Origin of the sequence: Microbacterium sp. (assembly GCF_044508325.1) — a bacterium.
Classification (GTDB): domain Bacteria; phylum Actinomycetota; class Actinomycetes; order Actinomycetales; family Microbacteriaceae; genus Microbacterium.
In genome coordinates, this window is sequence record NZ_JBIQHX010000011.1 from 24,623 (window position 1) to 74,186 (window position 49,564).

Sequence of the window (49,564 nt, forward strand, 5' to 3'; positions counted from 1 at the left end):
GTGCTGCCATACGGGTTCGTGCTCCCGTACGGGTTCGTGCTGCCATACGGGTCGACCGACAGCACGTGGTCCAGGCCCACACCCTGGATGTCCTTGCCGTTGCGTGCCCGCAGCCGCTGCAGCAGGCGCCACGCGTCGATGGGCGGCACCGGCTCGTCGTCGATGCCCTCCCGGGGCTGCGGGAAGATCCGCACGTGATGGATGGTCGGAAGGTCGAGCCGATCGCGCCAGCGCGCGACGCGGTCCCGCGCGGTCGCCAGGTCGAGCTCGCTGCCGTCGATGTTGCGCAGCTCGACACCCCAGCCGAAGTTCTGCGCCGCCTCCTGCAGCAGCCCCAGCAGGCGGGGCAGCTCGTCGCTTCCCGCGGTCACCAGGAGATGATCGGTCGCGTAGTCCGTGGGATACGCGCTGACTCCTTCGACCGGCTCGCTCTTCGGGTCCAGCGGCACGCCGCGCGCGCGGGCGGCATCGTAGCGCTCGCGCCAGTTGAGCCTGCGGGGGCGGTCGGGGGGCAGATCGGTCATCTCTCTCCTTCATCCGGGCAGGCCGAGGCGTCCGGGCACGGCGGATGCCCCAGGCATCCCCCGCGCGTCACACCTCGAACTGCGTGGTCTCGAACTCGCGCAGGCCGTCGTCCTCGCGCACGGCCAGCCGCAGGCGCGAGAGACCGGCCGGCACGCTGTCGAACGCGAAGCGCCCGGTCTCGCCGGCGTCGGCCGACCACTCCCTCTCGCCCTGCACCAGCCGCACGGCGAGCGCTTCGCCGTCGACCCAGCCGTCGATGCGGCGGGCACCGGCCTCCGTCTCGCTCACGTGCAGGAGCACGCTGGTCTTCCCGTCGCTGAACTGCAGGGTGAGGGTGTCGTGCTCACCGCGGACGGCGGCGAGGTCGGCGGTCTCGACCAGCGTGAGCAGCGCGTACTCGCGCGACAGATCGGCCACCGCGACTGCGGCGACCATCCGATCGATCAGGTCGGCCGGGACCGGGTCGCGCTCCTCCCACACCGACCGCAATCGCGCGAACAGCGCCGCGTCGGCGGCCGCATCGAAGTTCTCGTTCATCTTTCTCCCCCAGCGCTCTCGAGCACAGCGCGCACTTTGGCCAGACATCGCTGCCTGGTCGGTCCGATGCTGCCGATCGGCATCGACAGGTCCTGCGCCAGGCGTGCGTAGTCGGGACGCTCCTCGAACGCGACCACGCGCAGCAGCCGTCGGCATCGTTCGTCGAGCGTCGCGACCGCAGACCACAGCCGGCTGGTCTGATCGCCGTCCACAGCGGAGTCCTCGGCGGACTCCTGGATGGGCAGGTGAGGCTCGAGGTGCTCGACCTCGGTCGGGTCGGCCCGTCGTTGCAGCTTGCCGACGCGCCATGCCTCGCGGCGTGCGCACGTCGTGAGCCAGCCCGACACCGCCTTCGGGTCGAGGATGGTCTCGTGCCGGCGCACCAGAGTGAGCCACGTCGTCTGGACGACGTCCTCCGCCAGTGCCCGGTCGAGCCCATAGGCGCGCACCACATGCCAGAGCACGGGCGACATGAGTCGCACGAGCTCGTCCATGGCGCGTGTGCGCCCCTCGCGCCACTGGCCGAACAGGTCGGCGGCGCGCTCCCAGCGGGTCGGCTCAGCATGCTCGACGGCAGCGCCGGGATCGTCCGGCGTCGCGTCGAGTGGGTCCGACCGATCGGTGTCGGTCATGAGTCCCATTCTGTCCACACCGGGAAGGAGGACGGAAGAGCCGGTGTGATACACCCGCCGCGCACCCGTCGGGTGCCGCCCGCAGGCGTCCGGGCGCGGAGATCTAGAATCGGGCCATGGCCCGGCTGCTGTATGTGTGCGTGCGCCCGCAGGCCGGCGCCGCCGCCGCGGAGTACGAGTCGTTCCGCACCGGCGCGCGCCTGGAGCCGGGCGAACTCGACCGCATCGACCTGGTCCGTGAGCGCCTGCCCCCCGATGCGACCGAGCGCTGGAGCGGCTTCGTCGTCGGCGGCAGCCCGTTCAACCTCACCGACCCCGAATCGACCAAGACCGACGCGCAGCGCGCGGTCGAGGCCGATCTCGAGCGCCTCGCACGCGAGGCCGCCGCGCAGCGCACCGCCGCGCTGTTCACCTGCTACGGCATCGGCATCGTGACCCGCATGCTGGGCGGCGAGGTCACCCGTGCCTTCCCCGAGGACACCGGGCCGGTCGCCGTCGAGCTGACCGCCGCCGGCGAGCGCGACCCGGTCTTCGGCGGACTCGCCACCCGGTTCAGCGCCCTCACCGCACACAAGGAGGGAGCGGGTCGGACCCCTCCCGGCGCGGTGCTGCTGGCCACGAACGAGGGATGCCCGGCGCAGGCCTACCGGGTCGGCGATCGCCTGTACGCGACCCAGTTCCACCCGGAGCCGACCGCACAGGCGTTCACCGAGCGCATGGCGGTCTACCGCGACGACGGATACTTCGACTCCGGAGACTACGACGCCATCGCGGCGCGGGTGCTCGCGGCATCCATCACAGAGCCCGCCCGGATCCTGCAGGGCTTCGCCCGCCAGGTCACCTCCTGACCTGCCGGCCGGGGCTCAGTCGCCCGACCGCAGCGCCACGGCAAGGCGCAGCAGCAGCGGGACGGCGAACAGGAGCACGGCCACCGCCACCGCAGTCCACCCCACGAGGGCGTTCGCGGGTGCACCGACCAGCCGCTCCACGCCGATCCACGCGGCGCCCCAGGCCATCGCCCACGGAGGCGCCACGCGCCACGCCGTCAGCCCTGAGGTGAGCAGGCCGATCACCAGGAGCGCGCCGAGCACGCCGACCGCGACCCACTCGGCCGCCTCCCCGACGTCGACCAGCGGCTGCAGCCACGCCGTGATGTTCGCCGCCGTGGCCACCGACACCCACCCCAGATGCAGCCCGGTCACGCCGTCGATGAGGACGAGATCGGTCCACGGCGAGCGCACCTCGGCCGTGAGCACGACCTGACGGAACGTCACGCACAGGGTCGCCAGCAGCAGCACGATCACCACGACCGTCGCCGGCAGCGGTGCGAACAGCGCCGTCAGCAGCCATGCGCCGTTGAGCATCGCGGTGCCCGCGATCCACCAGCCGACCGAGCGCTGCCGTCCCGCCGCCCGCTGCCCCGGCAGCGCCTGCCACACCGCGTACCCGATCAGGCCGAGGTAGATCACGCTCCAGATCGCGAATGCCGGGCGCCCCGGCGCGAGCAGCGTGGCATCGGCATCCAGCGCCCCGCCCTGAGCCTGCCGCACCCCACCGCCGACCAGGCCCGACCCGAACACGGCGCAGACCAGGGCGAAGAGCACCGCGGCGCCGACGACGATCTGCCGAGCCGCATCCGAGCGATGTGCGCGGGGCGCCGCGGCGAGGCGCTCTTCGCGGACCTCTGCGCGCGAGGCGGGGCGGGACGGTGCCATGGCACCTGCTTAGTCGAGGCCGTCCCGTTCCGGCAACCCCGGAGCGCGTGCGAGACGTGCAGACTCGATCAGCGCCAGACGTCGTGCGCGATCGCGACGACCTCGCGGATCTTCGCCCACTGCTCATCCTCGGTGAGCACATTGCCCTCCTCGGTCGAGGCGAAGCCGCATTGCGGGCTCAGCGCCAGCTGATCGAGGCCGACGAACACGGAGGCCTCGTCGATGCGCTTCTCCACGCCGCCGATGTCCTCGAGCTCGCCGGACTTGGTGGTGATCAGCCCGAGCACGACGGTCTTGTCGCCTTCGGGCAGGAACCGCAGCGGCTCGAACCCTCCGGCGCGCTCACTGTCGTACTCCAGGAAGTAGCCGTCGTAGTCGACGACGCCCAATAGCTGCTCGGCGACCGGCTCGTAGCCCCCGGACGAGATCCAGGTCGAGCGGAAGTTCCCCCGGCACACGTGCGTGGTGACGACGAGGTCCGCAGGCCTGCCCTCGAGCACGCGGTTGAGCAGGCTCGCGTAGCGCTCGGCGAGACCGTCGACTCGGATGCCGCGGTCCGCCGCCTTGGCCAGCTCGACGTCCGAGCACAGGTACGCCCAGGCGGTGTCGTCGAACTGCAGGTAGCGACAGCCCGCGTCGTAGAACGCCTGCAGCGCGTCGCGGTACGCCTGCCCGAGGTCGTCGACATACGCGTCACGGTCGTCGTACGGGCCGAGATGCTCGGGCTCGAGGCGGAAGTCGAGCACGGTGGGCGCGGGAATCGAGAACTTCGGCTGGGCCTTCGTCGTCTCGCCGAGAAGGGCCTGCAGCGACCGGTAGTGCTCGAGCATCGGATGCGTGTCGCTGAAGCCGATGCGGTCGTCCAGATGCACGCCGCGCGGCTTGGTCTGCACGCCGTGGAACTGGATCCCGTGGTCGAGTTCGACGATGTCGACCCCGTCGAGCAGGCCGAAGAAGTCGAAGTGCCACCACGATCGCCGGAACTCCCCGTCGGTGGCGAGCCGCAGACCGGCGTCGGCCTCCTTGCGCACGAGATCGGCGATGGCGGCGTCCTCCGCCTCGGCGAGGGCCGCGGCGTCGATGCGTCCCTCCGCGAAGTCGGCGCGGGCACGCTTGACGGCTTCGGGTCGGAGGAAGGAGCCGACGATGTCGGCGCGGTACGGCGGGTTCACAGTCACGGTGTCACCCTAGACCCGCGCGCGCCGACGCCGGCGTGGTGGCGTCACCGATCGAAATGATGGCCCGCAGCGCTCAGGCGCCGTCCGGCGGCGCGATCAGCAGCGCGACACGGTCGCGCAGGTAGTCGTCCAGCGGGGTGAGCGCACCGGCGCTGCTCCACCGGATCATCGGCGTGCCGTCGACCAGCCGCAGGGGCCCTGCGGCCGCGCCGCGCCCGAGCGCGTCGAGGTCGAGGCGCTCCCACCCGACGTGCACCGTCTCGCCGGGACGGAACCCTCCGCGCACGGCGGCGGCACGCGTCGCGGCCCGCACGCGCGCGGACTCCGCGGTGTAGCCGCGGCGCACCTCGGGCGCCGCCCGCAGCACCTCCCCCACCGCCAGCACCTCGCCGTCCGGCACGAGCAGCAGCACGCCGAGGCGCCACGCCGACCCGGCCGGCACGATGCGCGGCGCCCGACGCAGGATGCGTCCCCGTGGCGCCCGCACACCCAGCGCCTCCTGCGGCGCGTCGCGGAGCCGCTCGCGCGCCCCGGCGAACAGCGCCTGCAGGTCGGCCGCAGGCATCCGGTCATCCATCCGTGAGGAACTCCACGGCGTTCTCGGGCTCGCGCTCTCCGCGCAGCGCCATGGCGACGAGCGGATAGATCAGCACCGACAGCATGCCGGCCCCGACCAGGGCCGCCGCCAGCCCCGACCCGATGTAGCCATGATCGACGGCGATGCTGGTCGTTGCGACGATGATCGGCAGTCCGGTGGCCCCGAGCAGGCCGAGCGACAGGCGATCGCGCCGTGTGGCCCCGACCGGAGCGACCGCGATCGCCGGCAGGCCGCGGGTGACCAGCAGCAGGATGAGGAAGATCGGCACGAGCACCAGCACCCGCCAGTCCGCGAAGAGCGCCTGGAGGTCGAAGGTGACCCCGGTGTAGATGAAGAAGATCGGGACGAACACGCCGAACGCGAGCGCTTCGACCTTCGTCTCGACCTGCTCGCGCTCCTCCGCGCCGGCGTTGCGCATCAGCAGCCGCCAGATCACACCGGCCGCGAAAGCTCCCAGGAGCATGTCGAGCTCGAGCATGATGCTGAGCACTGCGAGCGCGACGAGGATCAGGATCAGCACCCGCACCGCGTACTGCGTGGAGGTGTGCAGGGTGGCCTGGACGACACGGTGCAGCCAGCCGTGCCGGCCCAGCATCGCATAGAGGACGACGGCGCCGGCGACCACGACGAACCCGATCAGCACGAGGGCCGCGCCGAGGGGCCGGCGCGCACTGAGGAACAGCGAGATCGCCACGAGGGGGCCGAACTCGCCGATCGCGCCCACCGCCGAGACCGCACGCCCGAACGGCGTGTGCAGCTCACCCGCATCGCGCAGGATCGGCATGAGCGTGCCCAGGGCCGTCGAGCTCAGGCAGATCGCGATGATGATCGCGGCGTCGTCGCCGGCGACGATGAACCCGATCGCGAAGCCCAGCGCCAGGCTCACGAGCCAGCCCAGTGACGCGCGGACGATGGGTCGTCCCCGGATGCCGGCGAAGTCGATCTCGCTGCCGGCGACGAAGAAGAGCAGCCCCAGGCCGAAGTCGGCGAGCACCGTGAGGATCTCGTCGGGCACGACCCATCCGAGCACGGCCGGGCCGACGAGGATCCCGAGGATCAGCTCGAACACCAGCACGGGGATGCGCACCCACGGGGCGAGCGAGCGCGAGATGACGGGGGCCAGCACGGCGGCGACCGCGATGAGCAGCAGACCGGCGTTCATCGGCGTCACCTGCTCAGGGTAGCGCCGTCCGTTCCGCTACGCTCCCGGTGCCGGCGGAACCTCCTCGGTCGGCTCGGGCACGATGGTCAGGCCGTTCGGCCCGCTGGCGACCTGGATGAGCTCCTCGACCCAGGCGCGGTTGATCGCCGGCTGACGGCTGCCGTAGAAGTGGAACTGCAGCGGCACCGAGGGGTTCAGCCAGAAGCTGCGCCGCCCGCTGCCGTCCCCGATGTCGATGTCGAACATGAACGACTCGCCACGACGCAGCTTGTTCATGACGACGATGCGCAGGTGCGCGAGCACGCGGTCGTCGATCTCCACGGAGTTCGCGGTCGCGTCGTAGATGAATCTGCCCACGGCCCTGAGCGTAGCGCTCGGCGTGCCGGCGGACCAGTTCTACCGCGCCCCGGCGTCCAGCCGCTTCGCAAGCCAGGCGCGGCCGCGGCGCAGCACCTCGCGCCCCGGCGCGGAGTCGGCCGCCCACGCCTCGAAGCCGTGCGGCGCACCGGGCACGACCTCGAGCGTGGTGTCGACGCCGGCGGCCTGCAGGGCGCGGGCGTAGGCGACGTCCTCGTCGTGGAACAGGGCGAGCTCGGGCGTGCAGATCCAAGCCGCGGGCAGGCCGGTGAGGTCGGCGCGGCGCGCCGCGGCGGCGTACGGAGGAGGGGATGCCTCGCCGGGCTCGGCACCGAGGTACGCCCGCCAGCCGACCCGGTTCGCGCGGTTGTTCCACACCGGATGGTCGACGGCGTCGAGGCGGCGGTCCGCGGCGGTGCGGTCGTCGAGCATGGGGCTCCACAGCCACTGGGCCGCGGCATCCTCGTCCCCCTCGTCTCGCACGCGCTGCACCAGGCTCGCCGCGATGCCCCCGCCGGACGACCTGCCGCCGACCGCGATCCGGGTGCGGTCGATGCCGAGGACGGGGGCGTGGACCTGCAGCCAGGCCCACCCGGCGTGGGCGTCGTCGAGGGCGGCGGGGAAGGGATGCCGGGGGGCCAGGCGGTGCTCGACCGACGCCACCGTGACGCCGAGCTCCAGCGCGGTCCGGCCGCAGAAGCGGTCGTCGACGCGCGCGGCGTCGCCGACCAGGCCGCCGCCGTGGATCCACAGCAGCGCGCTGCCGTTCGCCCGATCGGGCGTGTACATGCGCAGCCGTGCGCTGCCGTCTCGGACGGTGCTCAGCACGACGTCGGGCGTCGGGTCCCACGGGATCAGCCGCGACCGCAGCGCGGCCAGGTCGCGCACCCACCAGCGTTCCAGGTCGAGCCGGGGCTGCTGTTCCAGCGCCTCGCGCAGCGCGGGGTCGACGCGGTCGGGGTCCATGTCAGCCCCCGAGCATCCGCAGCTGCAGCATCGCGGCGAACCGGGTCTCGGCGTCGGAGAGGTCCAGACCGCCCACCTCGCGCACCCGGCGCAGCCGGTAGCGGAAGGTGTTGTGGTGCACGTACGTGGCGGCCGCCGCCGCGCCCACGTCGCCGAAGTGATCGAGCCATGCGCGCAGCGTGTCGACGAGGTGCCCGTCGTTGCGGCGGTCGTAGTCGATGAGACGGGCCAGAGCGCCGTCGGGCGCATCTCCGCGCGCCAGGACGAGATCGCGCAGCTCCAGCAGCAGTGACGCGGTCTGCACCTCGGTCATGCGCGCCGCACGTGAGCCCGGCCCGTCGCGCAGGACGCGCAGCACACGCAGCGCGACGGCCCGCGACTGCGCGATCCCGGCGATGTCCTCGGCAGGCGGCCCGACGGCGATGACGCCCGGCATCCGCGCACCCACCCGCTCGAGGAAGTTCTCCGCGACGCCCACGAGACGAACCTCCGCGTCCGGGCCCGCGGCGGGCAGGATGGCGAACGCCGTGTCGCCGACGAGCGCGACTGCGGCACCCGGCTGCACGGCGGACAGATGCGCGGCCAGCGCGTCGGTGAACCGCTCGCGGTCGGCGAGCAGCTGCTGATCGGCACGTTGCGAGCCGTCCGGGGCGGCGGTCGGCGCGGCGGCGAGGACCCCGACGCTCTGCCCGGCCAGGCCCAGACGCGCGAGCGCCTCGCGGGCGCCGGCGCCCCCCTCCAGGGCGGTGCTGACCAGCTCCGCGCGCAGCCGGCGCTGCACATCGGCCCCCGCCCGCACGCGCAGCAGATGCAGGGCGACGAGCTTGGCGGCGTCACGCAGCGTCGCGGTGCGCTCGGCGGTGAGCGGCCCGTCCATCGCCGCCCAGATCGAGCCGAGCACCTCGTCGCCCGCGCGCACTCCGATGGCGACGCGCTGCGTCGTCACCCCTTCGCCGAGAGTCACGGGATCGACGACCACCGGCCGGTCGTCGCGATACAGGTCGCGGAACACACCCAGCTCCGTGAGCACGCGGGCATACCTCTCGGGCACCTGCCGGCCCAGGATGGTCTCGGCCCGCGAGGGGTCCGCCTCGTCCTGACGGCCCGAGAACGCGAGGACGCGCGTGGATCGGTCCTCGATGGTGACGGGCGCGTCCAGGAGCGCCGCGATCGCGTTCGCCACCGCGAACAGGTCGCCGGAGGGCAGCCCGCCGAGGGTCTCCACGGAGATCTCGCCGAAGTCGTCCTCCGCCAGCAGCGACCGCAGCAGCGCCGCCAGCTGGGTCCAGGTCGCCCCGCGGGCAAGACCCAGCACCACGACGTCTCCCGCAGCCTCGCGCACCTCCTCGGTGACGTCCACGGGTGAGCGCACGACGACGGCCGCGACATCCCGGCCGGCGAGCTCGCGCAGCAGCGCGGCCAGCTGCTCCGAATCGGCGACGCCGACTCCGAGCACGATCGCATGCTGCGGGAAGAGGGGGTCGTCGACCGGATCGTGGATGACGACGCCCCCGATGTCGCGGGCGGCGTCGGTGGTCCCGTGCGCGACCTCCAGCAGCGTCAGACCGAGGTCGTCGAGCACGCGTCCCAGGCTGGATCGCGGCGCGGTGCTCATGCCCGCAAGCATGTCAGACGGGCATCCACTCCACCCATGTCGTCAGCTCGTCCAGGATCTCGGGAACCGGCGCGACGCCCAGGCCCGGTGCGGCGGGAACCGGCAGGTGTCCGCCCGCCATGACGAACGGCGGTGTGATGTCGGTGGTGTAGAAGCGGTCGCTCGCCGACACGTCGCCGGGAAGCGTGAACCCCGGCAGAGACGCCAGCGCGATGTTCGCGGCCCGTCCGATGCCCGACTCGATCATTCCGCCGCACCACACCGGCACGCCCGCTGCGGTGGCGACGTCGTGGATGCGCCGGGCCTCGAGGTACCCGCCCACGCGGCCCGGCTTGATGTTGATGACCGAGGTCGCGCCCAGCCGGATGGCGGCCGCGGCGCTCTGCGCCGACACGATCGACTCGTCCAGACAGATCGGGGTCTTCACCACTTTCGCGAGGTCGGCGTGGCCGAGCACGTCGTCCTCATCGAGCGGCTGCTCGATCAGCAGCAGGTCGAAGGCGTCGAGCTTCGCGAGGTGCCGTGCGTCACGCAGCGTGTACGCGGTGTTCGCATCGACCTGCAGGAGCACCTCGTCTCCGAAGCGCTCGCGCACCGCACGCACCACCTCGACGTCCCATCCGGGCTCGATCTTGAGCTTGATGCGCACGTAGCCCTGGGCGAGGTAGCGGGCGACGGCGTCGAGCAGCTGCGGCACCGAATCCATGATCCCCACCGACACCCCGCAGGGCACGCTGTCGTGCACGCCGCCGAGCTCACGGGCGAACGAGCGCCCCTCGGCGCGCAGCTCGGCATCCAGCACCGCCATCTCGAGCGCCGCCTTCGCCATGCGATGACCCTTGAACGGGTGCAGGTCCGTCGCCACCCGCCCCGCATCGGGCGTCTGCGCCAGCGCCGGGATGAGGAAGCGGCGCATCACATCGACGGTCGACTCCACATACTCCGACGAGTAGAGCGGGTCGGCCCCGGTCACGCACTCGCCCCATCCCTCGCCGGCGTCGGTGACCGCCTTGACCAGCAGCACGTCGCGCTCGGTCTGCGTGCCGAACGATGTGCGGAACGGCGACACGAGCGGCATCCCGACTCGACGCAGCTCGAAACCCTCGATCTTCACTTCTCCGCCTTCCTCTCGGACTCCGCGCGCCGGTGGCCTTCGATCCGCACGATATACCCCGCGTCGCGGTCGAATCCCACCACCGTGCCTCCGGCGGCCAGCAGCGCGCCCAGACGGGTGCGGACCTCTGCACGCCACCGGTGCGCCTCGGCGTGGTCGTCTGCGCGCAGGCGCTCGACGTCGCGGGGCACGGCGACCGTCGTCATGCCGGGCCCTCGCGGATCGACGATCGGCCCGCGGCCGGCGGCGGCCGCCACCACCTGCGGATCGCGCAGCATCCAGCGCACGAGCAGGCGGTCCGTGTCGTCGCCGCCGTTGATGGCATCGGAGATCGGGCCGTAGAAGTCGGGGAGGTACTCGGCGGGCATGGCCCGCAGCTTCGCGATGTTGAAGTAGGCGTTGCGGGCGACGAGCGGGTCGAAGGTCCACTCGATGACGTCCACGCCGTGCGCCAATGCCCATGCGCGCTGGTGCAGCTTCATCGCGTACCCGATCGAGCGGCCGAGGTGCGACGCGGCGACTCCGGCGATGTGACTGTGCAGCGCATGACGGTCGGGCATCGAGTGGAATCCGACCGTCGCCCCGACCAGCTCGTCGCCGGAGTAGGCCCCGCTGATGTAATTGCCGGCTTTGCCGAACGCGCGCAGCAGCTCGGGGGGAAGCGGCGGGTTGTCGAGGCTGCGCCCCCAGATCTGCGCCAGGAGGCGGACGACCGCGGCCTGCTCGCCGATGCCCGACAGCTCACGCACCGTGACCGCGGCCTGCCGTGCGGCGCGCTCGGCATCGCTCGCGGCAGAGCGGGCCACGGGGTCGGCCTGCAGGATGTCGGTCACGATGCGTCCTCTCCCGGTGCCCGGCGCAGCTCGGCCAGGAGCGCCTGAAGCAGCCGCGTGCGCGGAACCAGCTCGTCCACCAGCACGTGCTCGGTCTCGGCGTGAGCACCTCCGCCGACTGCGCCCAGCCCGTCGAGGGTGGGCACGCCGATCCCGGCGGTGAAGTTGCCGTCGCTCGCCCCGCCCACGGCGACCCCCGGCAGGTCGTCGAGGCCGAGGGCGGCAGCCAGCGCCTGCGCACGGGCGAACAGGGCCGTGGATGCCGGGGCGTCCAGCGGCGGGCGGTTGACACCGCCGCGGATCTCGATGTGCGCGCCGGGCACCTCCGGCTGCAGAGCCCGCATGGCGGCGTCCACCCGCTGCTGCTCTGCAGCCGTGCGTGCCCGCACGTCGACGGCGAACGACGCGCGCGCGGGCACCGTGTTGGTGGTGGAACCGGACCCCGCGACGGTCGGGGTCACCGAGGTGCCGATCGCGGGGTCCGCGAGCGCGGCCACCGCCAGCACCTTGTGGGCGAGCTCCACCGTGGCGTTCACGCCCTTCTCGGGCTCGAGACCCGCATGCGCGGCGAGCCCGTCCACCACCACCTCGTAGAGCGACACACCCTTGCGCTCGAGCTTGAGGGCCCCGCCGTCGGCGGAAGCCTCCAGCACGAGCGCGGCGCGCGCCCCGCGGGCGGTGTCCTCGATGAGCCCTCGCGAGCTCGGCGACCCGACCTCCTCGTCGCCGGTGACCAGCAGCGTGACGCCGTCTCGGTCGTCCAGTCCCGCGATCGCGTGCAGCGCCATCGCGAGCCCTGCCTTCATGTCGAAGCAGCCCGGTCCGGTCAGCACGCCACCCGCGACGGCGAACGGCAGCCGCTCGAGGGTGCCCAGCGGCCACACCGTGTCGTGATGGGCCAGCACCAGCACGCGCGTCCGGTCGCCCAGTCGCCATCGCAGATGCGTGACGCCGTCGAGCACGATGAGCTCGGGCGCCGCTCCCAGGAGGGCCTCGCCCACCGCTGTGACGACATCGGCCGACCGCGCCACCGCCGCATGATCGGCGGTGGGCGACTCGCACTCGACGAGCGTGCGTATCGTGGCGACGAGGTCGTCGACGGCGGGAGCGATCATGCGGGCGTCGCAACCTCGGCGGACACCTTCGGCGTCGCGCGGGCGCCGAAGTGCACGTACTCCTCCCCCGTGGGCAGGGAGTAGAACGTGACGGTGATCCAGGTCTGGGTGCCCGGTGCCCGCACCGCCCACAGGTTCTCGGCCAGCGGCACCATCGCGAGCTCCTCGACCGGATCGGGCACCATCTCGGCGAGCGGGCCGAGCACCGTGCTGCGCAGCCGCGCACCCTCGCCGTTCTGGAAGATCTCCATGCGCGTGGAGGCTCGCTCGTAGGTGCCGATGTACGGCGTCAGGTCGGCCTTGACCGGCTCGTCCGGCACCTCCACCGGTTGCTGCATGTCGACTCCCGACAGCTCGGCGAAGATCTCGCGGTACAGCTCGCCGTACAGGTCGCGGGTGTTGCCGCCGTTGGTCAGCAGCGTCACCGCGACGCCCGAGCCGGGGTGGACACGCAGGAACGCGGCCTGGCCGAGGGTGTTCCCGTCGTGGCCGTAGAGGCGCTCGCCGTTCCAGTCGAACCGGATCCAGGCCAGGCCCCACGAGTCGCCCAGCACGTGCTTGTCGGGCACTTCCGCCTGGAACGCCTGCATGGCCGCGGCGGTGTCCTCGGCGAGCAGCCGCGTGCCGTCGTCGGCGACGCCGCCGCGCAGATGCAGGCGCGCGAAGGCGAGCACGTCCTCGACCCGGGAGGTGATCAGGCCCGCGGGACCCACCGACCGCGGCAGCAGGTAGGCGGGCGTGACGACCTGTTCGTCGCCCACGTCCACATGACCGACGGCGGCGGCGTGGAGGATCGCCTCTTCAGGGAGCGTCACGGTGTGGGTCAGCCCCAGGGGCTGATAGAGCAGCTCGCTCATCGCGGCATCCCACGTCTTCCCGGTGAGGACCTCGATGATGCGGCCGAGCACCGAGTAGCCCGAGTTGCAGTACGACCAGGTGGCACCCAGCGGATGGTTCCGGCCCGCAGACTCGAGGAGGGCGACGTACTTCTCGACGGCGTCGTCGCCGCGGCCGGTGTCGGTGAAGATGTCGCCGTCGAGCCCGCTCGTGTGGGTGAGCAGATGCCGCACGGTGATGCCGTCGGTCAGCTCGTCGTCGGCGAGCTTCACCTCCGGCAGGATGTCCTTCACCTTCGTGTCGAGCGACAGCCGGCCGTCGTCGACGAGGCGCATGACGACGGTGGCGGTCCAGACCTTCGAGATCGACCCGATCTGGAAGATCGAATCCTTGGTCACCGGTGCGCCGGTGGCGATGTTCCTGTTGAGCGTGCCCGTCGCCGCGGTGACGATCTCAGGCTCGCGACCGTCGGCGAGGCGCATGATGCCCAGCTGTGCGCCGGGCACCTTGTGCCGGGCGGCCAGTGCCTCCAGGCGGCGCTGCCAGTGCGCGGCGTCGATCGGGGCCGGGCGCGGGCCTGCGGCATCCCCCGCATACTGTTCCACCCACGCGACGACCCGCCGGTTGTAGTCGAGCCGGTGGCTGGGCCTGCCGGACAGAGGGAACAGGTGGCTGCCGCCCGGGTACAGCACGAGCCGGGTCGGGATGCCGCGCTCGCGCAGCGCGGCATGCCACTGCTGCGCCTGTCCGACGGGGCAGCGCACGTCGTCGCCGCCGTGCAGCACGAGCGTCGGCGTCGTGACCTGATCGACCTGAGCGAAGGGCGACATCGCCGCCAGCCGCTCGCGATCCTCCGTGCGCCACGGCATGGCGGCGATCTCGAACATGTTCATCAGGTGCGCTTCGTCGCTGGTGCCGCCCATGCTCGACAGGTCGCTGACCACACCCCCGGCCACCGCGGCACGGAAGCGGTCGTCGCGACTGGTCAGGTAACAGGTCATGAACCCGCCGTAGCTGTAGCCGGTGATCGCCAGCCGGTCGGGGTCGGCGACCCCCTCGGCCACCAGCTGGTCGATCGGCTCGAGGAAGTCCTGTGCGTCGGACGTGCCCCACGCGCCGTTGACCGCGGTGAAGAACTCCTCGCCGTAGCCGTCGCTGCCACGCGGGTTGAGCATCAGCACCGTCCAGCCGCGCGCGACGAGCTCCTGATGGTAGAGGTGCATGTCGTCGATCGCGCCGTTCCACGCGTTGTGCGGGCCGCCATGGACATCGACCAGCAGCGGGGCAGGAGCGGATGCCTCGGGGTCGCGCAGCAGCCACCCCTCGACCGTCGCGCCATCGCTGATGCGGAACTCGCGCGACTCCCGCACGAACAGCTGGGCGCCCTCGGGCGCCGCCCCGTGCGCGGTGAGGACCTCCTCGTCGCCGGTCGCGAGGTCGATGCGCACGATCTCGCCGAACGAGTCCGGTCCGGCCACGGCGACCGCGGCCGATCCCCCGGCGATCGACAGTCCCGCCACCACGCGGCCCTGACCGCCCAGCACGAGCCGCGGCTCGCCGCCGGCAAGCGGCACGGCATACAGGTGGGTGCAGCCGCGATCGCGGGCGGCGAAGACGACATCGTCCCCCGAGATCTGCGGCAGCCCGCCCGGGTATCCGGGTCCGCCCGGCATGATGTTGCGATCGAGGGATGCCGCGAGCTCTGTCGCCGCGCCGGTCTCCGCGTCGACGCGGTAGAGGCGGGCGATGCCCAGCGGATCGCCCGGCCAGCCGGCGACCACGAGCGACCCGTCGGGAGCGAAGGCGACGGTGACCGCCGCGCCGTCGGCGAAGGCGACCACCTTCGCCGGCGCCGCCGGGTCGGCGGGGTCGAGCACCTGCACCGCCGACCGGAAGGTGAGGTCGTCGACGCCGTCGGGCTTGGCGACGAAGGCGAGCCGTGTGCCGTCGGGCGACCATGCGGGGCTCGTGGCGTGCGCGTCGGCCCCGGTGAGCTGGCGCACGTCGCCGCCGGCGAGGTCGAGAACGTGCACCTGCATCCGCACCCCGCGGAGGAACCCGCTGCCGTCGGCCTGGTAGCCGACGCCGTCGGCGACGATCGGGCTGCCCTGGCGCTCGGCGCGGTCGGCGTCGTCCTCGCCCTTCATCGCTTCGAGGTCGACCGGCGCGGAGAAGGCGATCTTCGTGCCGTCGGGCGAGAACACCGCCGCGCCGGCTGCGATCGGCAGGTGCGTGCGCTGCTCGGCCTCGCCGCCGGTGACCGGCAGGGTCCACAGCTGGCCGTCGCGCAGGAAGGCGAGTGTCTTTCCGTCGGGTGAGAACACCGGCTCGGAGTCGGTGGCCCCTTGCGTGAGTCGCCGCGCCGCGGCATCCCGCTCGGCCACCCAGAGCGAGCTCGTGGGCCGGTCACCTGCGAGGTCGACGCCGCTGAGGACGTAGGCGACGCGCGTGCCGTCGGGGGAGAGTGCGGGCTGACTGGGGACGGTGATCTCAGCCAGGTCGTCGATGCGCAAGGTGCGGGTCACGGTGTGCTCCTCTGATTGTCGGTCGAGGTGGGGATGCGGCCGGGAATGGCGGCCAGCAGCTCGCGGGTGTAAGGGTCCTGCGGGTCGGCGAGCACGTCGAGGGCGGGGCCCTCTTCGACGATGCGGCCGCGATGCATGACCGCGACGCGCGATGCGACGTACCGCACCACGGCGAGGTTGTGCGAGATGAACAGCATCGACAGGCCGAGCTCTGCCTGCAGCTCGCGCACGAGGTTGAGGATCGAGCCCTGGATGGACACGTCCAGCGCCGAGGTGATCTCGTCGGCGATGAGCACCTCGGGGCGCCCCGCGAGCGCCCGCGCGATCGCCACGCGCTGCCGCTGGCCTCCCGACAGCTGCAGCGGATACGCCTCGGCGCGAGCGGGGTCGAGGTGCACGAGCTCCAGCAGCCTCGCGACCTCGTCGGCGCGCGCGGCGCGTTTGAGGTGCCGGGGCAGGATCTCGGCGATGCTGGCGCCGATCGTCATGCGCGGGTCGAGCGAGGAGTACGGGTCCTGGAAGACCATCTGGAGCGGGCGGCGGCCGTGGCGCACGTCGATGGGCTCGCCGTCGAGCACGATGCGCCCCCCTTGCACAGGAACCAGTCCGACCGCCGCCCGTGCGAGGGTGGACTTGCCGGATCCCGACTCGCCCACCAGCCCGAGCACCTCCCCGTCGGGGACGGTGAGGGTCACATCGTCGACCGCCGCCGTCGAGCCGAAGCGGACGGTGACGTTCTCGAAGAGCAGCCCGCTCACACGACCACCTGCACTCCGCTTGTGCGGGTGGCCGGGCTTGTGCGGGTGGCCGGGCTGGTCTGCGTGGTCCCCTCGATGTCGCGTGCAGGCGCGGCGATCGGGTCCGGCAGCGGCTCGCCGGCGTGCCAGCATGCGACGCGGGCGCCGGGCGCGCTCGTCACGAGCTGCGGGTCCTCGACGCGGCAGTGCGCGTCGGCGAGCGGGCAGCGCGCGGCGAACGCGCACCCGGGCGGCACGTGCGCCGGATCGACCGGGCGCCCTGGCACGGTGGCCAGCGGCGCATCGAGGTCGGTCTGCATGTCGGGCACCGCCGCCAGCAGCGCGCGCGTGTAGGGGTGCTGGGCCTGGTCCAGCTGCGCCACCGGCAGGTCCTCGACGATGCGCCCCGCGTACATCACGAGCACGCGATCGCACAGCTCCGCGATGACCGACACGTCATGGCTGATGAAGAGGATCGCGACCTCGTCCTGGTCGCGGATCGCCTGCAGCAGGCTCAGCACCTGGCGCTGCACCGTGACGTCGACGGCGGTCGTCGGCTCGTCGGCGATGATGAGCTTCGGGCTGCCCATGAGCCCCATGCCGATCATGGCGCGCTGGCGCATGCCGCCGGAGAACTCGTGCGGATACTGCCGCGCCCGCTGCTCGGCATCGGGGATGCGCACCGCCGCCAGCCGGTCGACGGCCCGCGCGCGCGCCTGGCGTCGCGTCATCCCGTGGTGCTGCGTCGCCACCTCGGCGAGCTGGCCGCCCATGCGCTTGGCGGGGTTGAAGCTCGTCATCGGGTCCTGGAAGACCATCGCCAGCGAGGTGCCCAGCAGCCGCCGGTGATCGCCGTCGCGCAGATCGGTGCCGAGGAACCGCAGGGTCTCGGCATCCACCCTCCCCGGCTCCTCGATGAGCTGCGCGATCGCCAGAGCGGTCAGCGACTTGCCCGATCCGGACTCCCCGACGATGCCCACCACCTCGCCGCGCCGCAGCGTGAAGTCCACGCCCCGCACCGGCGTGATGGGTCCGGCTCCGCCGGGGAACGTGACGTGCAGGTCGCGCACGGCGAGCACCTCGTCCGGGGCGGGAGGGGATGCCTCGGCCACCCGCCGCGGCTGCAGCGCCGCCAGCTTCGACATCACGCCGACCGATCCGATGCCCAGCGACCGCGCGGCCGCCTCGCCGGTCAGGTTGAACGCGAGGCCGGCGATGACGACGGCGACGCCGGGGGCCAGAGCCGCGAGCGGATTGAGGTAGACGCCGGACAGGCCGTCCATCATGAGGCGGCCCCAGTCGTACTCGGGCGGCTGCACGCCCAGTCCCAGGAACGACAGGCCGGCGAACGACAGGAGTGCGCCGCCCGCGCCGATCGTGGCGTTCACGATGAGCGGCTCGCCGATGTTGGGCAGCACGTGGCGGAACAGCACCCGGAACCGGCCCACGCCGCCGATGCGCGCCGCTGAGACGAAATCGCGCTCGGCGATGCCCGCGACCAGCGTCTGGCACAGCCGCGCGAAGGTGGGGGCGCCGGCGAGTCCGATCGCCCACGTCGCGCCCACCCAGCCGGTGCCGAAGATCACCGCGAAGAACAGCGCCAGCAGCAGCGCGGGGAAGGCGACGGCGATGCCCACCAGCCAGGTGAAGACCTTGCCCGCGCGCCCCAGCAGGAACGGCGCCACACCGAGGATGAGCCCCGCCGTGACGGCGACGAGGGTCGCCACCAGCGCCAGCACGACGCTCAGCCGGGTGGCCACGACCGTGCGCAGCAGCAGGTCGCGGCCCAGCCCGTCGGTCCCGATGGGGTGCTCGAGCGATGGCCCGGCGAGGATGTTGTCGGTGTCGACCGCATCGGCCTGCGCACCCCAGAGGATCGGGGCGAAGATCGCCGTGAGCAGCACGAGCGCGAGCAGGCTGATCGCGGCGATGCCGAGCGGGGTGCGCAGGATGCGGCGCAGCGAGCGCATGTCAGTCCTCCGCCACGGTCGTGCGGGGATCGAGGACGGCCAGTGCCGCGTCGACGATCGTGTTGATGATGAGCACGCCGGCGCCGTAGACGAGGACCGTCGCCTGCGCCATCGGGAAGTCCTTCAGCTGGATGGACGAGACGATGGTCGAGCCCAGGCCGGGCCACGCGAACACGTTCTCGACGAGCACCGTGCCGACCACGAGCGCGCTCAGCAGCAGTCCCGCCAGGGTCAGCGTCGCCGTGACGGCGTTGGGCAGGGCATGGCTGAGATAGATGCGCCACGCCGGCAGCCGCTTGGCGCGCGCCGTGCGCACGAAGTCGGCCTCGAGCACGGTCAGCATCTCGACGCGCACGATGCGCGCGAGCACTGCGGCGGGGCCCAGCGAGAGGGCGATCACCGGCAGGATGTACGACTCCGGACCGCTGCGACCGGCGATGGGAAGCCAGCCGAGCGAGACCCCGAACACGGCGACCAGAGCGACGCCGAGGAGGAAGTCGGGGATCGCCGAGATGAAGACGCTTGTCCCGGCGAAGCCCAGCTCGAGCTTGCGGCCCCGTCCGCGTCGGGTGGCGACGGCGACGGCCACGCCGACGGGGATCGCGACGATGACCGCGAAGACGAACGCGAGCACCGCCAGGCTCGCCGTGGCCGGCAGGCGCTGCGCGATGGTCTCGGCCACCGGCAGGCCGGATTGGATCGAGACGCCGAAGTCCCCTGTGAGCACGCCGCCCAGGTAGTTGAGGTATTGGACGATGAGCGGGTCGTTCAGCCCGAGCGACTCACGGCGTGCGGCGACGAGCTCGGCCGAGGCGGTCGGTCCCAGCGCCGCGCGGACCGGGTCGCCGGGGATGAGGTGGATCATCAGGAATGCGGCGGTGGCCAGCACCCACAGCGACACCACCAGCCGCCCCGCCCGCCGGGCGGTGAACCGCAGCCAGCGATGATCGCCGGCGCGGGGCACCCCCTTGGCGGGGAGGGCGGCGGTGGTGGTCATGAGGACGTGTTCCTTCCCGCGCCGGACGTCTGCCCGGAGCGTGTCCGTGCGCGAAGCGCGCTCAGTCCGCGAGCATACGGATGCTCGTGGGCACGATCACTCCCACGCGCTCGAACTCCGCGCCGCTGCCGTAGGTCTTGATGACGCTGTTCGCGAAGGCGACGACATCCGCCGACGCGAAGAGCGAGGCCTCCGCCTCCTGCCAGGTGTCGCAGCCCTCGACGCCCGGGATCGCCATCGCCTCGGCGACCGCCGCCTCGTAGTCGGCGTTCTGGATGCCCGCGAAGTTCGTGCCTTCCGGCGCCGCGGGACCCGAGACGAAGCCGATCACCTGGTCGGGGTTGTTCACGTTCAGCGGAACCCACGCGATATCCCATGCCCCGGTGCCGAAGATGGCCTCGGTGAGAGCGGTGGAGTCGTTCTGCGCGGCGTCGACCTTCACGCCGATCGCCTCCCACTGCTGGACGGCGAGCTCCGCGGCCGAGGTGCCGCCGGTGCCGAGGGTGTTCGCGTACAGGAACGACAGCGCCAGCTGCTGCCCGTCCTTGGCACGGATGCCGTCGGCGCCTGCAACCCAGCCGGCGTCGTCGAGCAGGGCCTTCGCCGCTTCGACGTCGGTGCCGGGTGTGTTCCCGCTCACCGCGTCATACGTGCAGGCCGACGGCGCGACGACGGTGAGGCGGGTCGCCGGGGCGCCGGCGCCGCTCGTGAGCACCTTCTGCAGCTCGGCGAGGTCGAGGGCCTGGGTGAGCGCCATGCGCACCGCCGGGTCGGAGGTCGCGTGCGTCTCGCCCTGGTTGTACCACTGCTCTCCGATCAGCACCTCCTCGCCGGCCGAGAACAGGCCCGCCGACTCGAGTCGCTGCGCATCGGGACCCACGATCGTCGACGCGTTGACCTCACCCGTGGTCAGCAGGTTGGCGGCAGTGGTCTCGTTGGGAATGATCCGGGCGATGACCTTCGCGGGCATGCCCTCGTCGGCGGTGCTCGCTCCGTTCGGGCCCCACGTGTAATCCTCGCGGGCCTCGTACGTGTAGTGGTCGTTGGGGACCGCCTCGGTGAGCACGTACGGTCCGGTGCCCGAGGTCCCCGCTGTGAGGATGGTGCGGTCTTCGAGCCCCGCGGCGCACACCATGTGCACGTTCGCGAGCCCCTGCAGGACGAACGGCGCGGGCGCGGAGAGCTCGAGGGTCAGCGTGCTGCCTTCCGCGGTGGCGGTGAGCCCGGGTGGGAGGAAGGAGCCCAGCAGCGGGCTCTGGTTCTCGGGGTCGGCGACCCAGTTGAGGTTGTCGGCGGCGGTCTGCGCGGTGAACTCGGTGCCGTCCGAGCAGGTGACGCCCTCGTTGAGGGTGAGCGTCACGGTCTGCCCGTCCACCACCCAATCGCTGGCCAGCTGCGAGCCGATCTCACCATCCGCATCGATGGACACGAGAGCGTCGTAGGCGAACTGCGACAGCTGGAACAGCGAACTGACCGCCGATAGCTGCGGGTCCAGCGCGCCCGGGTCGGCCACCTCGGACAGGGTGAACGTGGCACCGTCGACATACTCGCCGGAGCCGCCGGTGGGTGCGTTCCCGCCCCCGCCGGCGCACCCGGCGAGGACGAGGGCCGCGGTCGCGGCCGCGGCGACAGCAGCGGCGGGCCTTGTGAACGTGTGCATTGCTGGTCTCTCTTCTCTGCGGACGGGTGGGTGCTGCGGTTCTCAGTCGACGCGGCCGAGGGCGCGGCCGGAGTGGATGTACTTGCGACGGCCGTTGCCGTCGTCGCCGAGGAAGGAGTACACCACGTGCATCTCTTTCATGGCGGGCTCGAGAGCGATCAGCGAGTCGGGCCCGAAGCCGACGAGCTCGAGGTGCTCCGGCTCCTGGCCGAGTTCGCGCGCCAGGCCCTTCGGCGTGCTGTCGAGCCAGATGCGCCCGGCATCGTCGACGCTCACCGACATGTCGAAGGTCGAGTTGGAGTACGAGCCGACGAAGGGGGCGGGGTCGACAGGGTGGGGTTCGGCGGGCGGCGTCGGGAACCCGTGCAGCTGGGCGCCGGCGGCATCCCGCACGATCTTGTTGACGACGTCGTCGTACAGCCCGATGACGTCGCCGCCGTTGGTCAGCAGCACCACCGCGAGCCCCGCGGAAGGGACGATGCGCAGGAACGACGACTGCCCGACGGTGCCGCCGTCGTGACCGATCACGCCGCGGTCGCCGTCGACGAAGATCTCCCAGCCGAGGCCCCAGGCATCGCCCATGCCGGTGATGCGAGGCAGGTCGACCTGCTTGCGCTGCATGGCGGCGACGGATGCCTCGGACAGCACCCGCGTGCCGTCCCCGGCCACGCCCCCGTCGACGTGCATCTTGGCGAAGGCGGCGAGCTCGCGGGCGCGCATCGCCAGCATCGAGCCGGCCGGCTCGTTCGACCGCACCAGAGCCCACAGCGGCGCGGGCGTTTCGACGCCGTCCTCTCCGGGGCCGACGTGGCCGACGGCGACGCGGTGCAGGATCGCCTCGTACGGGCTGGGCGAGACGTGCGTCAGGCCGAGCGGAACGGCCAGGTGCTCCATGAGTGCCGTCTCCCACGTCTTCTCGCGCAGCACCTCGACAAGGCGGCCGAGCACGCTGTACCCGGCGTTGTTGTACGCGAACAGCTCTCCTGGCGCGAAGACCTGCGGCAGGTCGGCGAGCCCCGCGACGTACTTCTCGATCGCGTCGTCGCCACGACCGGTGTCGGTGAACACGTCGCCCTCGAACCCGGCCTGATGGCTGAGGAGCTGACGCGTCGTGATCTGCGCGGCAGCGCTTTCGTCGGCCACGCGGAACTCGGGCAGGTAGTCGCGCAGGGGCGCGTCGAGGTCGAGCAGGCCGTCGTCGACGAGCTGCATGACGAGGGTGGCGGTCCAGACCTTGGTGATCGATCCGATCTGGAACACGCTGTCGGCAGTGGCGTCGACGTTCGTCGCCGTGCTCAGCACGCCGGCGGCGGCGTCGATGATCTCACCGTCCTTGAGGACGGCGACGGCGGCGCCGGGAACGCCCCGCTCAGCGGCGAGTCGGGCGAAGTCCGCGTCGAGGAAGACGGAGATGTCGGAAAGTGATTCCATGCCCTCACCCTAGGAAAGACCCCGCCGGGGGCTTTCGTACGATCGGATGAAGAGCGCGGGTCCCATTGGTTGTGTTCACCCAATTCCCCGCAGCGTCTCGATGGCGACGCGCGCGGCGCGCCCGATCGCCCGATCGACGTCCGGGAGATTGTCGTCGAGCCTGTCCGCTCGAGTGAACACGGCCACCGCGTAGACGCGGCCGTCGGGGTACATCACCGCCCCGACCTCGTTGCGGATCGCGGGCAGTGTGCCGGTCTTGGCCGCGATGCGCACGCCGTCGGGGAAGCCAGAACGCAGACGGTGCGGCCACAGCTGCTGCGCCATCGTCGCGCGTACGCGCCCGCAGGCATCCGGCGCAGCGGCGCGGTCCGACCAGATCGCGTCGATGAGCGCCGTCATCTCGCGCGGGGTCGACGATGTCGTGCGCGACGGATCGAGCACCGACAATCTCCACAGCCTCTCCTCCGCCTGGCCGGCGAGCACCGCGTCGATATCGGGCACGTCCCGCGGCATGCCCAGGTCGTCGGCGATGGAGCCGAACAGGTCCGCACAGCAGCCGGCGATGCGCGTGCGGCGCAGCCCCAGATCGTCGAGCACGGTGTCGATGCCCGCTTGCCCGATGCGATCGAAGATCACGTCGGTGGCGGCGTTGTCGCTCATCGTCAGCATGAGGTGCGCGAGGTCGCGCCAACTGATCGTGACGTCGTCGTGGAGGCCGGCAAGGCCGACGCCGCCGCGACGGTGGCGCGCGGTCACCGTCGTCGGCTCGGCAGGGTCGACAAGACCGGCCGACACCGCGCGCTCGAAGGCCACGGCCACCGGGATCTTGAACGTCGAGGCGAGCACCACGGCTTCGTCGGCGCGGAGCGCGACCTCGCGGCCGGTGCTGCCCAGCTCGCGGACGTGCAGGAAGCCGGTGGCCCCCGCATCCCGGAACAGGCGATGGATGTCATCCGCGACCGTCATTCGCCCGCCCCGTCGCGCGCCATGCGTCGCAGCGTGCGACCCTGCGTCTTCATGCGCACGACCCGGCCGGCGTCATCGCGCTCGAACCGGGCGAAGACCGTCTGCGGCGCTTCGGGTCGCACGACCTCGTCGGCGCCCGTGAACGTCAGCAGCAGCGGTGGCGGGAGCACCCGCTCGTCGTCGTCGCCGGGCTGCGTGAAGAAGAACGCCGAGCGCAGCATCCCACCCTCCTCGGTGAGCTCGATGCCCCACGTTCCCGCGTCGAACGCGCCGCAGTAGAGAGCCAGCTCGCCCGCAGACCGCTCACCCGGCGTGCGGGCAGCATCGGGGACACGGCCGAGGAGGGTGCGCAGGCACCATTCGTCGACCGCGGCACCCAGCGCCCCGCCGGCCCCGGAGTTGGCCAGCACCGTGACACCGAGCCGTTCGTCGGGCAGCAGGGTCATGGTCGAGCGCTGGATGCCGGCGATGTTCCCGCCGTGTGTGACCGCGGTGGTGCCGTACTGGTCGACGAGCAGCCACGGCATCCCGACAGCATCGAACGGAACGGCACCGTCGGCGTGTCGCTCCTGCATCTCACGGCGCTGCTGCGGCGACACGGGCGCGGCGGCGCCGCCGGGGACTGTGCCGTCGAGATGGAAGCGCACGTAGCGGGCCTGATCGGTGATCGACGACACGAGACCGCCCTCCGGCAGGGCGGAGCGGCCGAGCCCCCAGGTGTGGACGACCGCGGCCGACCCGTCCTCCTGCACCTCATGGCCGGCCACGTGCGGCCGCGTGGCGACCTCCCACGGCAGAAAGAAGCTGTCGGCCATGCCCAGCGGTTCGAGCACACGGCGGCGCGCGGCCAGGTCGTAGTCGGTGCCGTCGAGCACCTCGATCAGCCGACCGAGCAGCCGGAAACCGGCGTTGCTGTACGAGAACGATGCCCCGGGCGCCGCGTACTGCGGCAGTTCGGCGTAGTCGGCCACGCTGCGGGCGAGCGCGTCCCGCGCCCAGTCCGCCTCGTCGTCGGGGATGTCGCCCTCGAATCCGCCGGTGTGGGTGAGCAGGTGCCGCGCGGTGAGCGCTGCGAGCGCCGCCGGGTCGCCCAGTCGCAATTCGGGCAGCGCGTCGGTGATGGGCGCATCGAGGTCGAGGCGACCCTCGGCGACGAGGGAGAGCAGCGCCGTCGCGGTGACCGTCTTCGTCGTCGACCCGATCATGAACAGCGTGTCTGCGGTGACCGGTGCGGGCGCGTCGACGCTCATCACCCCGTGCGTGAAGATGTGCTCGACGCCGTCGTGCACGACAGCGACCGCCGCGCCCGGAATCCCTCCGTCGCGCATGCTCTGGATGATGAGCTCGTCGAGCTCGTCGAACGCGTGCGTCATTCATACACCTCGTATCGGAAGTTTCGGTACACGGCTTGATCACCGCGCATTCTTGTCGATACAGTCTGTATCGAGGAGGCGAAGATGGCAAGAGATCCCCGCGACGTGACCCGGACGCGCATCTTGGCGGCGGCCCGGCGGCTCTTCCTTGCCCGGGGGTTCGCGCGCGTCACGATCGAAGATGTCGCCGCCAAGGCCGGTTACACGCGCGGAGCGGTGTACTCGAACTTCGCCAACAAGGGCGAACTCTTCCTCGCCCTCACCGACGAGCGCTTCGCCGCGCAGAGTGCGCGCCGGACGACCGACGTTCCCCGCACCGCGACACCGACCCAGCACATCGACGCCCTCGCCCGCCAGTTCGCCGCCGAAGCGGCCGCCTCGCGCGAATGGCTCACCGCCGAAGTCGAGTTCATCGCGTACGCGGCCTCCGACCCGGCGCTCAGTGATCGGGTGATGGCCGCGCAGCGGCAGGGCCTTGACGCGCTCGCCGCGCTGCTCGACGAGCGGTGCCGCGCCATCGGCATCACCCCCACGCTGCCCCCCGACGAGCTCGCCGTCGTCGTCGCGAGCCTGACCCGCGGCCTCACCATCGAGTACATCGTCGACCTGTCCACCGATGTCGCCGGCCTGCTGGCCGCGACGCTGCGACGCCTGCTGGGCGTCGCCGAACCCCGAGAGGAATCCGCCGATGTCGATCGACCGTGACGCCTGGCAGTCCCGTCTCGACGCCCTCGCGTCCCCTGAGTCCACCCCCGGGCTCGCGCTGGGCGTACTGAGCGACGGCGAGGTGCACACTTTCGCCGCCGGCACGCTGAACCTGGCGACGGGGGTCGCCGCGACATCCGATTCGGTCTTCCAGCTCGGCAGTGTCACGAAGATCTTCACCGCGACGCTGCTGCTGATGCTCGCCGACGAGGGCCGGCTCGATCTGGACGCCCCGCTCATCGAGGCCATGCCAGAGCTGACGTGGGGGGATGCCGCGGCCCGACGTGTGGTGACCGCCCGCCACCTGCTGACCCATACGAGCGGGATCGACGGCGACCACTTCCTCGACCTCGGCCGCGGCGAGGACGTGCTCGAACGCTATGTCGCCACCTGCGGCGATCTCGCCCAGGTGCTGCCCCCCGGCGTGGCGTGGTCGTACTGCAACACCGGCTTCGCGATCGCCGGCCGCCTCATCGAGAAGATCACCGGCCAGACGTACGACGACGCGCTCGCGGAGCGCCTGCTGCACCCTCTGGGAATGACCCGCTCGAGCACACTCCCCGAAGACGCCCTGCGCCATCGCGCCGCGTTCGGTCACGTCCCCGGTGCCGATGGACTCGAGCTCGCCCCCGTCGTGGCGACTCCGCGCACCATGGGCCCTGCCGGCGGACTGGCCGCCTCAGCGGCCGACGTGCTCGCCTTCGCGCAGCTGCTGCTGGAGGGCGGCGTCGGCCCGGACGGCAGGCGCCTGCTGTCCGAGGCGGCGGTGTCCGCAGCGCTGGCCCCGCAGGTGGAGGTGCCGGATCCGTCGATGGGTGCGGCGTGGGGGCTCGGATTCATGCTCGACGCGTGGGACGGCGTGCAGCTCACCGGCCACGATGGCGGCACCGTCGGCCAGGGTTCCTCGCTGCGCATCGTGCCTGAGCGTGGCGTGGCCGTGGTGGTCCTCGGCAACGGGCCGGGGCTCGGTGAGGCGATGACGACTCTCGTCGCGGAGGTGCTTGCGCAGACCTGCGACATGAAACGTCCTGCTGATCTCACTCCCGACGCGGATGCCCCCGTCGACGTGCACGATTGGGCGGGCGTCTACGAGCGCGTCAACATGCGCATCGCCGTGTCGGCGGACGGACCGGCGGTCGAGATCCGCATCGCGGGCCTGGCCGCGGAGAGCCTCGGGCAGGACACGTTCACGGGGTCGATCACGAGCAACGCCGACGGCACGTACCTCACCGACGCGCTCGGGGCGCCCATGCCGATCGTGCCGTTCACCGTGGCAGACGGCACCCGCGCACTTCACTTCGCCGGTCGCGCTCAGCCTCTCGTGGGATAGGCACACACTCGGCGGATGCCTCATGCGAGGGTGTCGAGGATTCCCGCCAGCAGCTCGAACGTCGTGAGCGGGTTGACGATCGCGAAGCGCAGCACCGGCTCGCCGGCGTGGGAGCTGGGCACCACGAAGGCGCGCTGGTCGGCGAGCAGCCGCGCCGACCATGCCTCGTAGTCGGCGAGGCTCCAGCCGTCGCGACGGAACACCACGACCGACAGCTGCGGCTCCCGCACCAGCGACAGCCCGTCGCGGCGCGCGATCTCGTCCGCGATCTCGCGGGCCAGGCGGATCCCGTGGTCGACCGCGGCGCGGTACTGCTCGGTGCCGTGCACCGCGAGCGAATACCACAGCGGAAGGCCGCGCGGGCGCCGCGTCAGCTGCACGGCGAGGTCGGAGGGGTTCCAGTCCGGCCGCTCGGTGAGCGTGTCCAGGTACTCGGCACGCTGAGTGTGCGCGGCCCGGCCCTGCTCCGGGTCGCGGTAGATCAGGGCGCACGCGTCGAACGGGGCGAACAGCCATTTGTGCGGGTCGACGATGACCGAGTCGGCCAGCTCGACCCCGGCGAACGCGGGCCGCATGCGATCGATGAGCATGGCTGCCAGCCCGTATGCACCGTCGATGTGCAGCCAGACGTCCCTCTCCTTGGCCGCAGCCGCGACGGAGGCGATGTCGTCGACGATGCCGAAGTTCGTGGTGCCGCCGGTGGCGACGACCGCGAACACCGCATCGCCGTGCGCGGCCAGGGCCGCCGCGACGCCGTCCCCGTACAGTCGTCCGTCGGCTCCCACCGGCACCGGCACCACGTCGACGTCCATCACCGCGGCCGCCGCGGCGATCGACGAGTGCGCCTCCGAGCTGCACACGATCAGCCATCGGGGCGGGTCGGCGCGGACGTCTTCGCGATTGCGCCGGCGCGCGACATCCCGCGCCGCCACCAGCGCCGAGAGGTTCCCGACCGTGCCGCCCTGCACGAAGACCCCGCCGGCACCCTCGGGCAGCCCGAACTCCCCGGCGAGCCAGGTCAGCACCTCGTTCTCGGCGAACACGGCTCCCGCGCCCTCCAGCCAGGAGCCGCCGTAGATCGCGGACGCCGATACGACCAGGTCGAACGCGATCGCCGCTTTGCTCGGGGCGCACGGGATGAAGGCGAGGTACCCGGGGTGGTCGATCGACAGCGTCGTCGGGGCGAGGACGTCGGCGAACAGCGCCGTGGCGCGCTCGGCCCCGATGCCGTCGGCGGTGATGGAGCCCGACGCCCGCGCCGCCAGCTCCTCCGGGGAGACCGGGCCGTCCAGGGGGACGTCCTTCCACAGCGCGCGTCGTCGCGCGTAGGCGAGCACTCCGTCGACGGTGTCTCGGGTGGCGTCGCTGATGGCGTGCATCGCGTCGGGTCGGATCGCGTCGGTCACGGTGTGCCCTTCTGTGCGGGTTCTGGGGAACGTGCGGGTTCGGTCAGCGTGCCCCGGGCGAGGTCGAGCATCCCCTCCACCGCGTGCAGCAGCAGCGTCGAGCGGTCGGACGCGCCGCCCCAGCGCACGAGCGCCTGGGCGTTGAGGCCGTCGATCATGCCCAGCAGCTGCCACGCGGCATCCGCGGGATCGGCGAGGCGGAAGGCGCCCGAGGCGACGCCGTCGGCCAGCAGGTCGCGCAGCATCCCCTGCCAGCTGTCCATCGCCTCCCGCACCGCCTGCGCGAGCGCCGCGTTGCGCCGGCCGAGCGCGTAGGCCTCGATCCAGACCAGAGTCACATCGTCGCGCGTGCCGTCGAGCACGGTGCGCAGGACGGCTGCGAGGCGGTCGATCACGGGAGCGGATGCCGCCAGCTCCCGCAGTTCGTCGAGCTCGGCGCCGACCACGGCGGCGAAGGTGGCGGCGACGAGATCGTCCATGCTCGGCATGTAGTGCGCCACGAGCGCGGGGGTGACCCCGGCGCGGGCGGCGACGCCGCGCAGCGTGACGGCGGCGAGACCCTCCTCGAGGGCGAGGGCGCGCGCGGCCTCGGCGATCTGCGTGCGGCGCTGCTGGGGCGTCCGGCGCGGGGCGCGTGCGGCGACCGTTGACATCGTGCGGCGCTCCTCGCTACTCTCGGCGCTATTGATCACTCGATCAATACCACGTGGGACGGCCGCAGGGCAAGGGCCGCGAGGAGGACCGATGGCTTGGCGGATGCCGCGCGAGACCGCGCCGCACGATCGCACCTGGATGGCGTTCCCCTGTGCGGGCGTGACCCTCGGCGACACCGATGCGCTGCGCGACGAGGGGTATCGCGCGTGGTCGGCGGTGGCCAACGCCGTCGCCGAGTTCGAGCCGCTCACCATGGTCGTCGATCCCGGTGAGACGGAGCGCGCGCGCCGCATGCTCGACCCGGCGATCGAAATGCTCGAGGCGCCCCTCGACGAATTCTGGATGCGCGACGTCGGTCCGACCTTCGTCGTCGACGAGTCCGGCGCGCTGGGCGCGGTCGACTGGGTCTTCAACGGCTGGGGCGCGCCCGAGTGGGCGAGCTGGCGCAAGTCGGCCGAGATCGCGCGCACGGTCGCCGCCGAGGTCGGGGCGCAGCTGGTGAGCTCGCTGCTGGTCAACGAGGGCGGCGGCATCCAGGTCGACGGCGAGGGCACAGTGCTGCTCACCGAGACCGTCCAGCTCGACCCCCGCCGCAACCCGTTCGCCGACCGTGCCCGGGTCGAGGCGGAGCTCGAGCGCACGATCGGCACGTCGCACGCGGTGTGGCTGCCGCGCGGGCTCACCCGCGACTACGACGACTTCGGCACGAACGGGCACGTCGACATCGTGGCGGCGATCCCCGCGCCCGGGCACCTGCTGCTGCACGCGCAGCCGGACGAGTCGCACCCCGACGCGGCCGTCATGCGCGAGGTGCGCGCTGTGCTGGAGGAGGCGACGGATGCCGCCGGCCGCCGCTTCGAGATCATCGACCTGCCTGCACCCGAGACGCTGCGCGACGCGCACGGGTTCGTCGACTGGAGCTATGTCAACCACTACGTCGTCAACGGCGGCGTCATCGCCTGCGGGTTCGGGGAGGACACCGCCGACGCGCGGGCCCGCGACATCCTGTCCTCCGTGTATCCCGGACGCCGCGTCGTGACCGTCGACGCCCGTCCGATCTTCGACCGCGGCGGCGGCATCCACTGCATCACCCAGCAGCAGCCGGCGGTGACCTCGTGAGCCACGGGCCGAAAGTCGGGCTCGTGACAAGACCCGCCGATGGGTCCGGCACCTCCCTCGGCGTGTCGGGTGACGGACCCGACTTTCGGCTCGCGCGCGGACGGTGCCCGAACGGAGGCATGCTGTGATCGACGTCGTCGAGGCATCCATCGCCGACCTGCGCGCCGCCTTCGAGTCCGGAGCGGCCACCGCTGTCGAGCTCGTCGATGCGTACCTCATGCGCATCGAGGCATATGATCGCCCGGGCTCGGCGACGGCGTTGAACGCCGTCGCCGTGCCCAACCCCCACGCACGGGCCGAGGCGGCCGCATCCGACGCGCGGCGAGCGCGGGGCGAGTCACGGGGTGCGCTCGAGGGCATTCCGTACACCGCCAAGGACTCCTACCTCGTGCGCGGGCTCACCGCGGCAGCCGGGTCGCCGGCGTTCGCCGACCTGGTCGCGCAGCGGGACGCCTTCACGATCGAGCGGCTGCGGGATGCCGGGGCCATCTGCCTGGGCCTGACCAACATGCCGCCGATGGCCAACGGCGGCATGCAGCGCGGGCTGTACGGCCGCGCGGAGAGCCCGTACAACGCGGAGTACCTCACGGCCCCCTTCGGGTCGGGCTCGTCGAACGGCTCGGGAACGGCGACGGCCGCGAGCTTCGCCGCCTTCGGACTCGGCGAGGAGACCTGGTCCAGCGGGCGCGGCCCGGCGTCCAACAACGCGCTGTGCGCGTACACCCCGTCGCGCGGCGTGATCTCGGTGCGCGGCAACTGGCCGCTCGTTCCGACCATGGATGTGGTCGTGCCGCACACGCGCACCATGGCGGATCTGCTCGAGGTGCTCGAGGTCATCGTCGCCGACGACGCCGAGACCCGCGGCGACTTCTGGCGGGTGCAGCCGTGGGTGCCGATCCCCGCCGCGTCCGCCCTGCGCCCGGATGCCTACCCCGCCCTCACGCCGCTGCCGCTGCGCGGGGTGCGCATCGGGATCCCCCGCATGTACATCAACGCCGACCCGGATGCCGGCAGCGGCACGGGGATCGGCGGCTCGACCGGACAGCGCATCGAGACGCGCGCGTCGGTGCTCGCCCTCTGGGAGGACGCGCGCCGCGACCTCGAGGCGGCCGGCGCCGTCGTCGTGGAGGTCGACTTCCCGGTCGTGTCGAACTACGAGGGCGACCGCGCCGGCGCACCGACGATCGCCACGCGCGGCCTCGTCTCGCCCGAGTACCTGCGGCGCGAGATCGTCGATCTGTCGGCGTGGGCGTGGGAGGACTTCCTGCGCGCCAACGGCGACCCGGGCCTGTCCACGCTCGCCGGGGTCGACGGCGCGACGATCTTCCCGCACCCGCCCGGCGCCCTCCCCGACCGGTACACGGGCTTCGACGACGACATCGCCGCGTACCCCGGCTGGGTGCGCGCGCACCCCGATGCGACCTGGGCGGACATGCCCGAACTGGAATCCGGGGTGCGTGGGCTGGAGGAGACCCGCCGCATCGATCTCGAGGAGTGGATGGGCGAGCACGGCCTCGACGCCGTCGCGTTCCCGGCCGTCGCCGACGTGGGGCCGGCGGACATGGATGTGAACGAGGCGTCCGCCGACCTCGGCTGGCGCAACGGCGTGTGGGTCGCAAGCGGCAATCTCACCATCCGCCACCTGGGCATCCCCACCGTCACCGTGCCGATGGGCACGATGGCGGACATCGGGATGCCGGTGGGCCTCACCTTCGCCGGCCGGGCGTACGACGACGCGGCGCTGCTGCGCCTCGGCCTCGCCTTCGAGGCCCTCGGTCCGCGCCGCACGGAACCGCCCCGCACGCCCCGGCTCTGACTGGCATCACCGGTCGTCGAGGGCCACCCCGCGCTTGTCGACGAGACCCCACGCAGCCGCCCCGGCGACGACGAAGAACACCGCGAAGACCACGAACAGCACCGGGGCCCCGCCGACGACCAGCAGCGGCGGCACCGCCAGCGGCGCGATGATCGAGGCGATGCGACCGACGCCCGCGGCCCAGCCCGACCCCGTCGCGCGCAGCGAGGTGGGATACATCTCGGGGGTCACGGCGTACAGCGCTCCCCACGCGCCGAGGTTGAAGAACGACAGGCCCATCCCGGCGGCGATGATGGCCCACTCCGTCCCGGCGGTCCCGAACAGCACCGCGCACACGGCCGATCCGGCCAGGAACACCGACAGCGTGACCCGCCGGCCCCACACCTCGATCAACCACGCCGCGACGGCGTAGCCCGGGAGCTGTGCGAGCGTGATGATGAGCGTGAAGCCGAACGACCGCACGAGGTCGTACCCCTGCGCGACGAGGATCGACGGGATCCAGATGAAGGCCCCGTAGTACGAGAAGTTGACGCAGAACCACACGAGCCAGAGGCAAGCGGTGCGCACGCGGAACTCGCTCGCCCAGAGCGCGGCGACCCGTCCGCGGATCGTGGCGGGCGGGGCGGGGGATGCTTCGGCGGGGGCGGATGCCGCCGGCATCCCGGTGTCCTCCCCCATCGCCGGGGGAACCGGCTCGGACCGATCGCGCGCTGCGCGCAGCAGCGCCGGCGACGCCTCGAACGAAGCGACGACCGAGAGGGCCTGCGCGTCGCGGCCGCGGCGCGAGAGCCAGCGCGGCGACTCGGGCAGGCCCCAGCGCACGACGATCGCCCACACTGCGGGCACCATGCCGATCGCCAGCGCCCACCGCCATCCGTCGTCGGAGGCCGGGATCACGAAGAACGAGATGAGCGCGGCCGCCGTCCAGCCCACGGCCCAGAACGCCTCGAGGATGACGATGACCCGACCCCGGATGCGGGCCGGTGCGAACTCGCTGACGAACGTCGAGGCGACCGGCAGCTCGGCCCCGAGACCAAGCCCGACGAAGAACCGCAGCACCAGCAGCACCGCGAGTCCGCCCGCCAGTGCCGACGCCCCGGTGGCGATGCCGTAGATCAGCAGCGTCAGGGCGAAGATCTGGCGGCGTCCGAAGCGGTCGGCCAGCAGGCCGCCCAGGCTCGCGCCGACCGCCATGCCGATGAAGCCGATCGACGCGATCCAGGCGGTCTCGCCGCCGGTCAGCTGCCACTGCGCGGCGAGGGCGGCGATGACGAACGAGATGAGCCCGACATCCATCGCGTCCAGAGCCCAGCCGATCCCCGAGCCGGTGAGCACCTTCAGGTGCCGGCGCGTGAACGGCAGCCGATCCAGCCGCTCCGAGACCCCGGCCGCGCTCATCTCAGGCCCCGTTGATCCGATCGCGCCACCGGAGCACCGGCTTCACACTCGACAGGTCGTAGTCGGGGCCGTCGATCCCCGGGATGACCAGCCGCACGCCCAGGGCGTACCAGGCGTCGAGCAGCTCGTCGTCGAGCTCCATCGGCCGGCGCAGGGTGTACCCGGTCGACAGCTCGATCTGTGCCGGGTCTCGATCCTCGCGCTCGCACCAGTCGTGCAGCACGCCGATCTTGCGCGGCAGATCGTCGAGCTCGGTGAACGTGTGCCAGATGTCGGCGTGACGCGCGACCAGGCGCAGCGTCTTGCGCTCGCCCTTCCCGCCGATCATGACGGGGATGCGCCGGGTCGGCGGCGGATCGAGCACCTCCCACCGGGCGATGATGCGCGGCAGGTCCTCGGCGAGCGCGTCGAGCCTGCTGCCGACCGTCCCGTACTCGTAGCCGTACGCGTCGTAGTCGCGCTGCGCCCACCCCGAGCCGGTGCCGAAGATGAAGCGGCCGACACCGGTCCCCCGCGCCGAGATGTGGTCGACAGTGCGGGCCATGTCGGCCTGCAGGTCGGGGTTGCGGTACGAGTTGCAGTTCACGAGCGGCCCGAACTCGACGCGCTCGGTCTGCTCGGCCCACGCACCGAGCATCGTCCAGGCCTCGAAGTGGGGGGCGTCCATCGGCGGGGTGAGCGGAAAGAAGTGGTCCCAGTTGAAGATCGCGTCGACCCCCATCTCCTCGGCGCGCAGCACGGCGTCGCGGATCTGGGTGTAGGAGTCGAAGTGCTGGGGCGACAGCTGGACGCCGATGCGCACAGGGCGGCCTGCTGCGGGATGGGTCAGGGATGCCGGTGAGACTGTGGACTGCACCCCGCCGACTCTACCGACAACGGCACCGCTGCAAGGCCCGAGCGGGCCGCCCCGCGGAGGGTGATGCCACCCAGCGGGAACCGGCGCGCACGGCGTCCTGCGCACGCCTTCGGACCCCTTTCAACCCGCTGTCGCATTCGCTAGTGTCCGGAGCATGACCCCCGCCATCGGAGTCGACGGCCCCGCATCGGACGCACTGCTGGCCGTCGGGAAGTTCTTCACCCGCTGGGATGAGACCGAGGATCATCGCGCGGTGTTCCGCAAGGGCGGGCGCGAGGGCGACGTCTTCTACCGCGACCGGTGGAGCCACGACAAGATCGTCCGCTCGACCCACGGGGTCAACTGCACCGGCTCGTGCTCGTGGAAGGTGTACGTCAAAGACGGCATCATCACGTGGGAGACGCAGGAGACGGACTACCCCAGCGTCGGACCCGACCGACCCGAGTACGAGCCCCGCGGCTGCCCCCGCGGGGCTGCGTTCTCGTGGTACACGTATTCGCCGACCCGGGTGCGCTACCCGTACGTGCGCGGCGTCCTGCTCGACGCCTACCGCGAAGCGAAAGCGCGCAACGGCGACGACCCGGTCCTCGCCTTCCACGAGATCTCCACCGACCCCGAGATCCGCCGCAGCTACCAGCGGGCGCGCGGCAAGGGCGGTCTCGTGCGCGCCACCTGGCAGGAGGCCGTCGAGCTCGTGGCCGCGGGCTACGTGCACACCATCAAGGAGTACGGCCCGGACCGGGTGGCGGGCTTCTCGCCGATCCCGGCGATGTCGATCGTGTCGCACTGCATCGGCACGCGTTTCACCCAGCTGGTCGGCGGCGTGATGACGAGCTTCTACGACTGGTACGCGGACCTCCCCGTGGCAAGCCCCCAGGTGTTCGGCGACCAGACCGACGTGCCGGAGTCGGGCGACTGGTGGGATGCCACGTACCTGGTGATGTGGGGATCGAACGTGCCGGTGACCCGCACACCCGACGCCCACTGGATGACGGAGGTCCGATACCGCGGCACGAAGGTCGTCGCGGTGAGCCCCGACTACGCCGACAACACGAAGTTCGCCGACGAATGGCTGCCCTGCCAGGCCGGGGCGGACGCCGCCCTCGCGATGGCGATGGGCCACGTCATCCTCAAGGAGCGCTACGTCGACAGCCGCGTGCCCTTCTTCGTCGACTTCGCCCGCACCTACACCGACCTTCCGAATCTCGTGACCCTCGTCGAGCACAAGGACGGCGGGCTGGTGCCCGGCAAGTTCCTCACCGCGGCCGATCTGGGCGGCGAGGCACCCGAGGACGCCTGGAAGACGGTCGTCCTCGACGCCGCCTCCGGCCAGGCCCGGGTGCCCAACGGGTCGCTGGGCTTCCGCTACGCCGACTCGGGCGAGGGCAGGTGGAACCTCGACCTCGAGGACACCCTTCCCGCCCTGTCGGTGCGCGACGCGAAGGTGGCCGACCAGGCGCACGAGGTGCTGCTGCCGCGGTTCGACGCCCCGGACGGCTCGGGCGCGGTCCTGCGTCGCGGGGTCCCTGCCACCCGGGTGAACGGGCGGCTGGTGACGACGGTCCTCGACCTCATGCTCGCCCAGTACGGCGTCGGCCGCGAGGGCCTGCCCGGCGACTGGCCGACCGGCTACGACGACGCCGAGACGCCGTACACCCCGGCGTGGCAGGAGGACATCACCGGCGTGCCCGCCGAGGCGTGCACGCGCATCGCGCGCGAGTTCGCGCAGAACTCCGTCGACTCCGGCGGCCGGTCGATGATCATCATGGGAGCCGGCATCTGCCAGTGGTTCCACGGTGACGCCACGTACCGCGCGGTGCTGGCCCTCCTGAACCTCACCGGGTCGATGGGGCGCAACGGCGGCGGGTGGGCACACTACGTCGGGCAGGAGAAGTGCCGCCCGATCACGGGGTGGCACGGGCTGGCCAACGCCCTGGACTGGGCTCGGCCGCCGCGCACGATGCCGGGGACGTCGTACTGGTACATGCACACCGACCAGTGGCGGTTCGACGGCTACTCCGCCGAGGAGCTCGCCTCACCGCTGGCGGAGGGGAATTTCGCCGGCATGCACACCGCCGACACCATCGCCCAGTCGGCGCGGATGGGGTGGATGCCGTTCTATCCGCAGTTCGACGCCAACCCGCTCGACCTCGCCGACGCGGCGGCGGCCGCGGTCGACAGCGGCGAGGCCGAGGATGCCGCCGACTACGTCGTGTCGCGGCTGAAGGACGGGTCGCTGACGCCCGCCATCTCCGACATCGACGCGCCCGCGTCCTGGCCGCGGCTGCTCACCGTGTGGCGGTCGAACCTCATGGGGTCGTCGGCGAAGGGCAACGAGTACTTCCTCAAGCATCTGCTGGGCACCCACAGCAACGTCATGGGCACCGACGAGTCGCCGGTGCACCCGCAGGAGGTGGTCTGGCACGACGAGGCGCCGGAGGGCAAGCTCGATCTGCTCGTCTCGGCCGACTTCCGGATGACCTCGACCACCCTCCTCTCGGACGTCGTCTTCCCGGCGGCCACGTGGTACGAGAAGCACGACCTGTCGTCGACCGACATGCATCCGTTCGTCCATGCCTTCTCGCCGGCGATCGACCCGCCGTGGGAGGCGCGCAGCGACTTCGACATGTTCCACGCGATCGCACGCCGGTTCTCTGCCCTCGCCAAGACCCATCTCGGCGTGCGCAGGGACATCGTCTCCGTGCCGATGCAGCACGACACCCCCGGCGAGACGAGCCAGCCCGGCGGTGTGGTGCGCGACTGGAAGCGCGGCGAGGTCGATCCGATCCCCGGGAAGACCATGCCGGGACTGACCGTCGTGGAGCGCGACTACACGACGATCGCCGACAAGCTCGCCGCCGTGGGGCCGCTCGCCGACACCCTCGGGCTGACGACCAAGCACGTCACGTTCGAGCTCACCGACGCCGTCGAGCGCCTCGCCCGCTCCAACGGCGTCATGCTCGGCGGTGCCGCGGACGGGCGCCCTGCGCTCGACACGGATGTCAAGCTCGCCGAGGCCATCCTCACGTTCTCCGGGACCACGAACGGAGAGCTCGCCGTCCAGGGCTTCGAGACGCTCGAGAAGCGCGTCGGAAAGCCCCTGGCCGATCTCGCCGAGGGCTCGGAGGAGAAGCACATCACCTTCGCGATGACCCAGGCCGCCCCGGTCCCGGTGATCACCTCGCCGGAGTGGTCGGGGTCGGAGACCGGCGGCCGGCGCTACGCCCCGTTCACGGTGAACATCGAGCGGCTCAAGCCCTTCCACACCCTGACCGGCCGGATGCACTTCTACCTCGACCACGACTGGATGCGCGACCTCGGCGAGGCGCTGCCGATCTACCGTCCCCCGGTCGACCTGCACCGCCTCCTGGGCGAGCCCAGGCTCGGGCCCGACGGCAGCCAGCAGGTCGTGGTGCGCTACCTCACCCCGCACAGCAAGTGGTCGATCCACTCCGAGTACCAGGACAACCTGTTCATGCTGTCGCTCTCGCGCGGCGGACCGACCGTCTGGATGAGCCCGCAGGATGCCGCGGCCGCCGGCATCTCGGACAACGACTGGGTCGAGTGCGTGAACTCCAACGGCGTGCTGGTGGCCCGCGCGATCGTCTCGCACCGGATGCCCGCCGGCGTCGTGTACGTGTACCACGCGCAGGAGCGCACGATCGACGTGCCCAAGTCCGAGGCCACGGGCCGGCGCGGCGGCATCCACAATTCGGTGACGCGCCTGCTCGTCAAGCCCACGCACCTCATCGGCGGCTACGCGCAGCTGTCGTACGCGTTCAACTACCTCGGTCCGACCGGCAACCAGCGGGACGCGATCGCGACGATCCGGCGCCGCAGCCAGGACGTCACGTACTAGGAGAGGTGACCGGCTCATGCGTGTGATGGCCCAGATGGGCATGGTGATGAACCTCGACAAGTGCATCGGGTGCCACACGTGCTCGGTGACGTGCAAGCAGGCGTGGACGAACCGCGCCGGCACCGAGTACGTCTGGTTCAACAACGTCGAGACCCGCCCCGGGCAGGGGTATCCGCGGCAGTACGAGGACCAGGAGAAGTGGCGCGGCGGGTGGACGGTGGGCCGGCGCGGCCGCCTCAAGCTGCGCACCGGATCGCGGCTGACCCGGCTGCTGACGATCTTCTCCTCGCCCGTGCAGCCCAAGCTCGAGGACTACTACGAGCCGTGGACCTACGACTACCGCACCCTCACCGAAGCGCCCCTGGGCGACGACTTCCCCGTCGCCCGGCCGAAGTCGCTCATCACCGGAGAGGACATGAAGGTCAGCTGGTCGGCGAACTGGGACGACGATCTCGGCGGCGCCCCCGAGATGGGCCACCTCGACCCCATCGTCGAGAAGGTGCGCCGGGAGTCCGAGGAGAAGATCAAGTTCGAGTTCGAGAACACGTTCATGTTCTATCTCCCCCGCATCTGCGAGCACTGCCTGAACCCCTCGTGCATGGCCTCGTGCCCGTCGGGCGCGATCTACAAGCGCGCCGAGGACGGCATCGTGCTCGTCGATCAGGACCGCTGCCGGGGCTGGCGGCAGTGCATCACGGGATGCCCGTACAAGAAGATCTACTACAACCACAAGACGGGCAAGTCCGAGAAGTGCACCTTCTGCTACCCGCGGCTGGAGGTCGGGCTGCCCACCGTCTGCTCGGAGACCTGCGTGGGACGGCTCCGGTATCTCGGCCTGTTCCTCTACGACGCCGATCGCGTCACCGCCGCGGCCGCCACGCCGGATGAGAAGGACCTCTACGAGGCGCAGCTCGACCTCATCCTCGACCCGGAGGACCCGGCGGTCATCAGGGCGGCGAAGGAGCAGGGGATCCCGGACGACTGGATGGATGCCGCGCGCCGGTCGCCGGTGTACACCCTCGCCAAGAAGTACCGGGTCGCGCTGCCATTGCACCCGGAGTACCGCACCATGCCGATGGTCTGGTACATCCCGCCGCTGTCTCCGATCGTCGATCTGCTGCGCGACCAGGGCCACGACGCCGAGCAGGCCGGGACCCTGTTCGGCGCGATCGAGGCGCTGCGCATCCCGGTCGAGTACCTCGCCGAGCTGTTCACCGCCGGCGACACGGAGATCATCACCCGCGTGCTGCGGCGCCTGGCCGGCATGAGGTCGTTCATGCGCGACATCACGCTGGGCGCCGAACCCGACGAGTCCATCCCCGAGTCGGTGGGGATGGACGGCGAGTCGATGTACGAGATGTACCGGCTGCTGGCCATCGCGAAGTACGACGACCGGTACGTCATCCCCACAGCGCACTACGAGCAGGCGCACGAACTGGAGGAGCTGGGCTGCTCGCTCGACTTCGACGGCGGCGCGTACGAGATGCACTCCGGGCCCTTCGGCGAGGCCAGCGGCACGCCGGCGCCGGTCGCGGTCGAGACCTTCCAGGCGCTGAAGCTGCGCCAGACCGGCGACCACCCCGCCGACGGCGAGCGGCTGCGCGGCCGGGTGAACCTGCTCAACTGGGACGGCAACGGCAACCCGGAGGGCCTGTTCCCGGAACGGTCCACGGATGCCGAGGAGGCATCGCGATGAACCGGGCGGCGCTGTCTCAGGCGGTGGTGTACCAGGCGGCATCCATCGTCCTGCGCTACCCCGACGACGAGGTGCTCGGCCTGCGCGGCATCGTGCGGCGCGCCGTCGCGGAGTCCGCACCCGCCGCCCTGCCGGACTTCGAGCCGCTTCTGGACTGGTGGGAGCACACCCCGGTCGAGGACGTCCGCGCCTCGTACGTCGACATGTTCGACATGTCGAAGCGGCACGCGCTGTACCTCTCCTACTGGACCGACGGCGACACCCGCCGGCGCGGGCAGGTGCTCACCGAGTTCAAGCGCCGCTTCCGTGACGAGGGGCTCGACCCGTCCACGACCGGCGAGCTGCCCGATCACCTCCCCCTGGTGCTCGAGTTCGCCTGCCGCCGGCCCGACGCCGGAGCCGCGCTGCTGCAGGAGTACCGGGCGAGCCTGGAGCTGATCCGCCTCGCCCTCGCCGAGCGCGGATCGCCGTACGCGGGAGCGGTCGCCGCCGTGTGCGCGACGCTGCCGGGCCGGTCCCCGCAGGACCGCCAACAGGCCATGGCGATGGCGGCGGCAGGGCCCCCCGCCGAGTCGGTCGGCCTCGAGCCCTACGACCCGCGGCTGCTGCCGCTGAGCCCGGCGATGACGGGAGGCCGCTGATGAACGTGTTCCTGTGGGGGATCCTCCCCTACATGATGGTGGTCCTCCTCGTCGGGGGCCTGGTCTGGCGGTACCGGTACGACCAGTTCGGCTGGACGACGCGCTCCTCGTCGCTGTACGAGTCGCGCCTGCTGCGCTGGGGGTCGCCGATCTTCCACTTCGGCATCCTCGTCGTCGTCGGCGGTCACGTCATCGGGCTCGTCATCCCCGCCGCCTGGACGGCCGCCGTCGGCATCACCGAGGACATGTACCACGTGGTGGCGCTGGCGCTGGGCACCGTCGCCGGGGTCACGACGATCGCCGGCATCGCGATCCTCATCTACCGGCGCCGCACGACCGGCCCGGTGTTCATGGCCACCACCAAGAACGACAAGTCCATGTACGTCGTGCTCGCCCTGGCCCTCGTCACCGGGCTCGCGACGACCCTCATCGCCGTCTTCAACCCCTCGCACGAGTCGAACTACCGGGAGACGGTCGCCCCCTGGTTCCGCTCCCTGTTCGTCTTCCAGCCGAACATCGAGGCGATGGCGAACGCGCCGCTGGAGTTCCACATCCACACCCTCATGGGGATGGCGCTGTTCATCCTGTGGCCGTTCACCCGCCTGATCCACGCCTTCACCGCGCCGATCCACTACCTGTTCCGCCCGTACATCGTGTACCGCTCCCGCAGCGGACGGCCGACCGCCACCGGCAGCGGGCCCCGGGGATGGGAGCCGGTCGGCACGCGCGACCGCACCTCGGGTCGTCAGCTCGAGAGGCCGAAGACGCGCCGAGAAGCCCGGCGCTGACGCCGCCCGGCTGCGCCGGCGCGGCGCATCCCGCGATAGCGTGGGGTCAACTCGCCGCATCCCGCCCTCCTTCTCAGGTCCGCATGTCCGACGCAGCCGTCACCGCCCCCGCGCCGCCGGGGCCGGTGGTCGTGGTCGGCGCCGGGCGCATGGGCACCGCGCTCGTTGCGCGGCTGCGGGAGGCGGGAGTCAGGGTGCGCGGCTCCGAGCGGCGCGGTGAGACCGCCTCCGACGCCGCGGTCGTGCTGCTCGCGGTGCCCGATGCGGCGATCGCCGACGCGGCCGCCTCCGTCGTGCGCGGACGGCTCGTCGGCCACCTGTCGGGGGCGACCACCCTGGCGCCCCTCACCCCGCACGAGGCGTTCAGCCTGCATCCGCTGATGACCGTCACCGGACCGGAGGCGCGCTTCGAGGGCGTCTCGGCCGCGATCGCCGGCTCGACCCCGCGCGCGCTGGGCGCGGCGCGCGCCATCGCCCAGGCCCTGGGCATGCGGCCCGCCGAGGTCGCCGACGCGGACCGGGCCGCGTACCACGCGGCGGCCTCGATCGCGTCGAACTTCCTGGTGACGCTCGAGCAGACAGCCGCCACGCTCGCCGCAACGGCCGGGATCGGCCGGGAGGCCCTGGTCCCGCTGGTGCGGGCGAGCGTCGAGAACTGGGCCGCCCACGGCGGCCATGCGCTCACCGGCCCCATCGCCCGCGGCGACGAGGCGGTCGTGGCCGCGCAGCGGGAGGCGGTGGCGGAGCGGATGCCCGAGGCCCTCGCCCTGTTCGACGCACTGACGGACGCGACACGCGCGCTCGCGGCCTCCCCGTCCGGAGAGCGCTCGTGAAGGTCGTCCGAACGGTGGCGGCCCTGCGCGATGCCCTGGCCGGAGCGGGGCGCATCGGATTCGTGCCGACCATGGGCGCGCTGCACGAGGGGCACCTCGCCCTGGTGCGCGCCGCGCGCGCCGAGAACGACACCGTCGTTCTGTCGATCTTCGTCAACCCGACGCAGTTCACGGATGGCTCCGACCTCGCCGCCTACCCCCGCGACGAGGAGCGCGACCTCGCCCTCGCCGAGGGCGGCGGCGTCGACGTCGTGTTCGCCCCGGACGCGGCCGAGATGTATCCGACCGGGTTCGCGACGACCGTGCAGGTGGCCGGGCCGATCACCGAGACGCTGGAGGGCGCGCACCGCGGCCGCGCGCACTTCGACGGCGTCGCCACCGTGGTGGCCAAGCTCCTGCTCGCGGTCGCGCCGCATTCCGCGTACTTCGGCGCGAAGGACGCCCAGCAGGTCGTCGTCGTGCGCCGCATGGTGCGCGACCTGGGCATCCCGGTCGAGATCGTCGTGTGCCCCACCGCGCGCGATGCCGACGGGCTCGCGCTGTCGAGCCGCAATGCCCGGCTGAGCGTGGCCGAGCGCGCGCAGGCGGCGGCGATCCCGCGGGTGCTGGAGGAGACGAGGGATGCCGTCGCCCGAGGCGAGCGGGATGCGGTGCTGCTGTGCCACCGCGCACGGGCCGCGCTCGCCGCCGCCGGGCTGGCCGTGGAGTACGTCGCGATCGTCGACCCCGATAGCCTCGATGAGATGGCGCGGCTGTCCGGGAACGCGCTCGCGGTCGTCGCGGTGCGGGCCGGGGATGTGCGCCTCATCGACAACACGATGCTGCCGGCACCGCTCTGAGAGGTCCCGATGAACGCCGAATCCGCCCCCGTCACGATCACCCGCCTGAGGGACATGAAGGCCGCCGGCGAGCAGATCGTCATGGTCACGGCGTACGACTTCCCGTCGGCGCGGGCCGCCGAGCGTGCCGGGGTCGACATGGTGCTCGTGGGCGACTCGGCGGCGCAGGTGGTGCTCGGCTACTCCTCGACCGTGCCGGTGTCGACCGAGGAGATGCTGACGCTCGCCGCGGCGGTGCGCCGCGGAACGCGGCGGGCATTCGTGGTGTGCGACGTGCCGTTCGGATCGACCGAGGTCTCCGACGAGCAGGCCGTCGCCACCGCGCTGCGGTTCGCGAAGGAGGCCGGCGCGGACGCCGTCAAGCTCGAGGGTGCCTCGGCGGCGCGGCTCAGCCGCATCCGCGCGGTGGTCGCGGCCGGGGTGCCGGTGGTCGGGCACGTGGGTCTGACGCCGCAGACGGCCGGGGCGCTGGGGGGGATGCGCGCCCAGGGGCGGACCGGGGAGTCTGCCGCCCGCTTCGTGCGCGATGCCCTCGCCGTGCAGGAGGCCGGGGCGTTCGCCGTGGTCGTCGAGGCGGTGCCCGCCGAGGTCGTCGCGGTGGTGCGTCCCGCGCTGCAGATCCCCGTGATCGGCATCGGCGCCGGCCCCGCCGACGGACAGGTGCTCGTGTTCCACGACGTCGTCGGGATCACCGAGGGCCGTCTCGCAGCCTTCGTGAAGACGTACGGGGCCGTCGGCGATGCCACGGCCGACGGCGTCGCGGCATATGCCGCAGAGGTGCGCTCCGGCGCGTTCCCCGCCCCGGAGCACGGCTACCCGGCCCGGCCCGAGGCGGTCGCCGCCGCGCGCAGCGAGCTCGAGCGCCTGACCTGAGTCGGGGCACCCGCTCGCCGTGGCCCGAGGCCCCGGGCTTCACGCCACGGCGGTCGTGGTCATGACGACGGTGCGCGCCCCGTCGGCATCGGTCACCTCGAAGGCGACGGCGACCCGGCCCAGCGCACCGAGCCGGTCGACGTGGGTGCCACCGCACGGGATGCGCGCCTCGCCGTCCGGCAGCGCGCACACCCACGCGCGACGCGCGCCGAGTCCGGGCTCTGGGCTCTCGACCCGCACCGCAGCGTCGGTGGCGACCCAGGCCGCCAGCTGCGTGTTCACCACGTCGGCCACCGCCGCCACATCGTCGAAGGCGGCCGGCGGAAAGCCCTTCTTGCGCAAGGACTTGCCGATCCGGTACGTGTCGCGCGCGCCGTGCTCGAGGATCTCGGAGCGTACGATCGCGAGCTGATCGAACGCCGGCGCGCCCAGCGAGTCGGTCGGTGCGGTCTTCGTCCAGGAGTCCGCGAGCGCACGGTCCAGGGCGAGGGATGCCAGGTGGCACGCCGTGTGCCCGGCCGACAGCGCCTCGCGGTGCCCGGCGTCGACCTCCACCGTGACCGCGTCGCCGGCGCGCACCGGCGCGTCCGGTGCCACCAGGTGGACCACCACGAACGCCCAGCCCGGGGTGCCCGTGCGCACCGGGACGTGGCCGCCGATGTGCAGCCTCTCGCCGTCCGTCGCCCCGACCTGGGCGCCGACGATGTCGACGCCGGTCCCGTCGGCGAGGATCAGCCGGCCGCGGTCGGCCGGCTGATCCGGCCAGTGTGCGTCCACGGGGTGGAACGCGGTGCGATCGAGCAGCACAGCGAGCGCCCCGTCGACCTGCTCGGCGTGCAGCACGACGGCAGGCGACGACGTGGCACCGGATGGGTATTCGACGATCGTGTCGGCGGTGGGCAGAGGCATCCCTCCACGCTAGCCCCCGCACGCGACTTTACTTAGCAAGGCTAATGAGCTATGCTAACTATCCGTATGTCGCACTCTGAAGCACCCCCCACGACCGCGGCTGCGACCCTCATCCACGAACTCGGGCACAGCATCTCGGCCGAGGCGTCCAACCTCCGCATGGCGACCTTCCGCCTCGCCCGGCGGCTGCGCGCACAGCGCGCCGTCGACTCGATGAGCGACGGCCAGTTCGCCGTGCTCGCCGCACTCAAGGTCCACGGGCCGCACACCCTCGGCGAGCTCGCCGAGCGCGAGCGGGTGACCGCGCCGTCGATGAACCGCACGGTGAACTGCCTCGAGGAGTCGGGCTGGCTCACCCGCACCCCCGACGACGCCGACCGCCGCAAGGTCAACATCGACCTCACGCCCGAGGGGCTCGAGATCGTCGACGAGACGGTGCGCCGCCGGGACGCCTGGCTCGAGGACGCGCTCGCGTCGTTGAGCGATGAAGATCGCGACATCCTGCAGCAGGCCGCCGAGCTCATGCGGGCGGTGGCCGACTCGTGAACAGCATGTTCCGGTCGCTGTCGCTGTTCAATTTCCGCATCTGGATCGTCGGCGCCCTCGTCTCCAACATCGGCGGCTGGATGCAGGCGACCGCCCAGGACTGGGTGGTGCTCACCGAGCTGACCGACAACGACGCCACCGCCATGGGCGTCACGATGGCCCTGCAGTTCGGGCCTCCCCTGCTGCTGGTGAGCATCTCGGGCTGGATGGCCGACCGGTTCGACCGGCGCAAGCTGCTCATCGTGACCCAGAGCACGCTCATGCTGCTGGCGGTCGCGGTCGGCGTCCTGCTGCTGACCGGTGTGATGACGCTGCCGCTCATGTGGGCCTTCGCCCTGGGCTTCGGCATCGCGAACGCCTTCGACGCGCCCGCCCGCCAGGCGTTCGTCTCGGACGTCGTGGCGCGCGAGAACGCGTCGAATGCCGTAGCCCTCAACGCCGCATCGTTCAACATGGCGCGCCTGATCGGCCCGGCGGCCGGCGGCATCCTGATCGTCCTGGTCGGCACCGGCTGGGTCTTCATCATCAACGCGGCCACCTTCCTCGCGATGCTCGTCGCGCTGGCGCTCATCCGCGTGCACGAGCTCGTGCCGCACGTGAGGGCGCCCGGCGCCGGGCGACTGGCCGACGGATTCCGCTACGTCGCCCGACGCCGCGATCTGCTCGTCACCTTCGTGATGGTGTTCCTCGTCGGCGCGTTCGGCATGAACTTCCCGATCTTCGCCTCGACCATGGCGCTGGAGTTCGGACAGGACGCCGACGGCTACGGGCTGCTGAGCTCGGTGCTCGCCATCGGATCGCTCGTGGGGGCCCTCATGGCCGCCCGCCGCGACCGCGCCCGCATCCGCGTCATCATCCTGTCCACCGGCGGCTTCGGGCTCGCCCTCGGGGTCGCATCGTTCATGCCGCTGTACGCGCTGTACGCGGCCGTGCTCGTGTTCGTCGGGTTCTCGACCGTGTCGATGCTGACCACCGCCAACGGATACGTGCAGACCACGACCGACCCCGCGCTGCGCGGCCGGGTGCTGGCCCTCTATATGGCGGTCATCATGGGCAGCACCCCCATCGGCGCGCCGATCGCGGGATGGGTCGCGCAGACGTTCGGCCCGCGTGCGGCGATGCAGCTGGGGGCGATCGCGGGGCTGGTCGCCTGCGCCATCGGTCTCGCCTGGCTGCTGGCCTCGGGCCGCGTGCGCCGTCACGAGACGAAGCGGTTCCGCGTCACGATCGATGAGACGGTGCCGATCCGCGTGGTGCAGCCGGCGCCCGAGGAGTTCAGCGACGAGGTCGCATCGACCACGCCCATCCCGCTGCCGACGAAGACGGACGTCACCCGCACGACGTCACACGCCTGACGCGTCCGCCCGCCTCTGCGAGACTCGGCTCATGCCGAATGCGCTGACCGACCTGCTCGGAATCTCCGCGCCCATCGTGCTGGGCCCGTTCGGGGGCATGTCGTCCGTCGCCCTCACCGCGGCAGTGAGCGAGGCGGGCGGGCTCGGCTCGTACGGGCTGTACGGATACCCTCCCGAGCGCATCGCCGAGATCGCCGCGCAGCTGCGGGCGGCGACCGACCGCCCCTTCGCGGTGAACCTGTGGGTGCCGGTCGGCGACGAGGTCGGTCCCGACGAGGTCGATCTCACGGCCGCGCTGGAGATCGTCGCCCCTCTGTACGCCGAGCTCGGACTCGCCCTCCCCACGAGCGAACCGCCGGCGGCCCACCCGGCGGCGGACTTCGGCGCACAGCTTCAGGCCGTGCTCGACGCGAGCCCGGCGGTGGCGAGCTTCGTGTACGGGATGCCGGATACAGCGGCGATCCGCGCCGCCCACGATCGCGGCATCCGCGTCGTCGGCACCGCGACCACGGTCGCCGAAGCCGTGCGGATCGCCGAGGCCGGGGCGGATGCCGTCGTGGCCACCGGATTCGAAGCGGGTGGCCACCGGGTGTCGTTCGACCGGCCGGCGGAGGATTCGCTCATCGGCGGCCTCGCCCTGATCCCCCAGGTCGCCGATGCGGTCGGGATCCCGGTGATCGCGGCGGGCGGCATCGCCGACCGCCGCGGCGTGGCGGCCGCCTTCGCGCTCGGCGCGAGCGGTGTGCAGGTGGGCACGGCGTTCCTGCGCACCCGGCAGTCTGCGGCCACCGACGCGCACCGCACCGCCATCGACGGGGTGCGCGACACGGGCACCGTGCTCACCCGGGCCGTCACGGGGCGGCTGGCCCGCGGCATCCCGAACCGTCTCGTCCGGCTCGTGGAGGAGGCCCGTCTCGCGCTGCCCTTCCCCGCGCAGGGGTGGCTGCTCGGCCCGGTCCGCGGCGAGGCGCTGCGCCGCGGCCTGGGCGACCTGCAGTCGCTGTGGGCGGGTCAGTCGGCGCCGCTGTCCCGGCGCGACGACGTCGGCGCGGTGTTCGCCGAGCTCGCCGCCGGCGTCCCGCGCGCCCCCGAAGGCTGATCCGGGCGACCCAGCGGCCGGCGGCCGGCACCGCTCACGCTTCGCGGGTGATGGTCACCTGCACGTGGAGCACCGAGTCGGCCGGGCCGGCGTACACGCCGCGCAGCGGCGGGACGTCGTTGTAGTCCCGGCCACGACCCACCAGCACGTGCCGGTCGCCGATGGCGGCGCCGTTGGTGGGGTCGAAGCCCTGCCAGTCGCCGGTGAACCATTCCACCCACGCGTGCGACTCGCCGACGGCGGGCCGGCCGATCTCGGGGTCGGGCACCGGATGCAGGTACCCCGACACATAGCGGGCCGGGATGCCGACGGCGCGCAGCGCGCCGATGGTGATGTGCGCGATGTCCTGGCAGACGCCCTTGCGCTCGTGCCAGGCCTCGCCCGCCGTGGAATGCACCTGGGTCGCACCGACCTCGTACTCGACGGCGTCGCCGATCGTCGCGGCGATCTCGTGCGCGGCCCGGCCGGGGTCGCGGTGGCGCGCCGCGATCGTGCGCGCCAGCTCGGCGACCTCCGGGTGCGGCTCGGTCCGTGCGGTCTGGGTCAGCTGCTCGGCGGTGGCGACGGCGCGACCGGTCGCTGCGGCCAGGCGCGCCCAGCTCGTCTCGGGGTGCTCGGCGGGCCGGGCGCGCACCTCGACGAGGCTGCGTGCGGTGATGTCGAGCCGGCGGTGCGGGGCGAGCACGTCGAACGAGCTCACCCGCGTGCCGAAGTAGTCGATGTAGGAGTTCACCGATGTCGACGGCTCGATCTCCAGTGCGGAGTTGAGCAGGAACTGGTGCGCGCTCGTGATGGGAAGCATGCGCGCCTCGTTGTACGACGCCGACACCTCGCCCTCGTATTCGAAGCCGGTGGCGTGCTCGATGCGCAGCCGCTTCATGCGGGCCGCTCCTGCCTGTGTGCGCGCCGGTGTCGAGCCGGTCGAACCGTCATGAGAGCTCTCCGATCCAGTGGATGTCGGCCTGTGTCGGGAAGAACCGCTGGCGGATCGCCTCGGAGGCCTCACGGGTGACCTGCTGCACGCGGTCCATGTGCTCGGGCAGCTCGCGCAGGATCTCGGCGAGGGGCAGGTACTCCAGCTCGTTGCGGATGCGCCCCAGCGCCCGCAGCACCTGATTCGAGTGACCCACCCGATCCGCGCGCGGATCGATCGCGCTCATGCACTCCTCCGCGCTGGTGACCGAGTACACGATCGAGCGCGGGAACAGCCGGTCGAGCAGCAGGAATTCGGCGGCGTTGCCCGCGCTGGGCGTGCCGCGATAGGCGCGCAGGTAGGCCTCGTAGGCACCGCAGGAGCGCAGGATGGTGGTCCAGGACGGTCCGGATGCCTCGGTCAGCGACCGCGTCGCGAGCATCCGCGCGGTCATGTCGGCACGCTCGATGCTGCGCCCCAGCGTGAAGAACTGCCACGCCTCGTCGCGGCTCGACGTGGTCTCCACCACCCCCAGCGCGAGCGCCGCCCGCTCGCGCACCCACTGGAAGAACTCGTGCACCTTCGCATCGTTGATGCGCCGCGGCATCCGCGCACTCGTGGTGTTCAGGCACTCCCACAGCTCGGTGCCGACCACCTCGCGGGCCCGGCGCGCGTTCTCGCGCGCCGCGTGCAGCGCGTAGGCGATGCTGGACGGGTTGGCGCGGTCCACCGCCAGTCGGGAGAGCACCTCACCCCGGTTCACGACTTCGCCGCGCTCGGGCGGCAGCGACCCCATCACCGCGATGAGCGAGCGGCAGGCCGTGTTCTCGTCCACCCAGGGATCCTCGAGCAGCAGCTGCAGGTGCACATCGAGGATGCGGGCCGTGCCGTCGGAGCGCTCGATGTAGCGGCCGATCCAGAACAGGGACTCGGCGATGCGGCTCAGCATGCCGGATCGCCTCTTCCGGTTCCTGAGCCGCGCCCACCGCGCCCGCCTCTTCCGGTTCCTGAGCCGCGCCCACCGCGCCCGTCTCTTCCGGTTCCTGAGCCGCGCCCACCGCGCCCGCCTCTTCCGGTTCCTGAGCC

The 49,564-nt window shown here is 72.0% G+C and carries 42 protein-coding genes and 1 pseudogene; 15 read left to right on the top strand and 28 right to left on the bottom strand.

From position 1 onward, the window contains the following. The 3 genes and pseudogenes from ACIWQI_RS10305 to ACIWQI_RS10315 form a co-directional block, all read right to left on the bottom strand. Positions 1 to 524 (bottom strand): annotated as a pseudogene (locus tag ACIWQI_RS10305) (hypothetical protein); the annotation flags it as partial. 67 nt (positions 525 to 591) lie between these two features. Beyond that, positions 592 to 1,062, bottom strand: coding sequence for a hypothetical protein (locus ACIWQI_RS10310; RefSeq protein ID WP_396657213.1), 471 nt, complete (start codon positions 1,060 to 1,062; stop codon positions 592 to 594). Beyond that, positions 1,059 to 1,694 carry an RNA polymerase sigma factor gene (locus tag ACIWQI_RS10315; protein ID WP_396657214.1) on the bottom strand — a complete coding sequence of 212 codons (636 nt, stop codon included), beginning with the start codon at positions 1,692 to 1,694 and terminating at the stop codon, positions 1,059 to 1,061. Before ACIWQI_RS10315 ends, ACIWQI_RS10310 begins: the two co-directional genes overlap by 4 nt. Before the next feature lie 116 nt (positions 1,695 to 1,810). On the opposite strand from ACIWQI_RS10315, the gene ACIWQI_RS10320 reads away from it, so the two are divergent. Then, positions 1,811 to 2,542 carry a GMP synthase gene (locus tag ACIWQI_RS10320; RefSeq protein WP_396657216.1) on the top strand — a complete coding sequence of 244 codons (732 nt, stop codon included), beginning with the start codon at positions 1,811 to 1,813 and terminating at the stop codon, positions 2,540 to 2,542. A gap of 15 nt (positions 2,543 to 2,557) precedes the next feature. On the opposite strand, the gene ACIWQI_RS10325 is transcribed toward ACIWQI_RS10320, so the two are convergent. The 18 genes from ACIWQI_RS10325 to ACIWQI_RS10410 form a co-directional block, all read right to left on the bottom strand. Further along, positions 2,558 to 3,409 (bottom strand): tryptophan-rich sensory protein, encoded by an 852-nt coding sequence (locus tag ACIWQI_RS10325; RefSeq protein ID WP_396657217.1) that lies wholly within the window; start codon positions 3,407 to 3,409, stop codon positions 2,558 to 2,560. A gap of 68 nt (positions 3,410 to 3,477) precedes the next feature. Next, positions 3,478 to 4,587 (bottom strand): 5-methyltetrahydropteroyltriglutamate--homocysteine S-methyltransferase, encoded by a 1,110-nt coding sequence (locus tag ACIWQI_RS10330; RefSeq protein WP_396657219.1) that lies wholly within the window; start codon positions 4,585 to 4,587, stop codon positions 3,478 to 3,480. Positions 4,588 to 4,660: 73 nt separating this feature from the next. Next, complete coding sequence (locus ACIWQI_RS10335) at positions 4,661 to 5,152, bottom strand: glutaminase (RefSeq protein WP_396657221.1); 492 nt, start codon at positions 5,150 to 5,152, stop codon at positions 4,661 to 4,663. 4 nt (positions 5,153 to 5,156) lie between these two features. Beyond that, positions 5,157 to 6,347 (bottom strand): cation:proton antiporter, encoded by a 1,191-nt coding sequence (locus ACIWQI_RS10340; protein WP_396657310.1) that lies wholly within the window; start codon positions 6,345 to 6,347, stop codon positions 5,157 to 5,159. Between the two features lie 36 nt (positions 6,348 to 6,383). Continuing rightward, positions 6,384 to 6,704 carry an ATP-dependent DNA ligase gene (locus tag ACIWQI_RS10345; protein ID WP_396657222.1) on the bottom strand — a complete coding sequence of 107 codons (321 nt, stop codon included), beginning with the start codon at positions 6,702 to 6,704 and terminating at the stop codon, positions 6,384 to 6,386. Between the two features lie 39 nt (positions 6,705 to 6,743). Continuing rightward, positions 6,744 to 7,670, bottom strand: a complete 927-nt coding sequence (locus ACIWQI_RS10350) for an alpha/beta hydrolase (protein WP_396657224.1) — start codon at positions 7,668 to 7,670, stop codon at positions 6,744 to 6,746. Between the two features lies 1 nt (position 7,671). After that, positions 7,672 to 9,285, bottom strand: coding sequence for a PucR family transcriptional regulator (locus ACIWQI_RS10355; protein ID WP_396657226.1), 1,614 nt, complete (start codon positions 9,283 to 9,285; stop codon positions 7,672 to 7,674). 13 nt (positions 9,286 to 9,298) lie between these two features. Beyond that, positions 9,299 to 10,399 (bottom strand): o-succinylbenzoate synthase, encoded by a 1,101-nt coding sequence (gene menC, locus ACIWQI_RS10360; RefSeq protein ID WP_396657228.1) that lies wholly within the window; start codon positions 10,397 to 10,399, stop codon positions 9,299 to 9,301. Continuing rightward, positions 10,396 to 11,232 (bottom strand): GNAT family N-acetyltransferase, encoded by an 837-nt coding sequence (locus ACIWQI_RS10365; RefSeq protein WP_396657229.1) that lies wholly within the window; start codon positions 11,230 to 11,232, stop codon positions 10,396 to 10,398. The genes menC and ACIWQI_RS10365 overlap by 4 nt, the downstream gene beginning before the upstream one ends. Then, the gene (locus ACIWQI_RS10370; protein ID WP_396657230.1) at positions 11,229 to 12,347 is read right to left on the bottom strand and encodes a M20 family metallopeptidase; all 1,119 of its coding nucleotides are present in this window, start codon (positions 12,345 to 12,347) and stop codon (positions 11,229 to 11,231) included. The genes ACIWQI_RS10365 and ACIWQI_RS10370 overlap by 4 nt, the downstream gene beginning before the upstream one ends. Beyond that, on the bottom strand, positions 12,344 to 15,709 hold the full coding sequence (locus ACIWQI_RS10375) for a serine hydrolase (protein ID WP_396657232.1): 3,366 nt from the start codon (positions 15,707 to 15,709) through the stop codon (positions 12,344 to 12,346). Before ACIWQI_RS10375 ends, ACIWQI_RS10370 begins: the two co-directional genes overlap by 4 nt. Beyond that, entirely contained in the window at positions 15,706 to 16,467 is a 762-nt protein-coding gene (locus tag ACIWQI_RS10380; RefSeq protein WP_396657233.1) for an ABC transporter ATP-binding protein, read from the bottom strand. Before ACIWQI_RS10380 ends, ACIWQI_RS10375 begins: the two co-directional genes overlap by 4 nt. Beyond that, a complete protein-coding gene (locus tag ACIWQI_RS10385; protein WP_396657234.1) occupies positions 16,464 to 18,416 on the bottom strand; it encodes a dipeptide/oligopeptide/nickel ABC transporter permease/ATP-binding protein in 1,953 nt (650 codons plus the stop codon). The genes ACIWQI_RS10380 and ACIWQI_RS10385 overlap by 4 nt, the downstream gene beginning before the upstream one ends. Before the next feature lies 1 nt (position 18,417). Further along, entirely contained in the window at positions 18,418 to 19,413 is a 996-nt protein-coding gene (locus ACIWQI_RS10390; RefSeq protein ID WP_396657236.1) for an ABC transporter permease, read from the bottom strand. Positions 19,414 to 19,474: 61 nt separating this feature from the next. Then, positions 19,475 to 21,073: an ABC transporter substrate-binding protein gene (locus ACIWQI_RS10395; protein WP_396657238.1), complete on the bottom strand. Its 1,599-nt coding sequence runs from the start codon at positions 21,071 to 21,073 to the stop codon at positions 19,475 to 19,477. A 42-nt stretch (positions 21,074 to 21,115) separates the two neighbouring features. Further along, on the bottom strand, positions 21,116 to 22,504 hold the full coding sequence (locus ACIWQI_RS10400) for a serine hydrolase domain-containing protein (protein ID WP_396657240.1): 1,389 nt from the start codon (positions 22,502 to 22,504) through the stop codon (positions 21,116 to 21,118). A gap of 75 nt (positions 22,505 to 22,579) precedes the next feature. Next, positions 22,580 to 23,470 (bottom strand): serine hydrolase, encoded by an 891-nt coding sequence (locus ACIWQI_RS10405; RefSeq protein WP_396657242.1) that lies wholly within the window; start codon positions 23,468 to 23,470, stop codon positions 22,580 to 22,582. Continuing rightward, complete coding sequence (locus tag ACIWQI_RS10410) at positions 23,467 to 24,843, bottom strand: serine hydrolase domain-containing protein (protein WP_396657244.1); 1,377 nt, start codon at positions 24,841 to 24,843, stop codon at positions 23,467 to 23,469. The genes ACIWQI_RS10405 and ACIWQI_RS10410 overlap by 4 nt, the downstream gene beginning before the upstream one ends. A gap of 84 nt (positions 24,844 to 24,927) precedes the next feature. Here ACIWQI_RS10410 and ACIWQI_RS10415 point away from each other — a divergent pair, with 84 nt between their 5' ends. Together ACIWQI_RS10415 and ACIWQI_RS10420 are read left to right on the top strand one after the other, a co-directional pair. Continuing rightward, positions 24,928 to 25,548 (top strand): TetR/AcrR family transcriptional regulator, encoded by a 621-nt coding sequence (locus ACIWQI_RS10415; protein WP_396657245.1) that lies wholly within the window; start codon positions 24,928 to 24,930, stop codon positions 25,546 to 25,548. Further along, complete coding sequence (locus ACIWQI_RS10420) at positions 25,532 to 26,878, top strand: serine hydrolase domain-containing protein (RefSeq protein ID WP_396657247.1); 1,347 nt, start codon at positions 25,532 to 25,534, stop codon at positions 26,876 to 26,878. Before ACIWQI_RS10415 ends, ACIWQI_RS10420 begins: the two co-directional genes overlap by 17 nt. Positions 26,879 to 26,898: 20 nt before the next feature. Here the strand turns inward: ACIWQI_RS10420 and ACIWQI_RS10425 are convergent, their stop codons facing one another. Together ACIWQI_RS10425 and ACIWQI_RS10430 are read right to left on the bottom strand one after the other, a co-directional pair. Continuing rightward, complete coding sequence (locus tag ACIWQI_RS10425) at positions 26,899 to 28,257, bottom strand: pyridoxal phosphate-dependent decarboxylase family protein (RefSeq protein WP_396657311.1); 1,359 nt, start codon at positions 28,255 to 28,257, stop codon at positions 26,899 to 26,901. Between the two features lie 23 nt (positions 28,258 to 28,280). Next, positions 28,281 to 28,937, bottom strand: a complete 657-nt coding sequence (locus ACIWQI_RS10430) for a TetR/AcrR family transcriptional regulator (RefSeq protein WP_396657248.1) — start codon at positions 28,935 to 28,937, stop codon at positions 28,281 to 28,283. 91 nt (positions 28,938 to 29,028) lie between these two features. On the opposite strand from ACIWQI_RS10430, the gene ACIWQI_RS10435 reads away from it, so the two are divergent. Next, positions 29,029 to 30,057 (top strand): agmatine/peptidylarginine deiminase, encoded by a 1,029-nt coding sequence (locus tag ACIWQI_RS10435; protein ID WP_396657250.1) that lies wholly within the window; start codon positions 29,029 to 29,031, stop codon positions 30,055 to 30,057. Positions 30,058 to 30,181: 124 nt separating this feature from the next. Continuing rightward, positions 30,182 to 31,873 carry an amidase gene (locus ACIWQI_RS10440; protein ID WP_396657251.1) on the top strand — a complete coding sequence of 564 codons (1,692 nt, stop codon included), beginning with the start codon at positions 30,182 to 30,184 and terminating at the stop codon, positions 31,871 to 31,873. A 6-nt stretch (positions 31,874 to 31,879) separates the two neighbouring features. Here ACIWQI_RS10440 and ACIWQI_RS10445 read toward each other — a convergent pair whose 3' ends face one another. Both ACIWQI_RS10445 and ACIWQI_RS10450 read right to left on the bottom strand, forming a co-directional pair. Further along, the gene (locus ACIWQI_RS10445) at positions 31,880 to 33,271 is read right to left on the bottom strand and encodes an MFS transporter (RefSeq protein ID WP_396657252.1); all 1,392 of its coding nucleotides are present in this window, start codon (positions 33,269 to 33,271) and stop codon (positions 31,880 to 31,882) included. 1 nt (position 33,272) lies between these two features. Then, the gene (locus tag ACIWQI_RS10450) at positions 33,273 to 34,127 is read right to left on the bottom strand and encodes an LLM class F420-dependent oxidoreductase (RefSeq protein ID WP_396657254.1); all 855 of its coding nucleotides are present in this window, start codon (positions 34,125 to 34,127) and stop codon (positions 33,273 to 33,275) included. Positions 34,128 to 34,281: 154 nt separating this feature from the next. On the opposite strand from ACIWQI_RS10450, the gene ACIWQI_RS10455 reads away from it, so the two are divergent. The 7 genes from ACIWQI_RS10455 (at position 34,282) to panB (ending at position 43,656) form a co-directional block, all read left to right on the top strand. Further along, positions 34,282 to 37,986 (top strand): nitrate reductase subunit alpha, encoded by a 3,705-nt coding sequence (locus ACIWQI_RS10455; protein WP_396657256.1) that lies wholly within the window; start codon positions 34,282 to 34,284, stop codon positions 37,984 to 37,986. 16 nt (positions 37,987 to 38,002) lie between these two features. Continuing rightward, complete coding sequence (gene narH, locus ACIWQI_RS10460; RefSeq protein WP_396657258.1) at positions 38,003 to 39,682, top strand: nitrate reductase subunit beta; 1,680 nt, start codon at positions 38,003 to 38,005, stop codon at positions 39,680 to 39,682. Continuing rightward, complete coding sequence (gene narJ / locus ACIWQI_RS10465) at positions 39,679 to 40,323, top strand: nitrate reductase molybdenum cofactor assembly chaperone (RefSeq protein ID WP_396657260.1); 645 nt, start codon at positions 39,679 to 39,681, stop codon at positions 40,321 to 40,323. Before narH ends, narJ begins: the two co-directional genes overlap by 4 nt. Further along, positions 40,323 to 41,111, top strand: a complete 789-nt coding sequence (gene narI, locus ACIWQI_RS10470) for a respiratory nitrate reductase subunit gamma (protein WP_396657262.1) — start codon at positions 40,323 to 40,325, stop codon at positions 41,109 to 41,111. The genes narJ and narI overlap by 1 nt, the downstream gene beginning before the upstream one ends. An 83-nt stretch (positions 41,112 to 41,194) precedes the next feature. Continuing rightward, the gene (locus ACIWQI_RS10475) at positions 41,195 to 41,944 is read left to right on the top strand and encodes a DUF2520 domain-containing protein (RefSeq protein ID WP_396657264.1); all 750 of its coding nucleotides are present in this window, start codon (positions 41,195 to 41,197) and stop codon (positions 41,942 to 41,944) included. Then, the gene (gene panC, locus ACIWQI_RS10480) at positions 41,941 to 42,783 is read left to right on the top strand and encodes a pantoate--beta-alanine ligase (RefSeq protein ID WP_396657265.1); all 843 of its coding nucleotides are present in this window, start codon (positions 41,941 to 41,943) and stop codon (positions 42,781 to 42,783) included. The genes ACIWQI_RS10475 and panC overlap by 4 nt, the downstream gene beginning before the upstream one ends. Positions 42,784 to 42,792: 9 nt before the next feature. Then, positions 42,793 to 43,656, top strand: coding sequence for a 3-methyl-2-oxobutanoate hydroxymethyltransferase (panB, locus tag ACIWQI_RS10485; protein WP_396657267.1), 864 nt, complete (start codon positions 42,793 to 42,795; stop codon positions 43,654 to 43,656). A 39-nt stretch (positions 43,657 to 43,695) separates the two neighbouring features. Here panB and ACIWQI_RS10490 read toward each other — a convergent pair whose 3' ends face one another. Beyond that, complete coding sequence (locus tag ACIWQI_RS10490) at positions 43,696 to 44,565, bottom strand: metal-dependent hydrolase (RefSeq protein WP_396657269.1); 870 nt, start codon at positions 44,563 to 44,565, stop codon at positions 43,696 to 43,698. A gap of 66 nt (positions 44,566 to 44,631) precedes the next feature. Between ACIWQI_RS10490 and ACIWQI_RS10495 the strand changes: the two genes are divergently transcribed. Genes ACIWQI_RS10495 through ACIWQI_RS10505 form a run of 3 tightly spaced genes read left to right on the top strand, consistent with a single transcriptional unit; the run spans position 44,632 to position 47,565 of the window. Beyond that, positions 44,632 to 45,111: a MarR family winged helix-turn-helix transcriptional regulator gene (locus ACIWQI_RS10495; RefSeq protein WP_396657271.1), complete on the top strand. Its 480-nt coding sequence runs from the start codon at positions 44,632 to 44,634 to the stop codon at positions 45,109 to 45,111. A gap of 5 nt (positions 45,112 to 45,116) precedes the next feature. Beyond that, complete coding sequence (locus ACIWQI_RS10500; RefSeq protein ID WP_396657312.1) at positions 45,117 to 46,466, top strand: MFS transporter; 1,350 nt, start codon at positions 45,117 to 45,119, stop codon at positions 46,464 to 46,466. Positions 46,467 to 46,497: 31 nt separating this feature from the next. Then, positions 46,498 to 47,565 (top strand): NAD(P)H-dependent flavin oxidoreductase, encoded by a 1,068-nt coding sequence (locus ACIWQI_RS10505; RefSeq protein WP_396657272.1) that lies wholly within the window; start codon positions 46,498 to 46,500, stop codon positions 47,563 to 47,565. 34 nt (positions 47,566 to 47,599) lie between these two features. Here ACIWQI_RS10505 and ACIWQI_RS10510 read toward each other — a convergent pair whose 3' ends face one another. Then, on the bottom strand, positions 47,600 to 48,445 hold the full coding sequence (locus tag ACIWQI_RS10510; RefSeq protein WP_396657274.1) for a transglutaminase N-terminal domain-containing protein: 846 nt from the start codon (positions 48,443 to 48,445) through the stop codon (positions 47,600 to 47,602). A 49-nt stretch (positions 48,446 to 48,494) separates the two neighbouring features. Continuing rightward, a complete protein-coding gene (locus ACIWQI_RS10515; protein WP_396657276.1) occupies positions 48,495 to 49,427 on the bottom strand; it encodes an alpha-E domain-containing protein in 933 nt (310 codons plus the stop codon). Between the last annotated feature and the right edge of the window lie 137 nt (positions 49,428 to 49,564).

Bases quoted from the DNA above. Each gene is read 5' to 3' on its own strand.
- ACIWQI_RS10320 (WP_396657216.1), top strand. From the start codon at position 1,811: ATGGCCCGGCTGCTGTATGTGTGCGTGCGCCCGCAGGCCGGCGCCGCC.
- ACIWQI_RS10415 (WP_396657245.1), top strand. From the start codon at position 24,928: ATGGCAAGAGATCCCCGCGACGTGACCCGGACGCGCATCTTGGCGGCG.
- ACIWQI_RS10335 (WP_396657221.1), bottom strand. From the start codon at position 5,152: ATGCCTGCGGCCGACCTGCAGGCGCTGTTCGCCGGGGCGCGCGAGCGG.
- ACIWQI_RS10325 (WP_396657217.1), bottom strand. From the start codon at position 3,409: ATGGCACCGTCCCGCCCCGCCTCGCGCGCAGAGGTCCGCGAAGAGCGC.
- ACIWQI_RS10405 (WP_396657242.1), bottom strand. From the start codon at position 23,470: ATGACGGTCGCGGATGACATCCATCGCCTGTTCCGGGATGCGGGGGCC.
- ACIWQI_RS10420 (WP_396657247.1), top strand. From the start codon at position 25,532: ATGTCGATCGACCGTGACGCCTGGCAGTCCCGTCTCGACGCCCTCGCG.
- narI (WP_396657262.1), top strand. From the start codon at position 40,323: ATGAACGTGTTCCTGTGGGGGATCCTCCCCTACATGATGGTGGTCCTC.
- ACIWQI_RS10315 (WP_396657214.1), bottom strand. From the start codon at position 1,694: ATGACCGACACCGATCGGTCGGACCCACTCGACGCGACGCCGGACGAT.
- ACIWQI_RS10355 (WP_396657226.1), bottom strand. From the start codon at position 9,285: ATGAGCACCGCGCCGCGATCCAGCCTGGGACGCGTGCTCGACGACCTC.
- ACIWQI_RS10395 (WP_396657238.1), bottom strand. From the start codon at position 21,073: ATGCACACGTTCACAAGGCCCGCCGCTGCTGTCGCCGCGGCCGCGACC.
- ACIWQI_RS10510 (WP_396657274.1), bottom strand. From the start codon at position 48,445: ATGAAGCGGCTGCGCATCGAGCACGCCACCGGCTTCGAATACGAGGGC.
- ACIWQI_RS10500 (WP_396657312.1), top strand. From the start codon at position 45,117: ATGTTCCGGTCGCTGTCGCTGTTCAATTTCCGCATCTGGATCGTCGGC.
- ACIWQI_RS10410 (WP_396657244.1), bottom strand. From the start codon at position 24,843: ATGACGCACGCGTTCGACGAGCTCGACGAGCTCATCATCCAGAGCATG.
- ACIWQI_RS10475 (WP_396657264.1), top strand. From the start codon at position 41,195: ATGTCCGACGCAGCCGTCACCGCCCCCGCGCCGCCGGGGCCGGTGGTC.
- ACIWQI_RS10455 (WP_396657256.1), top strand. From the start codon at position 34,282: ATGACCCCCGCCATCGGAGTCGACGGCCCCGCATCGGACGCACTGCTG.
- ACIWQI_RS10400 (WP_396657240.1), bottom strand. From the start codon at position 22,504: ATGGAATCACTTTCCGACATCTCCGTCTTCCTCGACGCGGACTTCGCC.
- ACIWQI_RS10385 (WP_396657234.1), bottom strand. From the start codon at position 18,416: ATGCGCTCGCTGCGCCGCATCCTGCGCACCCCGCTCGGCATCGCCGCG.
- ACIWQI_RS10505 (WP_396657272.1), top strand. From the start codon at position 46,498: ATGCCGAATGCGCTGACCGACCTGCTCGGAATCTCCGCGCCCATCGTG.
- ACIWQI_RS10430 (WP_396657248.1), bottom strand. From the start codon at position 28,937: ATGTCAACGGTCGCCGCACGCGCCCCGCGCCGGACGCCCCAGCAGCGC.
- ACIWQI_RS10390 (WP_396657236.1), bottom strand. From the start codon at position 19,413: ATGACCACCACCGCCGCCCTCCCCGCCAAGGGGGTGCCCCGCGCCGGC.
- panB (WP_396657267.1), top strand. From the start codon at position 42,793: ATGAACGCCGAATCCGCCCCCGTCACGATCACCCGCCTGAGGGACATG.
- ACIWQI_RS10495 (WP_396657271.1), top strand. From the start codon at position 44,632: ATGTCGCACTCTGAAGCACCCCCCACGACCGCGGCTGCGACCCTCATC.
- ACIWQI_RS10445 (WP_396657252.1), bottom strand. From the start codon at position 33,271: ATGAGCGCGGCCGGGGTCTCGGAGCGGCTGGATCGGCTGCCGTTCACG.
- ACIWQI_RS10370 (WP_396657230.1), bottom strand. From the start codon at position 12,347: ATGATCGCTCCCGCCGTCGACGACCTCGTCGCCACGATACGCACGCTC.
- narH (WP_396657258.1), top strand. From the start codon at position 38,003: ATGCGTGTGATGGCCCAGATGGGCATGGTGATGAACCTCGACAAGTGC.
- ACIWQI_RS10340 (WP_396657310.1), bottom strand. From the start codon at position 6,347: ATGAACGCCGGTCTGCTGCTCATCGCGGTCGCCGCCGTGCTGGCCCCC.
- ACIWQI_RS10490 (WP_396657269.1), bottom strand. From the start codon at position 44,565: ATGCCTCTGCCCACCGCCGACACGATCGTCGAATACCCATCCGGTGCC.
- ACIWQI_RS10310 (WP_396657213.1), bottom strand. From the start codon at position 1,062: ATGAACGAGAACTTCGATGCGGCCGCCGACGCGGCGCTGTTCGCGCGA.
- ACIWQI_RS10435 (WP_396657250.1), top strand. From the start codon at position 29,029: ATGGCTTGGCGGATGCCGCGCGAGACCGCGCCGCACGATCGCACCTGG.
- ACIWQI_RS10515 (WP_396657276.1), bottom strand. From the start codon at position 49,427: ATGCTGAGCCGCATCGCCGAGTCCCTGTTCTGGATCGGCCGCTACATC.
- ACIWQI_RS10350 (WP_396657224.1), bottom strand. From the start codon at position 7,670: ATGGACCCCGACCGCGTCGACCCCGCGCTGCGCGAGGCGCTGGAACAG.
- narJ (WP_396657260.1), top strand. From the start codon at position 39,679: ATGAACCGGGCGGCGCTGTCTCAGGCGGTGGTGTACCAGGCGGCATCC.
- ACIWQI_RS10425 (WP_396657311.1), bottom strand. From the start codon at position 28,257: ATGCACGCCATCAGCGACGCCACCCGAGACACCGTCGACGGAGTGCTC.